Genomic DNA, 54435 nt, shown 5'->3' with positions numbered 1-54435 from the left:
TCACCGGTTTGGAACACGGCCCCGATCTGCGCGGAAGCCTTTCTTTGATTGGCCGGGACCGGGTGATAAAACGTTTGCATCAAGTCATTGACAATGTTTTGTGAAGCCGCCAAAATAATATAGATAGAAACGAGTAACAAGGCTGTGATCGGGAGAGTCAGATGTTAAAGGGATTCCAGAGAGGAGCTGGCCGGTGCGAAGCTCCATTCCTGAACATCTGATATGCACCCGGGAGCTGACCTCTGAAACGGATGCGGCCCGGAGTAGGAGGATCCGGCCACCCGCCGTTATCGGGAAAAAGAGGGGCCTGGTTGGCCCAAACAGAGTGGAACCGCGGATATACCGTCTCTGTAGCTTGCGTGCTGCAGAGATTTTTTATTTCCTATTTCAAATCGGCGATAAGAGGGGGAAACCTGACATGCTGTGGAGTAAGAAAAATGGAATTCGCCAAACTCTGCAGGCAGATATTCAAGCGGTGTTTGACCGGGATCCGGCGGCTCGGAGCACTTTGGAAGTGGTGTTGACTTATTCCGGATTGCATGCATTATGGGCTCACCGGTTGGCGCATTGGTTCTACAAAAAACGTTTGTTGCTCATTGCGCGTATAATATCTCAGTTAAACCGCTTTTTTACCGGGATTGAGATTCATCCCGGTGCCAAAATCGGCCGGGGGGTCTTCATTGATCACGGAATGGGTGTGGTCATCGGAGAGACATGTGAAATTGGCGACTATGTGACGATTTATCAGGGCGTCACATTGGGAGGAACAGGCAAAGAAAAAGGAAAACGGCATCCGACGATCGAGGATCATGTGATGATTGCGTCAGGGGCGAAAGTTTTGGGCTCCATTCGTGTCGGACGTTTTGCCAAAGTCGGAGCCGGCTCGGTGGTCTTGCGGGATGTGCCGCCCAATTCCACCGTTGTCGGAGTGCCGGGACGGGTAGTGATTCAGGACGGCGTGAGGGTGAAAGATGATTTGGATCAAGTGAACCTGCCCGACCCGGTTGCGGAAACATTGCGATCCATGCATGTTGAAATGGATGCGTTAAAAGCCCGGTTGAGTGAGTTGGAAGCGAAGTTAAACTGCAGGGAAAATCCAGTGGATCAGGGAGGAACAACCGACGATGACAATACAGCTTTACAACACGCTGACCAGAAAGAAAGAAATGCTTCAAGTGCAAAATAATGAGGTTCGCATCTATGTGTGCGGCCCGACGGTATATAACTTTATTCATATCGGGAACGCCCGTGTCTTTGTCTTTTTTGACGTGGTGCGGCGGTATTTGCGCTCCCGGGGTTATCGTGTGACTTATGTGCAGAATTTCACCGATGTCGACGACAAGTTGATCCGGGCCTCCCAAGAAACGGGAAAACCGGTCCCGGAAATTGCCGAACAATACATCCAAGCTTATTTTGAGGACATGGATACATTGGGGGTGCAACGGGCGGATGTGCATCCGCGGGCAACCGAGCATATTCCGGAGATGATTGAAGCGATTCGGGATCTGATTGACAAAGGATATGCTTATGAAAAGAACGGGGATGTTTACTTCCGCTCCTTGCGCAAAAAAGATTATGGAAAACTGTCCCATCAATCGTTGGAAGAATTGAAGGCGGGGGCCAGGATTGAAATCAATGAACAAAAGGAACATCCGTTGGATTTTGCATTGTGGAAAGCCGCCAAGCCCGGGGAAATCAGCTGGGAAACGCCTTGGGGACGCGGGCGGCCCGGCTGGCACATCGAATGTTCCGTAATGGCACGCAAATACCTGGGGGACACGTTGGACATCCATGCAGGCGGAGCGGATCTCTGCTTCCCCCACCACGAAAACGAGATCGCACAAAGCGAGGCATGGACGGGCAAAACATTTGTGCGTTATTGGCTGCATAACGGGTATATTAATATGGGAAATGAAAAGATGTCGAAATCGCTCGGGAATGTCAAACGCGTGGTTGAATTGCGTAAGACCTATTCCCCGGAGGCGATCCGGTATTTCCTTTTATCTGCCCATTACCGGCATCCGATTTCCTTCAGCGATGAAGTGATGAGACAGGCGGAAGGAAGCATTGAACGGATCCAAACCGCGGTGGAAAATTTAAAACACCGGTTGGATTCGGCGATGCCCGGCGGGGAAGATCCGGAAACGGCCGCGAAGCTGTCACGGTACAAAGAGCAGTTTGAAGCCGAGATGAACGATGATTTCAATACAGCCAATGCCATCAGTGTGCTGTTTGAAGTGGTCAAACTGGCGAATGAAACGGTGGCGAAACCGGTCGTGTCCAAGGAAACGGTTCAAGGAATCTTGGATTGGCTGAAAACGCATGGGGAAGAAATTCTGGGCCTGGTCACAACCGAATCGGAAGACCGCCTGGAGCAGGAGCTGGAAGCCTTGATCGAAGAAAGGCAAAAAGCGCGAAAAGCCCGGGATTTTGCAAAAGCTGACGCAATCCGGGACCAGCTTTTGGCCCGCGGGATTGTGCTGGAAGATACACCACAAGGAGTTCGATGGAGAAGAAAATGAGTGAAAATATATTCGGAATGCTTCAACCGCTGACAAAAACACCGCGGGAATATAATCCTTTGTTGCTGGCTTATCTGGGTGATGCCGTGTATGAGATATTTATCCGGCATCACCTGGTGGCCCGCGGCATTGCCCGGCCTCAGGACTTGCAAAAAGAGGCGGCCAAATTTGTGTCTGCTTTGGCCCAAGCCAAAGTGTACAAAGCGATTGAAAACGATCTGACGGAAGAAGAGCGGGACATCTTAAGACGCGGCCGCAATGCCAAGTCAGGAAGTGTCCCCAAAAACGCAAAGGTGACGGATTACAGACAAAGCACCGGATTGGAAGCGTTGATGGGCTACCTGTATTTGAAAAAAGATGAACAACGTTTGCATGAATTGATGAATTCAGCGATAGAGATTGTCGAAAAGGGGTACAAGGAAAATGATTGACTGGATATACGGGAAACACGCGGTTTTGGAAACATTGAAGTCCGGGCGCCCGGTGGAAAAAATTCTTTTGGCAAAAAATATCAACAAATTCAGCGTGAATGAGATCATTGAACACGCCAAAAAACAAAATGTTCCGTACCAATGGGTGCCCCGTTCCCGTTTGGACCAATTGGCGGAAGGGAATAACCATCAAGGAGTCGTTGCCCAAGTCGCTGCCTTTGAGTACGCTTCGCTGGAAGACCTTTTTAAGCGGGCGGAGCAGAAACAGGAGGCACCCTTTTTTTTGCTTTTGGACAGTATTGAAGATCCCCACAACCTCGGATCGATTTTGCGTTCAGCCGATGCTTCGGGGGCGCATGGCGTCATCATTCCGAAGCGGAGGGCGGCAGGGGTGACTTCCGTGGTGGCAAAAACCTCGGCCGGTGCGGTGCAACATGTGCCGGTGGTCCGGGTGACCAATTTGAATCGTGTTGCCGATGAATTGAAAGAACGGGGAGTTTGGCTCGTCGGAAGCGACGGATCGGCCGAACAGGAGTATACCGGGATTGATTACAACATGCCGGTTGCCGTGGTGATCGGGAATGAAGGGCGCGGGATTCACACGTTGTTGAAAAAGAAATGCGATTTTTTGGTGAAGCTCCCGATGAGAGGGAAGGTTTCATCGTTAAATGCATCGGTTGCGGCGGGGATTCTCATGTATGAAGTCATGCGCTGCCGGATGAATGATGGTTAAGCACGAAGAATGGCTGGTGGTGGATGGGTATAACGTGATCGGTGCCAAGTCGGGGGTGCACTGGAATCCGGTTTCGATTGAAGAGGAACGGGTTCAATTGATTCGCGATTTGTCTGAATATCAGGCGATGACCGGCCGGCAGGTCCATCTTGTGTTTGATGCGCATTCCACACCAGGGATTGACGTGAAAACCGACGAGGAGAAAATTCTGGTTTACTATACCCGTCGCGATGAAACCGCGGATGAGTTTATCGAACGCTTTGTCAAGAAGCATAAAAGCCCGCACCGCTCCATTTATGTGGCAACGTCCGATTATCTGGAGCAACGGATGGTTTTCGGACAAGGGGCCTACCGCATCTCTTCCAGGGAGCTGTTGGAGGAGATCCGGATCGCAAAAGAGAAATTAAACAAAAAATTGAAACGGGAGAGGCAACAAAAGCAAAGAAACACCTTGGAAGAAAGAATAAGTATCGATCTCAAACAGATATTTGAAAAATGGAGAAGGAAAAAATAGGTTAAAATTTGACGTTTTTGTTTCACTTCGGATATAATAACATTACTGTGGGTTAATATAAGGGTTTATAGGCTACTTGGTCGGGAGGGAAAGCGGTGAGTGTAAATCTTCAATCCAGTAATTTTGTCACTTACGACAGAAATGCTGATTACAAAAACATGGCCGACGAAGAGCTGGTTTATGGCGTACGCGTGGGAGATCATCAGGCTCTGGAATATTTGATTAATAAGTACAAAAATTTCGTCAGAGCGAAAGCGAGATCCTATTTTCTCATCGGAGCCGATCACGAAGATATCGTGCAGGAGGGGATGATTGGACTATTTAAAGCGATTCGGGACTTTAAGGGGGACAAGCTGGCTTCGTTTAAAGCATTTGCCGAATTATGCATCACGCGCCAGATCATCACAGCGATCAAAACGGCTACCCGACAAAAACACATTCCGCTCAACTCTTATGTTTCATTGGACAAGCCTGCTTACGACGACGATACGGACAGGACGTTGCTGGATAAAATCCCCGGAAGTCTATCAAACCCTGAGGAGATCTACATCAGCCAGGAAGAATATAATGATATTGAAGATAAAATAGCGAAAATTCTTAGTGATTTGGAACGGAAAGTATTGATGTTGTATCTGGACGGACGTTCTTATCAGGAAATCGCGGTCGACTTAAATCGACATGTGAAGTCGATCGACAACGCCTTGCAGAGAGTGAAACGGAAATTAGAGAGATACCTTGAAGTGCGTGAACTTTCTTTATGATTAACAAAAGCACCGGTTCACAAAAGAACAGGTTTCGTACCTGTTCTTTTGTTTGGATTCGACAAAAAACATCATGATTCCTTTTTGTTTTGAAAAAATGTATGGAAAATCATGCGGATTGCTTGCTTTTTAACAAAGTATTCAAAAATTCCCGGCCGGTTTCTTTTTTATAAACTGATTTTTGATGAGCGAAATTTATGTCAATAATGGTTTTACAAACGGCTTTACATTGACAGCAGGGAGCCAGTGTGATAATGTAATTTGGGTATTTTCTATCGTTTCCTTCCGTTTGAACGGCGACTTGATGAAGAGGAGGTGTCGGAAGATGCGGGTGAACATTACACTGGCTTGCACCGTATGTCGTTCACGCAACTATGCATTGACCAAAAACAAAAGCAAACATCCGGATCGCATGGAATTACGCAAATATTGTCCGCGTTGCAATTCGCATCAAATCCATCGTGAAACCAAGTAATAAGGGTTTAGCTGCTTGATAGAAGATGGGGGTGACAATATGGCTGCTTTTCAAGGCCTTAGACGTGGAGTCCGGAAAAGTGTTTCCGGCACAGCCGGCTTTTTCCGGGGAAGCATTCAGGAGCTGAAAAAAGTTCGCTGGCCAAACCGGCAGGAAATGTTCAACTACACCGTTGTGGTTTTGCTGATTGTGATACTCTTGGCTGTCTTTTTCTTTGTCGTGGATGCTGGGATTTATCAGTTGGTGAAACTGATTACTAAATAGCAGTCATTTCTTAAGGGGGGGACAGGGGTCAAACCCTGATGAGCAATGGAGAAAAATTGGTATGTGGTTCACACGTATTCCGGCTACGAGAACAAAGTGAAAACCAACCTGGAAAAGCGTGTCCATTCCATGGACATGCAAGATAAGATCTTCCGCGTTCTTGTACCAATGGAAGAAGGAATCGAGCACAAAGACGGAAAAAAGAAAACGGTAATGCGAAAAGTCTTTCCGGGTTATGTGTTGGTAGAGATGGTTATGACCGACGACTCGTGGTATGTCGTGCGAAACACACCAGGAGTGACAGGATTCGTGGGTTCATCAGGGGCAGGGTCCAAGCCAACTCCCCTTATGCCGGATGAGGTTGATGCCATCCTGCGTCAAATGGGCATGGAAGAGTCTAAGGTGACGGTTGATTTTTCGATTGGCGAAAATGTCAAAGTGAAGGAAGGACCGTTCGCTAATTTTGTCGGAAGAATTGACGAAATTGATGCAAGCCGTTCAAAAATCAAAGTAATGGTCAATATGTTCGGCCGGGAGACGCCGGTTGAACTGGATTTTGACCAGGTGGAAAAAATTTAGCGAACCGAAAACTTTCGTTTCTTTTTTGTGTGTGGTAAAGTATAACTGTTTGTTGTATGTTACCCCCATCTTTGGGGCGAGCGCAAGCCTGACTGAAAGGGAGCTTGCCTTTCCGTGGGAGGGTAATACCCGAGAAAACCACATGTTTGAAGGAGGTTGGATTCGCGTGGCCAAAAAAGTCATTAAAGTGGTCAAGCTGCAGATTCCGGCTGGGAAAGCCAATCCGGCACCGCCTGTAGGTCCGGCATTGGGTCAAGCTGGTGTGAACATCATGGGATTTTGTAAAGAGTTCAATGCCCGCACGGCTGAACAGGCCGGACTGATCATTCCGGTTGAAATCACGGTTTATGAAGACCGTTCCTTTACGTTTATCACCAAAACTCCTCCAGCTGCCGTTCTCTTGAAGAAAGCAGCCGGGATTGAATCCGGATCCGGTGAACCGAACCGGAATAAAGTAGCGACCATTAAACGGGATAAAGTGCGTGAGATCGCTGAAATGAAAATGCCCGATTTGAATGCCGCAAGTGTGGAAGCTGCCATGCGCATGGTGGAAGGCACGGCAAAAAGCATGGGCATTCAGATCGAAGACTGATCGGGCGAAGAGCCGGGCTGCTCTGCCACGAGCAGCTTGAAGCTTGTGGGAGGATCTTCCGCTAAGACCACGAAAGGAGGAAATGAACGTGGCAAAACACGGCAAAAAATATCTTGAGGCGCTTAAAAAAGTTGACCGCGAAAAACTCTACAGCCCTCAAGAAGCATTGGAACTTGTGAAAGAAATTTCCACTGCGAAATTTGATGAAACGGTTGAAGCAGCGTTCCGTTTGGGAATCGACACCAAAAAAGCTGACCAGCAAGTGAGAGGTGCGGTGGTGTTGCCGCATGGTACCGGGAAAACCAAACGTGTTCTCGTCTTTGCCAAAGGGGAGAAAGCAAAAGAAGCTGAAGCTGCCGGTGCCGATTATGTCGGGGATGAAGAGACGATCAACAAAGTCAGCCAAGGATGGCTTGATTTTGACGTGGTTGTGGCCACTCCCGACATGATGGGGCAAGTCGGTCGTTTGGGACGGATCCTGGGACCGAAAGGATTAATGCCAAACCCGAAAACCGGTACGGTTACCTTTGAAATCGAGAAAGCCGTAAAAGAAATCAAAGCCGGCAAAATTGAATACCGTGCCGACAAAGCCGGTATAGTCCACGCTGCGATCGGTAAAGTTTCCTTTACGACAGATCAATTGCGTGAAAACTTGCAAGTGTTGGCTGACGCTTTGATGAAAGCCAAACCGGCTGCTGCCAAAGGAACCTACATGAAGAGCGTGACCGTTTCTTCGACCATGGGACCTGGCGTTTCCGTCAGCGCACAACAATTGGTTGGTCGTTAATTTTTGCATCTGGAAATCTTTTGCACGGGGCAATAAAGAGAACAAGTATTGCCCGGTGATGACTTTTCTGATATAATCCGTGTCATGATGTGATTCGCCGGTGGCAGTGTGTCTGCTTCGGATGAGGTGAATCCGCAATAATTGGATATAGCTTTTTACCGTAGACAGTAGGTGCCGAAGTTGCTGCTTAATATCCTACCGAGGTAAGGATACATGCATGGATGTGGTGTGTTCCACGGAATCCATACGAGTAACGGAAGCCTTCGACTGTCTACGGAGGCTTTTTCTATTTTTAAAAACTCCTGATGAGGAGGTGTGCCGCGTGTCCAAAGCGATTGAAAGAAAAAAACAAGTTGTCGCAGAAATCGCAGAAAAACTGGAAAAGAGCAAAAGCACCATTGTAGCTGACTATCGCGGTTTGGATGTAAAACAAATGAACGAGCTGCGCAAACAGTTGCGCGAAGCCGGCGTTGAATTCAAGGTGCTCAAAAATACGCTGACCCGCCGCGCTTGCGAACAAGTCGGCGCCAACGACCTGACCGAGCATCTGACCGGACCAACCGCAGTTGCATTCAGCTACGAAGATGTAGTGGCTCCGGCCAAAATTCTCCATGGCTTTGCCAAAGAGAACAAGGAGCTGGAAATCAAAGGCGGTTTGGTGGAAGATAAAGCCGTCAGCCTTGATGAAATCAAGGAACTGGCAGAACTGCCGTCCTACGAAGGTTTGCTCTCCATGTTGCTTAGCGTGTTGCAAGCGCCTGTGCGCAACTTTGCACTGGCTGTCAAAGCAGTGGCTGACAAAGATGGAGAAGCTGCCGAAGCTTAAAAAATTATTGATATCTAACAGAATGCAAGGAGGTTTCCTTTATGTCTAAAGAAGAAATCATTCAAGCGATTAAAGAAATGAGCGTTCTCGAACTGAACGATCTTGTAAAAGCAATCGAAGAAGAATTCGGTGTAACTGCTGCGGCTCCGGTTGCAGTGGCTGGTGCTGCCGGCGGCGGGGATGCTGCTGAAGAAAAAACTGAATTTGATGTTGTGCTTGCCAATGCAGGCTCCTCCAAAATCAACGTCATTAAAGCCGTTCGCGGTATTACCGGCCTCGGCTTGAAAGAAGCAAAAGCACTTGTTGACAACGCTCCGTCCCCGGTCAAAGAAGGAGTTTCCAAAGAAGAAGCAGACAAAATCAAAGCAGAACTCGAAGAAGCCGGTGCTACTGTAGAAGTTAAGTAATCGTTTGGATCCGGCTAACCCGTCGTCATACGGTCGGCGGGTTCTCTTTTTAAAGCAGACGATCTGAAATTTGAGATGAGAAGGACTGATCCTCTCTTCAAAAAAGGAGATCCGTTATCCATGGCTGATCACTATTTTTCCCGTCAACCTGAGTCGAAAAGTGAAGAGCGCGAAATCCAAGCCGTTCTGTCGGGTGAATCTTTCCGGTTTAAAACGGATGCCGGTGTGTTTTCGAAAAAGGGAATTGATTTTGGCACCCGCCTTTTGATTGAAAGCGCCGAGATTGAACCGGAATCCGCCGTCCTTGATTTGGGCTGCGGCTACGGAGCGGTTGGAATTGCGGTGAGCAAAACGGTTCCGGATGTAGCAGTGACCATGGTGGATGTGAATGAACGGGCTGTTCAGCTGGCAAAAGCGAATGCAGCTTTGAATCAAGCGGATGACCATGTGGAAATTTTGGTCAGCGACGGGTTCTCTCAATTGCAAGGCAGAAAATTTGACCATATTTTGTTAAACCCGCCGATTCGTGCGGGGAAATCAACGATTTACCGTCTGTTTAAAGAAGCGTCTGTTGCCCTTCATCCAGGGGGATCTTTGTGGATCGTCATCCGCAAGCAACAGGGAGCGGAATCGGCCAAAAAAGAGTTGGAACAATTATTTGCAGATGTGGATGTGGTCCGGAAGAAAAAAGGGTATGTCATTATCCGCTCACGAAAAGATTGACACTAAATTTTCGTTATGATAGTGTATTAAATTGCAGAAAGTGTCTTTGAACTCATAGAATCATTGAAAACGGTTGTGTGAAAACCGGTTGGTTTATTGCGCGATCCAACTGGATAAAATAGGTAAATAGACTGCTTCTAGGTAAAAATGAGGTTCAATATCACTCATTTTCTTTTTTTACTTTGACAACCGCATCTGGAAAGCGGTTTTGACTGGGTGCGAGGGGGGAGTTTATTTGGCTGGTAAAATGATCCCGTGTGGTCGTCGGCAACGTCGTAGTTATGCTCGCATTAACGAGGTTTTGGAACTACCGAATCTGATTGAGATTCAATTGAAGTCATACCAATGGTTTTTGGATGAAGGTTTGCGGGAAATGTTCCGCGACATTTCGCCTATCGAAGATTTCACGGGGAATCTGGTGTTGGAATTTATCGATTACAGCTTGGGCGAACCCAAGTATACCGTGGAGGAAGCAAAAGATCACCAGGTTACCTATGCAGCACCGTTGCGCGTGAAAGTTCGCCTGATCAACAAAGAAACCGGTGAAGTCAAGGAACAGGAAGTGTTTATGGGTGACTTCCCGCTCATGACAGAAACCGGAACCTTTATCATCAACGGCGCAGAACGAGTCATTGTAAGCCAATTGGTTCGTTCGCCCAGTGTGTATTATAACACGAAAGTCGATAAAAACGGGAAACCGACTTATACTGCCACAGTAATTCCAAATCGTGGCGCTTGGCTTGAGTTGGAAACCGATGCCAAAGATATCATTTATGTTCGCATTGATCGTACACGGAAAATTCCGGTGACGGTTCTTTTGCGTGCGCTCGGATTCAGCAGTGATGCGGAAATCCTCGAGTTGTTGGGGGATGACGAGTATATCCGCAACACCCTGGATAAAGACAACACGGGGAATACTGAAAAAGCGCTGATTGAAATTTATGAACGTTTGCGTCCGGGTGAACCGCCAACCGCGGAAAATGCCCGCAGTCTGCTTTATGCGAGATTTTTTGACCCGAAACGGTATGACTTGGCAAGTGTCGGACGCTATAAAATCAATAAAAAACTGCATATCAAAAACCGTTTGATCAATCAAAAACTGGCTGAACCCATTGTGGATGCGGAAACCGGCGAAATTTTGGCCGAAGCCGGACAAGTCTTGGAGCGCCGCGTGTTGGACAAGTTGATGCCTTATCTCACCGGGGAAAAGGCATACGGTTACAAGTCCTACAAAGTGCGTGGAGGCGTGCCGGAAGACGGAACGATTGAGTTGCAATCCATCAATATTTTCTCCCCGTTGGAAGACGGAAAAGTGATCAAAGTCATTTCGAACGGGGAAGTGGATGACTCGGTCAAACACATTACCGCTGCGGATATTTTGGCTTCCATTAACTACTTTATCAACTTGTTGCACGGGGTTGGCTCAACGGATGACATTGACCATCTCGGAAACCGCCGTCTGCGTTCCGTCGGGGAATTGTTGCAAAACCAATTCCGGATCGGTTTGTCCCGGATGGAGCGTGTGGTACGTGAACGGATGTCCATCCAGGATGCCAATGCCATCACACCGCAAGCGCTGATTAACATTCGTCCGGTGATTGCCGCGATCAAAGAGTTTTTCGGCAGCAGCCAGTTGTCCCAATTCATGGATCAGACCAACCCGCTGGCTGAGTTGACGCATAAACGCCGTTTGTCAGCCTTGGGTCCCGGTGGTTTGACCCGGGAGCGCGCAGGGATGGAAGTGCGTGACGTTCACCACTCACACTATGGTCGGATGTGTCCGATCGAAACTCCTGAGGGTCCGAACATCGGGCTGATCAACTCTTTATCGACATATGCACGGGTCAATGAGTACGGCTTTATCGAGACGCCTTACCGCCGGGTCGATCCCGAAACCGGAAAGGTGACGGATCAAATTGATTATCTGACTGCGGATGAAGAAGACCATTTCTATGTTGCCCAAGCCAACGCAGAACTGAACGAGGATGGAACCTTTGCCCATGAAACGGTGACCGTCCGTTACCAAGATGAAACGATTACCGTTCCGCGGGATCGGGTCGATTACATGGACGTTTCCCCGAAACAGGTCGTGTCGGTGGCAACGGCATGTATTCCATTCTTGGAAAACGACGACTCCAACCGTGCGTTGATGGGATCGAACATGCAGCGTCAAGCCGTTCCGTTGCTCCGCCCGAGAGCACCGTTTGTCGGGACCGGCATGGAACATATTGCCGCCAGGGATTCGGGGGTCATGATTCGTGCCAAACGGCCCGGCACCGTTGTGCGGGTTACAGCGGATGAAGTATGGGTCCGCCATGAGGAAGAAGTGGACGGCCGCGTGGTTGAAGGGGACATCGACAAGTACAAGCTGACGAAGTTTGCCCGTTCCAACCAGGGAACCTGCATCAACCAGCGTCCGGTTGTCAAGTACGGGGAGAAAGTGAAAGCCGGTGACACGCTGGCGGACGGTCCTTCAACCGAACAAGGGGAATTGGCCCTGGGACAAAATGTGGTTGTCGCGTTCATGACGTGGGAAGGTTACAACTACGAGGACGCGATCTTGTTAAGTGAAAAGCTTGTGAAAGAAGATGTTTACACATCGATTCACATTGAAAAATACGAAAGCGAAGCACGGGATACCAAATTGGGACCGGAAGAAATCACACGGGATATTCCCAATGTCGGGGAAGATGCGCTGAAAAATCTGGATGAACGCGGAATCATCCGCGTGGGGGCTGAAATCAAACCCGGCGACATCCTCGTGGGGAAAGTCACTCCGAAAGGAATGACCGAACTGACCGCGGAAGAGCGCTTGTTGCACGCCATCTTTGGTGAAAAAGCGCGGGAAGTTCGCGACACCTCACTGCGCGTTCCCCATGGAGAATCCGGAATCGTTGTCGATGTAAAAGTGTTTACCAGGGAAAACGGAGATGAGTTGCCGCCTGGCGTCAACCAACTGGTTCGCGTGTACATCGCCCAAAAACGGAAGATTTCCGAAGGGGACAAAATGGCGGGACGCCATGGAAACAAAGGGGTTATCGCAAAAGTTCTGCCGGAAGAAGACATGCCGTTTTTGCCCGACGGCACGCCGGTTGAAGTGGTGTTGAACCCGCTCGGGGTTCCGTCACGGATGAATATCGGACAGGTTCTGGAAGTCCACCTTGGGATGGCTGCAAAAGCTTTGGGGCTTCATATGGCGACACCGGTCTTTGACGGTGCGACCGAGAACGATGTCTTTGACACGTTGGAAGAGGCCGGACTTAGCCGGGACGGGAAAACCATCCTGTACGACGGCCGGACGGGTGAACCGTTTGAAAACCGCGTCACGGTCGGGGTTATGTATATGATCAAGCTGGCTCACATGGTTGACGATAAAATTCACGCCCGTTCAACCGGACCGTACTCACTGGTTACCCAGCAACCGCTTGGAGGTAAAGCGCAGTTTGGCGGTCAGCGGTTCGGTGAGATGGAGGTATGGGCGCTGGAAGCTTACGGTGCAGCCCACACCTTGCAGGAAATTCTCACTGTGAAGTCAGACGATGTCGTCGGTCGTGTGAAAACGTATGAAGCGATTGTCAAAGGTGAAAATGTGCCAGAGCCGGGTGTTCCCGAATCATTCAAAGTTCTCATCAAAGAACTGCAAAGCTTGGGTATGGATGTCAAGATCCTTGCCGGCGATGAGCAGGAAATTGAGATGCGCGAACTGGATGAAGAAGATGAACCGGCCAATGAAAAGTTAGGATTTGATTTGTCGGTCGATGAAGGCAATAAATCCAACTCTTCTTCGTAGTGCGAAAGGGGGAGCGTGTGAAACGCTCTCCTTACGCACAACGGGATGAATCCTGAGGGAGGAATCGCCCAATGCTCGATGTAAATAACTTTGAATTTATGAAAATTGGTCTCGCCTCGCCCGAGAAGATCCGTTCCTGGTCCCGTGGTGAGGTGAAAAAACCCGAAACGATCAACTATCGTACGTTAAAGCCGGAAAAAGAAGGCTTGTTTTGTGAAAAAATCTTTGGTCCGACCAAAGACTGGGAGTGTCACTGCGGAAAGTACAAACGGGTCCGGTATAAAGGGGTTGTTTGTGACCGGTGCGGTGTGGAAGTAACCCGTTCGAAAGTGCGCCGCGAACGCATGGGGCATATCGAATTGGCCGCACCCGTCTCCCATATTTGGTACTTCAAAGGAATTCCCAGCCGGATGGGTCTGGTTCTGGATATGTCTCCCCGTTCACTGGAGGAAGTGATTTACTTCGTTTCCTACGTGGTCGTGGATCCGGGATCGACCCCGCTGGAGAAAAAACAATTGTTGTCGGAAAAAGAATACCGTACTTACCGCGAAAAATACGGTTCCGCATTTACAGCCATGATGGGGGCCGAAGCGATCAAACGGTTGCTTTCCGAAATTGATCTGGATAAAGAAGTCGAGGCACTGAAAGAGGAACTGCAAACCGCACAAGGGCAAAGACGCAACCGTGCGATCAAACGTTTGGAAGTGCTGGAAGCATTCCGCACCTCCGGAAATGATCCGGCATGGATGGTTTTGGATGTTTTGCCGGTGATTCCTCCGGAACTGAGACCGATGGTCCAACTGGATGGCGGACGGTTTGCCACTTCCGACCTGAACGATTTGTATCGCCGGGTGATTAACCGGAACAACCGCTTAAAACGTTTGCTGGATTTGGGTGCTCCGGATATCATCGTGCAAAACGAGAAAAGAATGTTGCAGGAAGCGGTCGACGCCTTGATCGATAACGGCCGTCGCGGTCGTCCGGTGACCGGTCCGGGAAACCGCCCGCTGAAGTCGTTGTCGCATATGTTGAAAGGGAAACAAGGACGTTTCCGTCAAAACCTGCTCGGAAAACGGGTCGACTATTCCGGCCGTTCGGTAATCGTCGTCGGACCCCACTTGAAAATGTACCAATGCGGCTTGCCCAAGGAAATGGCTTTGGAGCTCTTTAAACCGTTTGTCATGAAAGAGTTGGTGGCAAGAGGGCTGGCCCACAACATCAAAAGTGCTAAACGGAAAGTGGAACGCGTCCATCCCGAAGTTTGGGATGTCTTGGAGGACGTGATCAAAGAGCATCCGGTTCTGTTGAACCGTGCGCCGACGTTGCACCGTCTGGGAATCCAAGCGTTTGAGCCGGTCTTGGTCGAAGGGCGTGCCATCCGTTTGCACCCGCTCGTATGTACGGCTTATAACGCGGACTTTGACGGGGACCAAATGGCGGTTCACGTGCCCCTTTCGGCTGAGGCGCAAGCGGAAGCCCGTCTGTTGATGTTGGCGGCACAAAACATTTTGAACCCGAAAGACGGCAAACCGGTAGTCACGCCTTCACAAGACATGGTTCTCGGTTCTTACTATCTGACGCTGGAAAAAAGAAACGATCCCGGAGAAGGAAGTGTGTTCTACTCCATTTCCGAAGCGATCAATGCATACGATCACGGTTATGTCACTTTGCATTCGCGGATTGCGATTCCGGCGAAAAACGTGGGCAAAAACGTCTTTACGGAAAAGCAAAAGGACGCACTCTTGGTGACAACCGTCGGGAAATTGATTTTCAACGAAATTTTCCCGGCAGATTTCCCGTATATCAATGAACCTTCCAAAGAAAACCTGGTACGCACTCCGGACAAGTATTTCATTTTCGAAAAAGGAACCAACGTGAAAGAATTCATCCAGAATATAGAGGAACCGTCCGCTTTGAAAAAAGGACACCTCGGAACGATTATTGCCGAGTGTTTCCGCCGTTTTGGAACAACGGTGACCTCTGAGGTTCTGGACAAAGTCAAAGAGTTGGGATACAAGTATTCCACCAAAGCGGGAATCACGATTTCCGTTTCCGATGTCACGGTTCCGGAAGAAAAGAAAGACATTCTGGCCAAGGCAGACGAAGAGGTTAAAAAAGTCCTCAAGCAATACCGTCGCGGTCTGATCACCGACGATGAACGGTATGAACGCGTCATTTCGATCTGGAGCCAGGCCAAAGACCAAATCACGGACGTCCTGATGAAGAATATGGGCAAATTCAACCCCATTTATATGATGGCCAACTCCGGTGCGCGGGGGAACGTGTCGCAAATCACCCAGCTGGCGGGAATGCGCGGTCTGATGGCAAACCCGGCCGGTAAGATCATTGAACAGCCGATTCGTACCAACTTCCGTGAAGGGCTGACCGTGTTGGAGTACTTTATTTCAACACACGGTGCACGGAAAGGTTTGGCGGATACCGCCCTCAGAACGGCAGACTCCGGTTATTTGACCCGCCGTTTGGTCGACGTGGCTCAAGATGTGATTGTGCGTGAAGACGACTGCGGTACGGATAAAGGAATTTCCGTGACCAAACTGGCCGAAGGCAATGAAGTGATTGAGGAACTGTATGACCGGATCGTGGGACGGGTTTCCTTCCAAACGGTTCGTCATCCGGAAACGGGTGAAGTGATTGTCCGCCGGAATGAATTGATCGATGAAGACATCGCCAAAGAAATTGTGGATGCTGGCATCGAAGAAGTAGTCATCCGTTCGGTGCTGACATGCCGGACCCGACACGGGGTGTGCAAAAAATGTTATGGACGCAACCTGGCCTTGGGTACGCCGGTGGAAGTCGGTGAAGCCGTCGGAATCATTGCCGCCCAATCGATCGGTGAACCCGGAACCCAGCTGACGATGCGGACGTTCCATACAGGCGGGGTGGCCGGAGACGACATCACCCAAGGTTTGCCACGGATTCAAGAGCTGTTTGAGGCCCGGAATCCAAAAGGTCAGGCGGTCATCAGTGAAATTGCCGGTACGGTCAAAGACATCCGCGAAACCAAGGATCGCCGTGAAATCGAAATTGAAGGAGCGGTGGAATCCAAAGTTCATGTCGTTCCGTACGGCGCACGGCTGAAAGTGGACGTGGGTGATGTTGTGGAAGCCGGTGTGGAGCTGACCGAAGGTTCGGTGGACCCGAAAGATCTGCTCCGCATCAAAGGCGCCCGCGGGGTTCAAAATTATATCTTGCGCGAGGTACAAAAAGTGTACCGCTTGCAAGGGGTTGAAATTAACGATAAACACGTTGAGGTCATGGTTCGCCAAATGATGCGCAAAGTCCGGATCACCGATGCTGGAACGACGGACTTGTTGCCGGGGTCCATCGTGGATATTCACGATTACGAAGATGCCAACCGGAGAGAACTGTTGTCGGGCGGGGATCCGGCAGTGGGCCGTCCGGTTCTGCTCGGAATCACCAAGGCTTCACTGGAGACCGATTCCTTCCTGTCGGCAGCATCGTTCCAAGAAACAACCCGCGTCTTGACCGATGCCGCCATCAAAGGAAAAGTGGATCGTCTGTTGGGATTGAAAGAAAACGTGATTATCGGGAAATTGATCCCGGCCGGTACCGGTATGGATCGTTACCGTTCCATGGGATACAAGTTGGCGAATGAAGTCGGGGACAGCGACAAACAGGAGATGGAAAAGGTAACGATTGAATAGTGTTTTTTATTGACTTTGCTCATTCATGGTGGTAATATATCCTCGTGTGCTTGGATGTAAATTATTCACTTTGGAGGGCAGCAAGCATGTCTTATGAAAAAGTGAAACAAGCAAATTCGTTAACGATTGGTGCCAAGCAAACGAAGAAAGCCATCGAACAGGGGATTGTCACCCGGGTGTTTGTGGCTGATGATGCGGATCCGCGAATCACAGAACCGATTGTTATGCTTTGCAAAGAGAAAGGAATCGCTGCGGAACACGTCGACTCCATGAAAAAGCTCGGAAAAGCTTGCGGCATTGAAGTCGGCGCAGCGACGGCAGCGATTTTGAAAGAAGTGTGAGCGACGATATAAACGGTTGGCCGCGCAGGGTGATTGCGCGGCTGGCCTCCTGAAACATAAGTCGTTCCCATTTTTATAACCACAGATGGAACACCTGGATCTGTGGTCTTGTGAACAAGTTAAATCCGCGCCAAAGGGAGGTGCCTGAAGAATGCCGACAATTAATCAGCTCGTGCGTAAAGGTCGTAAAAGCAAAAAATCTCAATCCAAATCACCAGCGCTTCAATACACCTACAACACGCTGAGAAAAGAGGTTGTACACCAAAGTGCACCGCAAAAACGCGGAGTATGTACCCGTGTGGGCACGATGACGCCGAAAAAGCCGAACTCCGCTTTGCGTAAATATGCCCGTGTCCGTTTGACAAACGGAACCGAGGTGACGGCGTACATTCCGGGAATCGGCCATAACCTGCAAGAACACTCCGTGGTTTTGGTTCGTGGCGGACGTGTTAAAGACTTGCCTGGTGTGCGTTACCACATTGTGCGTGGCGCTTTGGACACGGCCGGAGTGACCGACCGGAAACAAGGCCGTTCCAAATACGGTACCAAACGCCCGAAAAAATAATGAAGCATAAGATTTGACAAAATGGGAAAAAAAGGAGGGAGAAGCATGCCGCGTAAAGGCCCAGTACCTCGTCGGGATGCGCTGCCGGATCCGATTTACAACAGCAAACTGGTTACCCGTCTGATCAACCGGCTGATGTATGACGGAAAAAAAGGAGTTGCTCAGCGCATTTTGTACAATGCCTTTGATATCATCCGCGAGCGTTCCGGAAATGATCCGATGGAAGTGTTTGAACAAGCACTGAAAAACGTAATGCCAGTATTGGAAGTAAAGGCACGTCGTGTTGGGGGTGCCAACTACCAAGTGCCGGTTGAAGTCAAGCCGGAGCGCCGTACCAGCCTTGGTTTGCGTTGGCTCGTGAACTATGCCCGTCTTCGCAGCGAGAAGACCATGGAAGAGCGTTTGGCCAACGAAATCATGGATGCAGCAAACAACACAGGAGCTGCAGTGAAGAAGAAAGAAGATACACACCGGATGGCAGAAGCAAACCGTGCTTTTGCACATTATCGCTGGTAATCTAAATTTGCCGACATGAAAGGAGAAATTTCCGATGGCCCGTGAATTCTCCTTACAAGATACACGTAACATTGGAATCATGGCTCACATTGATGCAGGTAAAACAACGACCACCGAGCGGATTCTGTTCTATACCGGTCGTGTGCACAAAATCGGGGAAACCCATGAAGGTGCCGCCACGATGGACTGGATGGAACAGGAGCAGGAGCGCGGAATCACCATTACTTCCGCCGCAACCACGGCTCAGTGGAAAGGACATCGGATTAACATCATCGATACTCCGGGTCACGTTGATTTTACCGTGGAAGTTGAGCGTTCTCTGCGTGTATTGGATGGAGCTGTAGGGGTTTTTTGTGCGAAAGGTGGCGTAGAGCCGCAATCCGAAACGGTATGGCGTCAGGCTGACACCTATCACGTTCCCCGCATTGCTTACGTAAACAAAATGGATATCATCGGTGCTGACTTCTACGGTGCCGTTGAGCAAATGCGTGAACGTTTGAACGCCAATGCCGTTCCGATTCAGTTGCCGATCGGCGCTGAAGATACGTTTGAAGGCATCATCGACCTCATCAACATGAATGCGATCTTTTACCTCGATGACTTGGGAACTCGTTCCGAGGCCCGCGAAATTCCCGAAGAGTATAAGGAAAAAGCGGAAGAATACCGCACTGCATTGGTGGAAGCGGTCGCTGAGTTGGATGAAGAGTTGATGATGAAGTACCTCGAAGGGGAAGAATTGACTGTTGATGAAATTAAAGCGGCACTCCGCAAAGGAACATGTAACGTAGAAATCACGCCGGTTCTTTGCGGTTCTTCCTACAAAAACAAAGGGGTTCAATTGTTGCTGGATGCTGTCGTGGATTATTTGCCGTCCCCGCTCGACGTGCCGGACATCCAAGGAACGTTGCCGGATGGCACCGAAGCCAGCCGCAAATCCGGGGATGACGAGCCGTTTGCAGCGTTGGCTTTTAAAGTCATGACAGATCCGTATGTAGGAAAATTGACGTTCTTCCGTGTATATTCCGGTACATTGGATTCCGGTTCCTATGTGCTGAATTCAACCAAAGGAAAACGTGAACGCATCGGGCGTATCCTGCAGATGCACGCAAACCACCGTGAAGAGATCAGCACGGTTTATTCCGGTGACATCGCTGCAGGGGTGGGACTGAAAGACACCACCACTGGTGAAACCCTGTGTGATGAAAAACACCCCATCATCCTGGAATCGATGGAATTCCCGGAACCCGTGATCTCCATTGCCATTGAACCGAAATCCAAAAGCGACCAGGATAAAATGGCAGTGGCTCTTTCCAAACTGGCTGAAGAAGACCCGACCTTCAAAACGAGAATGGATGAAGAAACGGGTCAAACCATCATCAGCGGAATGGGAGAGCTTCACCTGGACATCATCGTTGACCGCCTGAAACGCGAATTCAAAGTGGAAGCGAATGTGGGTGCACCTCAGGTTGCCTACAAAGAAACCTTCCGTTCTTCCGCAAAAGTGGAAGGGAAATTTGTGCGTCAGTCCGGTGGACGCGGTCAATACGGTCATGTATGGATCGAATTCGAACCGCTTGAAGAAGGTGCCGGCTTTGAATTTGTCAACAAAATTGTCGGTGGGGTTGTACCGAAAGAATACATCCCGGCCGTACAAAACGGAATCGAAGAAGCCATGCAAAACGGTGTGTTGGCGGGTTATCCGTTGGTGGACATCCGTGCGACACTCTTCGACGGATCTTACCACGATGTGGACTCGTCAGAAATGGCCTTTAAAATCGCAGGTTCCATGGCGTTGAAAGCAGCCAAGGACAAATGTAACCCGGTTCTCCTCGAACCTATCATGAAAGTGGAAGTCGTGGTTCCGGAGGAATACATGGGAGATGTCATGGGTGACATCAACTCGCGCCGCGGACGTGTGGAAGGAATGGAATCCCGTTCCGGAGGCCAAGTCATCCGTGCGATGGTTCCGCTTGCCGAGATGTTCGGTTACGTAAACACGTTGCGTTCCCGCACGCAAGGACGCGGTGTCTTCACAATGGTGTTTGACCATTATGAAGAAGTGCCGAAAAACATCGCGGATGAAATTGTCAAAAAAGCAACTGGCGCTTAATGGCAAACCCTGCTAAACTACCTGGAGAAGCGGAAAAATGTCCGCTTCCCTGATTCCAATAAATCTATTAAAATATTACTGATTCCTAAGTAAAGGGAGGATTATTCGATATGTCTAAAGCCAAATTCGAGCGTACAAAACCGCACGTAAATATCGGAACAATCGGTCACGTTGACCATGGTAAGACCACTTTGACCGCTGCAATCACAACCGTTCTTTCTCAAACCGGTGGTGCTGAAGCACAAGCTTACGATCAAATCGACAAAGCTCCGGAAGAAAGAGAACGTGGAATCACCATCTCCACCGCTCACGTTGAGTACGAAACCGAAAACCGTCACTATGCTCACGTTGACTGCCCGGGGCACGCTGACTACGTGAAAAACATGATCACGGGTGCTGCCCAAATGGACGGAGCCATCCTGGTTGTTTCCGCAGCTGACGGTCCGATGCCGCAAACCCGTGAGCACATCTTGCTGTCCCGCCAAGTGGGTGTTCCGTACATCGTTGTATTCTTGAACAAATGCGACATGGTGGACGACGAAGAGCTTCTCGAGCTTGTTGAAATGGAAGTTCGCGAGTTGCTCAGCGAGTACGAGTTCCCGGGAGATGACATTCCGGTTGTCCGCGGTTCTGCATTGAAAGCTCTGGAAAATCCGACCGGAGAAGATGCTCAACCGATTCTCGAACTCATGAAAGCCGTCGACGAATATGTTCCGACTCCGGAACGCGACACCGACAAAACCTTCTTGATGCCTGTGGAAGATGTGTTCACCATCACCGGTCGTGGTACCGTTGCTACCGGTCGTGTAGAGCGTGGTGTTCTGAACACAGGTGACGAAGTGGAAATCGTTGGTTTGGATGAAACCCGCAAAACGGTTGTAACCGGAATTGAAATGTTCCGTAAGTTGCTCGACAGCGCTGAAGCTGGTGACAACATCGGTGCATTGTTGCGTGGTATTGACCGCAAAGAAATCCAACGTGGTCAAGTTCTCGCAAAACCGGGAAGCGTAAACCCGCACACCAAATTTAAAGCACAAGTTTATGTATTGTCCAAAGAAGAAGGTGGACGTCATACCCCGTTCTTCTCCAACTATCGTCCGCAATTCTACTTCCGCACCACGGACGTAACCGGTGTTATCAAACTGCCGGAAGGCGTTGAAATGTGCATGCCTGGTGACAACGTGGAAATGGAAGTTGAACTCATTGCACCGATTGCTATTGAAGATGGTACCCGCTTCGCTATCCGTGAAGGTGGACGTACCGTTGGTGCAGGTGCCGTTACCCAAATCATTGAGTAATATCAATGGTGGATTTGGCACAACCGCTGCCTGAAATCAGGCAGCGGTTTTTTTATGGCCGAAAACCACGGATGTGCGGCTCCTTGCTTTGGAATGTGCGGTGGAATGGTTGCTTGGGGCATCGATGGAGGCGGATGCGGTTTTAAACGGGACGGGTACACCATCATCCGGTATGCAAGTTTTTTTCTTCAGGGTGGATATAGTATAGTAAATTCAATACGCATGCATCCAGCCTGAAAAGGCAGAGAGGCGGAGAGGAGTGTGAAGGGTGAATGAATATTTCGCCAACGGTCGTTTCGGTCCGAAAGGTTGAAATCGGGGGCGGACAGCCATGTATTTGTGTCCCAGTGGTCGGCAAAGATGCGGATGAGATCCTGAAGCAGACAAGGGAACTTTGTCGGAAAAAGCCGGATTTGATCGAGTGGAGGGCGGACTTTTTTCAAGAGATCAGCGATCCGGAAAAGGTGTTGGATGTTGTTCAGCACATGAGGGGGATGATCGGGGAGATTCCGCTTTTGTTCACGATTCGCTCCGAAAAAGAAGGGGGGCAACCCATCCCATTGACGGATTCAGAAAAAATCAGCCTGATGAAGCGGGTCTGTCAAACCCGTCAGGTGGATCTGATTGACCACGAGTTGTGGGATGAGCGGAACATCCCGGTTATCCGCAACGTTTCCAAAGAGTACGGGGTCCGCTTGATTTTGTCTTTCCATGATTTTGCTCAGACTCCATCAAAAGAAGTGCTGGTTGATAAAATCTTAAAAGCCGGGGAGTTCGGGGCGGATATTGCCAAAGTGGCCGTGATGCCCGTCACTTTCAAGGATGTGATCGTTTTAATGGGAGCAACCGAAGAAGCGCGGCATCATGTGCGAATTCCCTTAATCACCATGTCGATGGGCGGATTGGGGACGATGACCCGGCTGGCGGGTTGGCAATACGGGTCCGCCGTCACGTTTGCCGCCGGATCGCGATGTTCTGCTCCGGGACAAATGCCGGTTGAAGAGGTCCAAAATCTGTTGCCGGTCATTCGAAAGTATACCCGGGGCGAAGATTGACACGGTTTGCGGGTGCGCTTTATACTCTTAGTTAATTAAAAGGGCCTGGATGGAAGAGATTGGATGGAATCCGGAAAACTGTGCCGATCTTTCTTCTGACGGGTTCAGCACTGGCGGGAAAAGGGTGAAAGCGGAGATGAAGGAACCGGATGGTCTTTCGTGTCAGGAGCGAAATCTTGTGCTGATTGGTTTTATGGGAGCGGGAAAAACAACGGTCGGGAAGCAGGTGGCTGGGAGGTTGGGCTTTGATTTTGTGGATACGGATCGGGAATTGGAAAAAGTGCTTCACATGTCTGTCCCGCAAATTTTTGCCCGCAAAGGGGAAGCCTGGTTCCGGCGGCAGGAACGGAATCTGATCGTCAGGTTGTGTGCGGGGGAGCAAAGGAAGGTGCTTTCCCTTGGCGGCGGTGCGTATTTGCAGAAAGAGGTGCGCCGTGTCTGCCTGGAACACGGCCTGGTCGTTTTCCTCGATGTATCCTGGGAATATTGGAAAAAGGAACGTTATCCGCGGATCCGTGACAACCGGCCGGTTTTGCAAAACAAAACGATGGAAGAGATCAAAGGGTTGTTTTTTGAAAGAAGGCGTCAGTATGTATTAAGTCATGCAAGCATTGCCATCACGAACCGGAAAGACGCCGAGCAAGCCGCCGGCCGGATTGCGGCATTTCTCCGTCGTGCACGGGAATCGGAAAAAGCCAAACCGTGACGCCCGGCAGGAAATTGCCATATGGTTCCCGTACTCTTTTATTCCGGGACTTTTTCATCAAAAATGGGACAATGGCTCCCCGATGCAATCAAAACAAGAAAAAAACTTGCATATCTATTGTTTTTTCTTTATAATCGTGAATGTTGTCATGAACGCGATGAAGCGAAAGGTTGCCGACACACCCGGCCCCTTTGCCATGGCCGGGCGGGAAATTTTCGTGGAGAAGTTCATTTTCAAAATGGGCGAGAAGGAGGGGTAAAGATGGCAAAACAAAAGATTCGCATTCGGTTGAAAGCTTACGATCACCGCATTTTGGACCAATCTGCGGTAAAAATCGTGGATACCGCCAAGCGGACAGGCGCCAGTGTTTCCGGCCCGATCCCGCTTCCGACGGAAAAATCGGTTTATACGATTTTGCGCGCGGTTCACAAATACAAAGATTCTCGTGAGCAATTCGAAATGCGCACTCATAAACGTCTCATTGACATCATGAATCCAACTCAGCAAACAGTGGATGCGTTGATGAGATTGGATCTTCCGTCTGGTGTCGATATCGAAATCAAATTGTAATCTCTGATTCTGTAATGGCAGGAGGTGTGCAAAGTGAAAGGGATTCTCGGTAGAAAAGTCGGGATGACTCAGGTCTTCAATGAAGACGGAGTGGTCACTCCGGTTACGGTGGTTGAAGCAGGTCCCTGTGTCGTGTTGCAGAAAAAAGAAGTCGCAACCGACGGATACGAGGCCGTTCAACTCGGTTTTGACGAAAAGAAAGAACATCGTGCAAACAAGCCGGAACTCGGTCATGCGAAAAAAGCCGGCGTCAAACCCCAAAAATTCATCAAAGAGATTCGCGGTGTGAATTTGGATGAGTATGAATTGGGAAGCACCATCAAAGCGGATATTTTCTCCGAAGGGGACATCGTGGATGTCACAGGTACATCCAAAGGGAAAGGATTTGCCGGTGCCATTAAACGGCATAATCAATCCCGCGGTCCGATGAGCCACGGTTCCCGTTATCATCGCAGACCCGGTTCTTTGGGTGCGGTTGGTCCGAGCCGTGTGTTTAAAGGACAAACATTGCCCGGACGCATGGGCGGAGACAAGGTGACAACACAAAACCTGCAAGTGGTTCGTGTTGATGCCGAGAAAAATCTGCTCTTGATCAAAGGCGCCATTCCGGGACCGAAAAACGGTTATGTTGTGATCAAATCTGCTGTGAAAGCAGGCAATTGATTGAGTGAAGAAAGGAGGAGCATCCATGCCAAAGTTAACGGTCTTAGATATGAGCGGTAAGCAAGTCGGGGACATTGAGCTTTCTGAAAGTGTTTTTGGCATCACCCCGAATGAAGCTGTGTTGCACGAAGCCGTTGTCATGCAACAAGCATCCTTGCGCCGCGGTACCCATGCAACCAAAAATCGTGCGGCTGTGAGCGGTGGCGGCAAAAAACCTTGGAGACAAAAAGGAACCGGACGCGCACGTCACGGCAGCATTCGTTCCCCGTTGTGGGTTGGCGGTGGCACCGTGTTTGGTCCGCAACCACGGAGCTATGCATACAAATTGCCGAAAAAAGTACGGCGACTCGCCATCAAATCGGCGCTTTCTTCCAAAGTGAACGACAGCGAGCTGATCGTTCTGGATGAATTGAAAATGGAACAGCCCAAAACCCGTGAGATGGTTCAAGTCCTCAAAAACCTGGGTGTGGATCGCAAAGCGTTGATCGTTGCAGATCAAGTGGAAGAAAATGCAGAGCTGTCCGCCCGTAACATTCCGGGAGTGAAAGTGATCCCGGCTGAAGGCTTGAATGTTCTTGATGTGCTTTATCATGACAAACTCATTCTCACCCGCGGGGCTGTGAATCGCATTGAGGAGGTGTTTGGCCAGTGAAAAACCCACGTGACATTATTCGTCGACCGGTCATCACCGAAGAGTCCACAGACCTGATGGAAGAAAAGAAATATGTATTTGAAGTGGATCCTCGCGCAAACAAAGTGGAAGTGAAAAAAGCGATCGAAGAGATCTTCGGCGTGAAAGTGGATAAAGTAAACACGATGCGCGTAAAAGGAAAAGTGAAACGTTACGGTCGTTACAGCGGTCGCAGACCCGAACGGAAAAAAGCGATTGTAACGCTCACGGAAGACAGCAAGGCCATCGAAGTATTCGAGGTTTGATTTTAAGCAAGAAGGAGGGAAAGAGCAGTGGCTATTAAATCTTTTAAGCCAACGACCCCGTCCCGTCGTCATATGACCGTTTCGGCATTTGATGAGATTACGACGGATAAGCCGGAAAAGTCATTGGTTGTTCCGCTGGTGAGAAAAGCCGGCCGCAACAATCAAGGGAAATTAACGGTCCGCCATCAAGGTGGGGGACATAAACGGAAATACCGTATCATTGACTTTAAACGTGATAAAGATGGCATTCCTGGCAAAGTTGCCACAATCGAGTACGACCCGAACCGTTCTGCAAACATTGCACTGATCCATTATAAAGATGGTGAAAAACGCTACATCCTGGCACCGCACGGGTTGAAAGTCGGAATGACCGTGGTTTCCGGTCCGGATGCGGACATTCGTGTCGGAAACGCCTTGCCGCTGAAAAACATCCCGGTGGGTACGGTGATTCACAACATCGAAATGAAACCGGGCCGCGGCGGTCAATTGGTGCGTGCTGCAGGTGCTTCTGCACAATTGCTCGGAAAAGAAGGAAAATATGCGATCATTCGCCTGACTTCCGGTGAAACCCGGATGATCCTTCTCACCTGTCGTGCAACGATTGGTCAAGTAGGAAACATTGATCATGAATTGATCCGTGTGGGTAAAGCCGGACGTTCTCGTTGGATGGGTAAACGGCCGACGGTTCGCGGTTCGGTGATGAACCCGGTGGATCACCCGCATGGTGGTGGGGAAGGTCGTGCACCGATCGGACGCAAATCTCCGGTTACACCGTGGGGGAAACCGACGCTGGGTTACAAAACCCGCAAGAAAAACAAGCAGTCTGACAAATATATTATTCGTCGCCGTAAAAGTAAATAAAGGCTGTGAAATAGCCTCACTCGAAGGGAGGTCGAACTTATGGGCCGCAGCTTGAAAAAAGGGCCATTTGCCGATGCACATCTTTTGAAAAAAGTGGAAGAACTGAACAAAAAAGACGAAAAACGTGTGATCAAAACATGGTCTCGTCGTTCCACCATTTTCCCCGAATTTGTGGGTCATACGTTTGCTGTGCATGACGGGCGCAAACATGTGCCGGTTTATGTGACAGAAGACATGGTGGGCCACAAATTGGGTGAATTCGTACCGACCCGGACCTTCAGAGGGCATGCCGGTGATGACAAGAAAACGAAAAGACGGTAGAGGTTTCGGTTAAGAGAGGAGGTTAAATGATGAAAGCAAAAGCAGTTGCTCGTTACGTGCGGATCACTCCCCGTAAAGCACGTCTGGTGATTGACTTGATTCGCGGCAAATCTGTAGAAGAGGCACTTGCCATTTTACGCTTTACTCCTCGTGCCGCCTCTCCGATTATTGAGAAAGTGTTGAATTCCGCCGTAGCGAATGCGGAGCATAACTACAATATGGACACCAATCGTCTTTATGTAGAGCAAGCTTTCGTAGATGAGGGGCCGACGATGAAGCGTTACATTGCACGTGCTCGGGGTGGCGCGGGCCGTATCAACAAACGCACAAGCCACATTACGGTAGTTGTTTCTGAAAAAGAATGATTGAATAAGGAGGGATGAAGCTTTGGGTCAAAAGGTAAATCCGGTGGGTCTGCGTGTCGGCGTGATCCGCGACTGGGAATCCAAATGGTATGCGGATAAAGACTATGCAGATCTCTTGCACGAAGACATTCGAGTCCGTGAGTATATCAAAAAACGCCTGAAAGATGCAGCGGTGTCTGGAATTGAGATTGAACGTGCTGCAAATCGCATTAACATTACCCTTCATACCGCGAAACCCGGAATGGTGATCGGTAAAGGTGGAGCTGAGGTGGAAGCACTTCGTCAGGCTCTCACAAAATTGACCGGCAAGAAAGTTCACATCAATATCAGCGAAGTGAAAAACCCGGAGCTTGATGCATATCTGGTAGCTGAAAACATTGCACAACAACTGGAACGCCGTGTTTCGTTCCGTCGTGCGATGAAGCAAGCCATTCAGCGTTCGGTTCGTGCTGGTGCAAAAGGGGTTCGCACTTTGGTGAGCGGCCGTCTTGGCGGTGCAGACATTGCACGCAGTGAAGGTTACAGCGAAGGAACGGTTCCGCTTCACACATTGCGTGCAGATATTGACTACGGTTTTGCCGAAGCACACACCACATACGGCCGGATTGGTGTGAAGGTATGGATTTATCGTGGCGAAGTTTTGCCGCAAAAAAATAAAGAAGGAGCAGCGGAAGGAGGCGAGTAACCTATGCTGATGCCAAAACGCGTGAAGTTCCGCCGTCCACATCGCCCCAGTTTGAAAGGGAGGGCAAAAGGCGGTACGGAAGTCGCTTTCGGTGAATATGGTTTACAAGCGCTTGAACCGGCTTGGATCACCAACCGTCAAATCGAAGCTGCCCGTATTGCCATGACCCGTTACATGAAACGTGGCGGGAAAGTGTGGATTAAAATTTTCCCGGATCAACCGATCACTCAAAAACCCCTCGAAGTACGGATGGGAAGCGGGAAAGGTTCGCCCGAAAAGTGGGTGGCGGTTGTGAAACCTGGCAAAGTGATGTTTGAAGTAGCAGGGGTTCCGGAAGAAGTGGCCCGTGAAGCGATTCGTCTTGCAGCTCACAAACTTCCGATCAAAACCAAATTTGTAAAACGTGAAGAAGCGGGTGGTAACGAATGAAAGCAAAAGAGCTGATTGAATTGACCACCGCCGAAATCGAGCAAAAGCTCGCACAGTACAAAGAAGAGCTGTTTAACCTCCGCTTCCAATCGGCAACCGGTCAATTGGAAAACCCGGCCCGGTTGCGTCAGGTTCGCAAGGATATTGCCCGTTGTAAAACCGTGTTACGGGAGCGCGAACTAGGGATTGAAAGGAGGAAACAGGGATGAACGAGCGCACAAGTCGCCGTAAAGTACGTGTCGGCAAAGTGGTCAGCGATAAAATGGATAAAACGATCGTCGTCGCTGTTGAAACCTACAAAAAGCATCCGTTGTACGGGAAGCGCGTGAAATACACCAAAAAGTTCAAAGCGCATGATGAAGAAAACCGTGCAAAAGTCGGGGATGTTGTACGAATCATGGAAACACGTCCGCTTTCAAAAGATAAGCGCTGGCGTTTGGTTGAAATCGTTGAAGAAGCAGTGATTGTTTAATGACAAGCGCATGATTGAAGCGGGAAGGAGGGAATGTCATGATTCAACCTCAAACACGTTTGCGTGTGGCAGATAACTCTGGTGCGAAGGAAGTAATGTGCATTCGTGTACTTGGTGGATCGAAAAAAGCATCGGCCGGTATCGGTGATGTGATTGTGGCTTCTGTAAAACAAGCTACACCCGGTGGCGTTGTCAAGAAAGGGGATGTCGTGAAGTGCGTGGTGGTACGCACGGTCCGTTCCGTACGTCGTCCGGACGGTTCTTACATCCGTTTTGACGAAAACGCCGCGGTTGTGATCAAAGATGATAAAAGCCCTCGCGGTACACGGATTTTTGGACCCGTTGCCCGTGAGCTGCGTGACCGCGACTTCATGAAAATCATCTCTTTAGCACCGGAAGTACTCTAAGGATTTCATGAAGATGAAAACAGAACACTTCTGCAGGTAAGGAGGTGCCCGGTATGCACATCAAAAAGGGTGATATGGTCATTGTGATGCGAGGTAAAGAAGCTCCGTACTTCGCAGATGGCAAAAAAGTTTACACTCGCGGCCGTGTGATTAAAGCAATGCCGAAAGAAAACCGTGTGCTGGTTGAAGGTGTCAACATGGTCAAAAAGCACACTCGCCCGACCCAAGCCAATCCACAAGGCGGGATCGTTGAACAGGAAGCACCGATTCATGTGTCCAATGTGATGATCGAAGATCCGAAAACCAAAGAGCCGACCCGTGTCGGTTACAAGTTTGTGGAAGGCAAAAACGGCGAGAAGAAAAAAGTGCGCTATGCGAAAAAATCGGGAGAAATTCTTGACAAGTAATGTTTGATGAAGGGAGGTTAACCCTGATGGCAGCACGCTTGAAAGAGCACTATATCAATGAGGTAACTCCTGCCCTCATGAAAAAATTCGGATACAAATCAACCATGCAATTACCCAAAGTGGAAAAAGTCGTAATCAACATGGGTGTGGGTGAAGCTGTACAAAACTCCAAAGCTTTGGACGGTGCAGTGGAAGACCTCACATTGATTTCCGGTCAAAAGCCTGTTGTGACACGGGCGAAAAAATCAATTGCCGGATTTAAACTCCGTGAAGGAATGCCCATTGGTGCAAAAGTAACGCTTCGTGGTGAACGGATGTATCATTTCCTTGACAAACTGATCAATGTGGCTCTGCCACGGGTTCGCGATTTCCGCGGGGTGTCTCCGAAATCCTTTGACGGACGCGGAAACTACACCCTCGGTTTGAAAGAGCAATTGATTTTCCCGGAAATCTCTTACGACAAAGTGGACAAAGTTCGTGGAATGGATGTCGTGATCGTGACGACAGCCGATACGGATGAAGAAGCGCGTGAAATGTTGGCATTGATGGGAATGCCTTTTCGCAAATAACGGGACGGCAAAACTTTGAAGGGAGGGAATCACTTGGCCAAAAAATCGATGATCGTGAAGTCGAAACGCAAACCGAAATTCAAAGTTCGTGCTTATACGCGCTGTGAACGTTGCGGTCGCCCGCATTCGGTGATGCGTAAGTTCCGTCTGTGTCGTATTTGCTTCCGAGAATTGGCCTACAAAGGGCAGATTCCCGGCGTGAAAAAAGCAAGTTGGTAATAGGATAGGAAGGAGGGTTTCACATGGTGATGACAGACCCGATTGCAGATATGCTGACAAGAATTCGGAATGCCAATATGGTTCGTCATGAAAGTGTTGAGTTTCCGGCATCCCGTATGAAACGGGAAATCGCCGAGATCTTGAAACGTGAAGGTTTTATCCGCGACGCGGAATATATCGAAGACAACAAACAAGGCATTATTCGGATCTTCTTGAAGTACGGACCAAACAATGAAAAAGTAATTACCGGATTGAAACGGATCAGCAAACCCGGGTTGCGCGTTTATGTAAAAGCCAATGAAATTCCGCGTGTTTTGCGTGGCTTGGGCATCGCTCTTTTGTCCACCAGCAAAGGGATTTTGACGGACAAAGAAGCCCGTGAGCAAAAAGTCGGCGGAGAAGTCATTGCATATATCTGGTAATTGGTTTACGGATGGAGGTGAATGTGATGTCTCGTATCGGGAAAAAACCGATTGAAATCCCAAACGGGGTTGAAGTAAACGTTGAAGGGAACAAGGTTACCGTGAAAGGCCCGAAAGGCACCTTGTCCCGTGACTTCCATTCCGATATCAGCATCAAGGTGGAAGAGAATCAAGTCGTGGTGGAACGTCCGAACGACCATCGGACCTACCGTGCTTTACACGGAACCACCCGCAGCTTGATCGCCGGAATGGTGGAAGGCGTAAGCAAAGGATTCACCAAAACTCTTGAGTTGGTTGGTGTCGGTTATCGGGCTCAGAAAAAAGGAAACAAACTGGTCTTAAACGTCGGTTATTCTCATCCGGTGGAGATTACTCCGATGGATGGAATCGAGATTGACGTCCCTTCCCAAACACAAGTCGTAGTCAAAGGGATCGACAAACAAGTTGTTGGTGAAATGGCCGCCAACATCCGGAAAGTCCGTGTGCCTGAGCCTTACAAAGGCAAAGGAATCAAGTACAGCGATGAAGTGATTCGTCGTAAGGAAGGGAAAACCGGGAAGTAAACCGTAGCATGATCAAGAAGGGAGTGAACTAGACCGTGATTCGTAAAGTAAGTCGTAACGAGAGACGGAAAAAACGCCATTTGCGTGTTCGCAACAAAGTGTTTGGTACCGCTGAGCGTCCTCGTTTGAATGTTTTCCGTTCTTCCAAAAACATTTACGCTCAATTGATTGATGACATGGCCGGACACACATTGGCAGCTGCTTCGACCTTGGATAAAGAAATCAAAGAAAAAGGTGTCAATGGCGGAACAGTGGATGCGGCACGCGAAGTCGGCAAATTGATTGCGAAACGAGCTGCGGACAAAGGATTCAATAAAGTGGTTTTTGATCGCGGTGGATACATTTATCATGGTCGTGTGAAAGCTTTGGCTGAAGGAGCACGGGAAGGAGGTCTGGACTTTTGAGCAAACAAGAAAAGCCGCGCAAAAGAGATGCTGCGCAATCAGAGTTTATCGAAAAAGTGGTTAGCATTAACCGTGTGGCAAAAGTTGTAAAAGGCGGACGTCGCTTCAGTTTCAGCGCTCTTGTCGTTGTCGGCGACGGCAAAGGCAAAGTTGGCGCAGGGATCGGAAAAGCGGCTGAAGTACCGGAAGCGATTCGCAAAGGAATTGAGAATGCGAAAAAGAATATGATTCGTGTGCCCCTTTTGGGAAGCACGATTCCGCACGAAATGATCGGCCGTTTTGGTGCCGGGAAAGTTCTTTTGAAGCCGGCATCGAAAGGTACCGGAGTTATTGCCGGAGGTCCTGTGCGTGACGTGTTGAATGCTGCGGGTGTTGGTGACATTCTGACAAAATCGACAGGTTCAAACAACCCGATCAATATGGTACGCGCTACACTGAATGGACTTGAAAACTTGAAACGTCCGGAAGACGTAGCAAAACTGCGCGGTAAAAGCGTAGAGGAACTGTTGGGATAAGGAGGGGATGACCATGGCTAAAAAACTGGCGATTACCCTCAAGCGCAGCATGATCGGCCGCCCGGAAAGCCAACGCGTAACCTTGCGTACGCTGGGTTTGAAAAAACGTGAACAAACCGTTACGCATCAAGACAATCCGGCGATTCGCGGGATGTTGAACAAGGTGCAACACCTGGTAGAAGTCAAAGAAATCAATGAGTGATTTTGGGATGACATGCTGAAGAGGAGGTGCGAGGGATGAAATTGCATGAATTAAAGCCAGCTACCGGCGCTCGTAAAGCGAAAAAACGCCTTGGACGTGGTATTGCAGCGGGTCAGGGAAAAACTTCGGGACGTGGTCAAAAAGGACAAAATGCACGTTCTGGTGGCGGTGTACGCCCTGGTTTTGAAGGGGGTCAAATGCCGATTTACCGCCGCTTGCCGAAACGCGGTTTTACAAACCCGAATCGTGTGGAATACGCGATCGTCAACTTGGACACGTTGAACCGTTTTGAAGAAGGAACCGTTGTGACACCGGAACTCTTGGTTAAAGAAGGCGTTGTTAAAAACCTGAAAAGCGGATTGAAAGTTCTTGGCAATGGCGAACTGGAGAAAAAGCTGACTGTAAAAGCTCACAAATTCTCTGCTTCAGCGCAGGAGAAAATTAACGCCGCTGGTGGAGCGACGGAGGTAATCTAATGATTCGGAACCTGGGCAATATCTTTAAGGTGGAAGATCTTCGTCGGCGTATTTTATATACTTTGATGATGTTAGTGATATTTCGGATCGGAAGTTTTATTCCGGTTCCGAACACTAACGCCGAGGCTCTCCAAATGTTGATGGATCAAGCACAAGGTGTTTTTGGTCTCATCAATGCGTTTTCCGGGGGAGCTTTCACGAACTTCTCCATTTTTGCGATGGGGATTATGCCCTACATCACTGCTTCGATCATTGTGCAACTTTTGACGATGGATGTCATTCCGGCCTTTGCACGATGGGCGAAGGAAGGTGAAGTGGGTCGCCGTAAATTGGCACAGTTTACCCGCTACTTTACGATTGTGTTGGGATTGATTCAATCCATCGGATTGTCCATTGGTTTCAACCGTTATATTACCGGCTTTATTGAAGACCAAAGCGTTTGGTCCTATGCTTTGATTTCTCTCACACTGACAGCGGGTACCGCATTTTTGATGTGGATGGGCGAACAAATCACGGAAAAAGGAATCGGAAATGGAATTTCCATTTTGATTTTTGCCGGAATTGTGGCTGCCATCCCGTCTCATGTGGGTGCGATTTACAACACATTGTTTGTTCAGGAAGACCAACTGTTCCTTGGAATTTTGAAAGCCGTTGGAATTTTGCTGGTCGTGATCCTGGTTGTGATCGGGGTCATTTACATTCAACAAGGTGTCCGCAGAATTCCGGTACAGTACACCAAACGGGTGGTTGGCCGTAAAATGTACGGCGGTCAGTCGACGCACATTCCGATGAAAATCAATGCAGCCGGCGTGATTCCGGTGATCTTTGCACTGGCTTTGCTCATGTTCCCGGTGACGATCGCCAGCTTCTGGCAAGGACATCCGGTTGCTGATTGGATTCAGGCCAATTTCACCTACACCCAATTTGGTTTGGGGATGGTTCTGTACGTCATCCTGATCATCGGATTCTCTTATTTTTACACTTTCGTGCAAATCAATCCGATTCAATTGGCTGATCAGATGAAGAAAAATGGCGGCTTTATTCCGGGGATCCGGCCTGGAAAAAACACTTCGACCTACCTGACCAAGGTGATGAATCGCTTAACCTTGACAGGTTCTGTGTTTTTGGCAGCCGTATCCATTTTGCCGATCTTTTTCATCAACTTTTCGGGTCTGCCCAGTACCGTTCAGATTGGTGGAACCTCGCTTCTCATCGTGGTCGGTGTGGCACTTGAAACGATGAAAACGATCGAAAGTCAGTTGATCAGACGCCATTATAAAGGGTTTATGCATAAATGAGCATTGTCCATCCCCCGGATTGATTTCCGGGGCTATGATATGGGCATGCAAATCCATTTTTCTCTGTAAGTGCGGACCAAACCCGTAGACAGTTGAACCGGGAGGGATATTGATGAATATTGTACTCATGGGCTTACCCGGGGCCGGGAAAGGGACGCAAGCAGCGCACATTATTGATGAGTTGAAGATCCCGCATATTTCGACCGGAGATATGTTCCGCCAGGCAGTGAAAGAGGAAACGCCGCTTGGCCTGGAGGCAAAAACTTACCTGGATCAGGGAAAATTGGTCCCTGATGAGGTGACGATCGGTATTGTGCGTGAACGTTTGGGCAAAGATGATTGTGCAAACGGATTTATGTTGGATGGCTTTCCCAGAACGGTTCCGCAAGCTGAAGCACTGGATGAATTGACGAAAGAGTTGAATCGTCCCATCGATTATGTGATTTATATTGATGTTGATGAGGAGGAACTCCTGAAACGTCTGACGGGTCGACGCATTTGCCGCGAGTGTGGCGCGACTTATCATGTCGTTTTTGCTCCGCCAAAAGTGGATGGAGTTTGTGACCGCTGCAACGGAGAACTTTACCAGCGGGATGATGACAAAATTGAGACAGTGAAAGAACGTCTCAAAATCAACATGGAGCAGATCCAAAAGTTACTGCGTTATTATGAATCAACTGGCAAACTTCATCGTGTCGATGGGAAGCAGCCGATCGAAGATGTAACCAAAGAGATTATGTCCGTGATTCGAGGGGCGAAGTCATGATTATCATCAAATCGGCCAATGAACTCGAACGCATGAGAGAAGCCGGAAAGATCGTATATTTGACTCATCAGGAGTTAAAAAAGGCCATTCAGCCCGGGATTACCACCAAAGAGCTTGACCGGCTGGCGGAAAAAGTGATTAGCGGATATGGTGCGACGCCTTCCTTTAAGGGGTATAATGGCTTTCCAGGCAGTATCTGCACATCCGTCAACGATGAGTTGGTACACGGGATTCCTGGAAACCGCGAATTAAAAGAAGGAGATATTATCTCTCTGGATATCGGTGCATGTTATGAAGGATATCACGGAGATTCGGCTTGGACTTATCCGGTTGGAAAGATCAGTCCGGAAGCGGAAAGATTGCTGAAGGTTACGGAAGAATCTTTATATAAAGGACTGGAGCAGGCCAAAGCCGGGGCCAGAGTGGGTGATATTTCGCATGCCATCCAGACCGTTGCTGAAGAAGCCGGTTTTTCCATCGTACGGGAGTATGTCGGGCATGGTGTGGGCCGGAACTTACATGAAGGTCCGAGCATCCCGAATTACGGGATTTCCGGAAAAGGCCCCCGTTTGAAATCCGGAATGACCATTGCGGTCGAGCCGATGGTCAACTATGGGAAACGGTTTGTCAAAACACTTTCTGACAATTGGACGGTCGTAACGGTGGATGGTTCTCTCTGCGCGCACTTTGAGCATACCATCGCGATCACAGATGACGGCTATGAGATTCTGACCAAAGCGTAATCCAGGTGAAGGGTGATGGACGTGACAGATGTGGATTGTCTCCCGAGTCCCGGACAGATTGTACGCATTTTGCGCGGACGTGATGCAGGGAACTTCGCAATCGTGGTCGGCTGTCAAGAACCGTATTTCGTTCTTCTGGCGGACGGGGACCGGCGAAAGATGGAATGCCCGAAAAAGAAGAATGTCAAGCACATTCAAGTGACGAATACGATTAATCAGGAGATCGCAGCTGATTTAAAAAAGTATCGTCGAGTGGATAATGCGAAGTTACGATACGCCCTGAACCAATATTTGCTCAAGAAAGAGCATAAAGGAGTGTGAATCGATGGCCAAAGAAGATGTGATCGAGGTAGAAGGGATTGTAAAAGAACCTTTACCGAATGCGATGTTTCGTGTAGAGTTGGAAAATGGTCATGAAGTTCTGGCTCATGTCTCCGGAAAGATTCGCATGCACTTTATTCGTATTTTGCCGGGAGACAAAGTAACTGTTCAACTTTCTCCTTATGATCTATCCCGTGGACGGATCACTTATCGTTACAAGTAAAGACCTGTGAGCAGTTGCTGAAAGACGCTTAAGACAGGAGGGTGCTGAAATGAAAGTGAGACCTTCAGTGAAGCCCATTTGCGAAAAATGCAAAGTGATTCGTCGCAAAGGGGCAGTCATGGTAATTTGTGAAAATCCGAAGCATAAGCAAAAACAAGGTTAATGACGGGAGGTGTAAAGTATGGCGCGTATTGCCGGAATCGATTTACCACGTGAAAAACGCGTAGAAATTGCCCTCACTTATATCTACGGAATCGGTCGTTCCCAATCGAAAAGAATTTTGAAAGAGACGGGTGTTAATCCGGATACCCGGGTTCGTGACCTGACGGAAGATGAAGTAGCAAAATTGCGCAGCTTCATTGACAAAAACCTGGTCATCGAAGGGGATCTTCGTCGTGAAGTGGCATTAAACATCAAACGGTTGATCGAAATCGGATGTTATCGCGGAATTCGTCATCGTCGCGGGCTGCCTGTTCGCGGTCAAAGCTCCAAAACGAATGCACGCACACGCAAAGGTCCTCGCCGCACTGTAGCGAACAAGAAAAAATAAGAATAGCAAGGAGGGAAAATTGTGGCTAAACGTAAAACGACAACTCAACGTGTCAAACGCCGTGCAAGAAAAAACATTGAAGCCGGTACGGCTCACATTCGTTCCACTTTTAACAACACCATCGTAACAATTACCGATCCGCGCGGAAACACCGTTGCATGGGCAAGCTCCGGTACGATGGGATTCAAAGGTTCCCGTAAAAGCACGCCTTTTGCAGCTCAAATGGCTGCGGAACAAGCTGCGAAAGTAGCGATGGAAAACGGAATGAAATCTGTGGATGTTCTGGTGAAAGGGCCGGGAGCAGGTCGTGAAGCAGCGATTCGTTCTTTGCAAGCGGCAGGTTTGGAAGTAAGTCTGATCAAAGACGTAACACCAATCCCTCACAATGGATGTCGTCCGCCGAAACGTCGCCGTGTTTAATTTTTGCTTCCAATCTGTTCCATTGTTTATTTTTGCATGAGATGGTGTATACTGGATAAGACTAATTCTTTTATCCTGTTATACCAAATCCGTGCAATCATGAGGTTGGATTTCGCCCGGAACGCGACGTTCTGAAGGAGGGTTTGTGAGCCGTATGATTGAAATTGAAAAGCCGAAGATCGAAGCTGTGGAGATCAGTGAAGATCATCGATATGGAAAATTTGTGGTGGAACCTCTTGAACGCGGATACGGCACTACCCTGGGCAACTCTCTGCGCCGTGTCCTGCTCTCTTCATTGCCAGGAGCGGCCGTTAATTCCATCCAGATAGATGGGGTATTGCATGAGTTTTCCACAATTCCCGGAGTTGTGGAAGATACGACGGAAATTATTTTAAACTTGAAGCAGTTGGCTCTGAAGATTCATTCGGATGAAGAAAAAATCTTGGAGATCGATGTGGAAGGCCCTGGAGATGTAACCGCAGGCGACATTCGCGCGGACAGCGATGTGGAAATTTTAAACCCGGATTTGCACATTGCCACATTGAGTGATGATGCTCATTTGCGCATTCGGATGACGGCGAATCGTGGCCGCGGATATGTATCTGCTGATAAAAACAAACGTGAAGATCAACCGATTGGTGTGATTCCGGTCGATTCGATCTACACGCCGATTGAACGGGTTAACTACCAAGTGGAGAACACACGGGTTGGACAAGTCACCAACTATGATAAGCTGACATTGGAAGTATGGTCCGATGGAAGCTTGAAACCGGACGAGGCGGTAAGCCTTGGTGCGAAAATCCTGAACGAACATCTCATGTTGTTTGTCGGCTTGACCGAAGAAGCAAAAGACGCGGAAATCATGGTTGAAAAAGAGGAAGACAAGAAAGAAAAAGTCATGGAAATGACAATCGAAGAGCTCGACCTTTCGGTTCGCTCTTATAACTGTCTGAAACGGGCCGGCATTAATACGGTTCAGGAACTGACGCAAAAAACGGAAGAAGACATGATGAAAGTGCGTAACCTTGGACGCAAATCTTTGGAAGAAGTACAAAGCAAATTGGCTGAGCTTGGTTTGTCTTTGCGTAAAGAAGACTAATCTCTGAAGGGGGAGGGAAAAGCATGGCATACGCAAAACTTGGCAGAAACAGCAGCGCACGCAAAGCAATGCTTCGTGACTTGGTTACCGATCTGATCATTCATGAACGCATCGAAACCACGGAAGCAAAAGCAAAAGAAGTGCGCTCGATCGTTGAAAAAATGATTACGCTCGGAAAGCGCGGCGATTTGCACGCACGTCGTCAAGCCGCTGCCTATGTGCGTACCGATCGTTCTTACACGGTGAAAGAGGGAGAAGAAGTCACACATCAAAAAGTGAACGCAGTGAAAAAGCTGTTTGATGAGATTGCTCCCCGTTATGAAGACCGGAATGGTGGTTACACACGCATTCTCAAATTAGGACCTCGCCGTGGAGACGGTGCACCCATGGTCTTCCTTGAATTGGTAAAATAATCTTTTTTTGTTGGAAAGGGTGAGGCAGGATCCAGCACTTGGTCCTGACGTTTACCCTTTTTTCTTTTAAGGAGAAAAAATGGAACCGATCATTCAGTATGAACGAGTATGGTTTCGTTACGAACAGGAATCAGATTCCCCTTGGGTGTTGAAAGATGTCTCGCTTTCCATTGGTTCCGGGGAATATGTGAGCATTGTCGGAAGTAACGGTTCCGGCAAGTCCACACTGGCCCGGTTGGCAAACGGATTGTTGCTTCCGGTAAAGGGCCGGGTCCGGGTGGCGGACATGGATACCCGGTCGGAAGAAGATCTGTGGAATATCCGCCGGAAAGTCGGGATGGTGTTTCAAAACCCGGATAACCAAATCGTTGCGACATCCGTGGAAGACGATATTGCCTTCGGATTGGAAAATATCGGTGTTCCGCGTCCGGAAATGAAAAACAAAATCGATCAAGCGGTGAAAGCGGTCGGACTTCAGGGGTTGGAACGCGTACAGCCCCATCACCTTTCGGGCGGACAGAAGCAAAGATTGGCCATTGCCGGAGTGCTGGTGTTGGAACCGGATGTGATCATTTTTGATGAATCCACGTCCATGCTTGATCCGGTTGGACGGAGGACGTTGCTCCATTTGATGCAATCGTTAAATGATCGGGGAACCACCATTATTCACATCACCCACTCCGCGGAAGAAGCTTTTCAGGCGGATCGAGTGATTGTCATGCATCAGGGAGAATGCAAGTTGGATCAACCGGTGAAGCAATTGTATCCCCGGGCACATTGTTTGAAACAATGGGGTTTGGCGGTTCCGCTCGAAGTGGAGTTGAAACACCGGCTCCAGAAAAAAGGCTGGCCGCTGGGAGAGATCACCGGCAAAGAAGATCTGGTGAGTGAAATATGGAGATTGTTATCCAAGACCTGAGCGTGAAATATTTGCCGAATACTCCTTTTGAGAGAGAAGCTTTGTCCCGGGTTTGCCTTCGCATTCCGAAAGGGAGTTTTGCTGCTGTGGTCGGTGGAACCGGCTCTGGAAAATCGACATTGATCCAGTGTATCGCCGGGCTGATCCGCCCCAGTGCGGGACACGTCCAAGTGGGGGACCTGGTTTGGGACGCCCGGAGCCAATCGGGATCGGCCCTCAGACGGCATGTCGGGTTGGTTTTTCAATATCCGGAACACCAGTTATTTGCGGAAACCGTAGCGGCTGATATTGCCTTCGGCTTGAAAAACCGGGGGGTGGAGGAACCGGAACGAAGTCGCCGGGTCCGATGGGCCATGGACTTGGTCGGGCTTGCGCCGGAATTATGCGATCGTTCTCCTTTTCACTTAAGCGGCGGACAGATGAGGAGGGTGGCGATTGCCGGGGTCTTGGCCTTGGAACCGGATATACTGATTCTGGACGAGCCCTCGGCCGGATTGGATCCGGAAGGGGAAGAAGAGCTGTTTGCTTTGCTTAAAAAGCTGCATCAGCAGGGGAAAACCATTGTCCTGGTGACCCATGACATGAATCACGTCGTGCGCTGTGCCGACCGGGTGTTTGTGCTGGCAGATGGAAAGCTGGTCTTGTCCGGAACGCCGGAAGAAGTGTTCAGCCGGGAGCAAAAGTGGCAGGAACTTTCTTTGGCATTGCCGCATGTCACGCAGTTGATCCTGAAAATGAACCGGAAACTGGATCCGCCGCTTCCTTTATCCATTTTTACCTTGGATGCGCTTGAAAAAGCTTTGGAAAAACGGTTTGCTTCCGGGGTGAATGCAAAATGAAAGGGTTTGTGGTGGGGTCCTATTTTCCCGGCGATTCTTTTGTTCACCGGCTGGATCCCCGGGCCAAACTGGGATTTGTTTTTGTCTTTATGATTTATGTTTTCTTTTTGGAAGCTGTTTTGCCGAGCATAGTGTTCCTTTTGTTCACGCTTGCCGCCGTCCGTGCGGCCGGGATTCCATACAAGCTTTTTTTCAGCGCACTGAAACCCGTCCTTTGGATCATTCTGTTGTCTTCCTTTTTGCATTTATGGATGAACAAAGGCGGGGATGTGGTCTTGTCTTTTTCTTTCATCACCGTTTATGAAGAGGGCATCCGCCAAGCCGGGATCATTGCCAGCCGGCTTTCCTTGCTGGTCTCCATTGCTTCGCTGCTCACGTTTACGACGTCTCCGATGGACTTGACGGACGGGATTGAAAAGATTTTGTCTCCGTTTAAAAAAGTCGGGGTTCCCGCACATGAATTGGCTTTGATGATGTCCATCGCACTCCGGTTCATCCCGACGCTGTGGGAGGAAACGGAGAAAATCCGCAAGGCGCAAATGGCGCGCGGAGTGGATTTTGGAGAGGGGAATCTGCTGAAACGGTTGAAAAAATATTTTCCGATCCTCATCCCGTTATTTGTGTCTTCTTTTCGGAGAGCGGAAGATCTGGCACTGGCCATGGAAGCCAGATGTTACCGGGGAGCGGAAGGGAGAACGAAATGGCGCCGGCTTCAGCTCACCTGGAGGGATGGGTGGCTGGTTGCCGTCTTGATCCTGTTGGGGGGCATTGTGTGGATTTTTCGCCAATAGGGAGGTGCAAAGCCCGGATTGAAAAAGATTAAACTGGTCATCGCTTACGACGGAACGGATTTTTCCGGTTTTCAAAGCCAACCTGGACAAAGAACGATTCAAGGGACACTGGAAGAAGCATTGCGGAAGATGACCGGTGAGGCGGTTTCGGTTCATGGTTCCGGCAGGACCGATGCGGGGGTTCACGCCCTTCACCAAGTTTGTCATTTTATGACTTCCAGTCCGATCCCGGTTGAAAAATATCCTTATATCTTAAGGCGTACCTTGCCGCGGGATGTATTGGCCCTTTCGGCGGAAGAAGTCCCCATGGACTTTCATGCCCGAAAAAGCGCAAAGTGGAAAACATACCGCTACCGGTTGGATTTGAGACCGATCCCCGATTTGTTTGAGCGCCGGTTTCGCACTCATGTCCCGGTTTCGTTGGATATGGGGAAAATGCAGGATGCGGCGGATCATCTGGTGGGCACCCATGATTTCACCTCTTTTTGTTCCGCCAAAACCGAGATCGAAGATAAGGTCCGCACGATTTACCAATGCCGCTTGGAAAAGGAGCCGGGCGGATTGGCCATCGAAGTGACCGGCAACGGTTTTCTTTATAATATGGTGCGGATTATCGCAGGGACGCTGGTGGAAGTCGGGAAAGGGAGAATCCGGCCGGAGGCGGTTCCCGGAATCATTCTGGCAAAAGACCGGCAAAAAGCGGGACCCACGTTTCCGCCGGAAGGACTGGTCCTGGTCAAAGTCGGCTATACACCTTGGAAAAATTCCGATCCCACCGCGTCTCCTTCTTGACATCGCACCTCATTTGCGATATTATAACGCTTGGTATTTTCCACTCCATGCCCCGGTGGAGTTATGTTCGGCGCAAAATCAGTCACTGATAAATGCTTCTAAAACTTGAAAATGATTAACGGTTTACCGTTTGTTGATAGAGGAGGGAATACGGATGCGTACCACCTATATGGCGAAACCCAATGAAGTGGAACGGAAGTGGTATGTGGTTGATGCCAAAGGCAAAACCTTGGGTCGTTTGGCATCGGAAGTTGCGGCATTGCTTCGCGGAAAACATAAGCCTGAGTTTACCCCGCATGTCGATACCGGGGATTTCGTGATTGTGATCAATGCAAGTCAAATTGAATTGACCGGTAAAAAATGGAACAAAAAGATCTATTACCGCCATTCCCGTTATCCGGGCGGATTGAAAGCGACTCCGGCACACGAAATGCGTGACAAACATCCGGAACGTATGATCGAATTGGCAGTCAAAGGAATGCTTCCAAAAGGAAGCCTTGGTCGCAAGCAACTCAAAAAATTAAAAGTATATGCAGGTTCCGAGCATCCTCATCAGGCACAACAGCCGGTTGAGTGGGAACTGCGTGGATAATAAAAGGAGGTAACCGATTTGGCACAAGTTCAATTTTACGGAACCGGTCGCCGTAAGGAATCGGTCGCTCGAGTTCGCCTCGTTGCCGGAGATGGACGAATCGTGATCAACGGCCGCAGCATTGATGATTATTTTGGTTTGGAAACCTTGAAAGCCATTGTTCGCCAACCGTTGGTGCTGACGGATACACAAGATCGTTATGATGTTCTGGTCAATGTTCATGGCGGCGGCTTCACAGGACAAGCCGGAGCCATTCGTCACGGAATTGCACGGGCTTTGTTGAAAGTTGATCCGGAACTTCGTCCAGCTTTGAAAAAAGCCGGTTTCCTGACACGTGACCCACGGATGAAAGAGCGTAAAAAATACGGTCTCAAAGGCGCTCGCCGTGCACCCCAATTCTCCAAACGTTAAGCTTTATATCTCAACGTTTACAAGGCCCTTTCCCGAATTGTCCGGGAAAGGGTTTTTTACATTCAAACCAAAACGAAGAAACACTGCTCCTTTTTGGAATCAGTGCTTCTTCGTTTTTCATGTGCGCAAAATGGTCTCCATTGATTTTCCACGGGCCAACTCATCGATCAGTTTATCCAAGTAGCGAATTTCCTGCATTGTTGGTTCTTCGATGTCTTTCACCCGGACACCGCAGATCACCCCTTTGATCAAGAACCGCAAAGGATTCAATTGAGGAGCTTCCAAAAAGAAGGTCTCAAGGTCAGTTTGTTTTTCTAAGTGCGCCTCTAATTCTTCTTGGCGTTATCCTGTCAACCAACGGATGATTTCATCGACTTCTTCTTTGGTTTGTCCTTTTTTCTCCGCTTTTTATTTTTTTACATACAGGGATCAATTTTTGAAAAACTCATTTGGTAAATCCGGGGTTTGTTCATCATTGATTCTCCTTTTGCGATATATGGGGAAACGGAGGGAAGTCGGTGATGGACACTTAAGAGAAAGAGGCCTGTGGGTGAAATAACCATCCATACGCCTCTTTCACAACGGGATTATTTGTTTTTCAGCGTGGAAATATATTCGTTTACCACATGATACACAAGGTTTCAGCGGTATCAAGGTGGTATTTTCCCGCGTTTGTCTTATTGTTGGACATACCCAAGAACGGAACCCCATAGGCATCGGCAATTTGCGCGGCGGAGGCGCTTTCCATTTCCTCGACGGAGGTTCCGTATTTTTCATGATACTATTGGATCCGGTTCACCTCATTGTTCCAAAGGTCGGCCGAACCGATGGTGCCTTCCACCACTTTGCCGTTTTTGTATTTGTCTTTGACGGACAGAGCCGCTTTCAGCAATTTCGGATCGTCTTCATAATAACGGATCTTTTCCGCGCTCTTGACTTCTCCGGCACTGCCTTCCGAGGCCATCTGGTCCATCGGTTTCCATGTGAATGGATCGGTTCCTTGGTTGATGATGGCAACAGGATGGTACTTCTCGATGGCCAAGGCGGTGGCAGCCGCCGTGTTTTCCATTCCTTTTCCGGTTTTTACGACAATGGCCGCAGCATGGATGAAAGCGAATAAAAATTCGGTTTGGATTGAAAATAGGGGTGAATCCATTTTCAAAGGAGGAGCTTGATTTGTCTGGGAAAGATGATATGAATCATAAAATCGTTCGCGGAATACTGACCACCCGCCAAGGGCATCCGGTTTTTGACAACCAAAACATTAAAACGATTGGAAACCGGGGACCGGCAACCCTTGAAAATTATCATTTCATCGAAAAGATCTCTCACTTTGACCGGGAAGAAGTTCCGGAACGGGTGGTGCATGCACGTGGCACCGGAGCATTTGGATATTTTGAAACCTACGGGAAAGTAGGGGATGAACCGGTTGAAAAGTATACCCGTGCCAAAGTGTTTTCCGGAGCGGGAAAAAGAACCCCCGTATTGGTTCGTTTTTCCACCGTGGCCGGTGCAAAAGGATCACCGGAAACAGCCAGGGACCCACGCGGATTTGCAGTGAAAATGTATACGGAGGATGGGAACTGGGACTTGGTCGGGAACAATCTTAAAATTTTCTTTATCCGTGATCCCATGAAATTTCCGGACATGATTCACGCTTTTAAACCGGATCCTGTTTCCAATGTGCCAAATCCTCAACGGATGTTTGATTTTGTTGCCCGTTCACCGGAATCCATTCACATGATTACGTTTCTCTTTTCCCCATGGGGGATTCCCGCAACATACCGGCACATGCAAGGTTCCGGGGTAAATACGTACAAATGGGTCAATGACAAAGGAAAAGCGGTTCTGGTGAAGTATCACTGGGAACCAAAACAAGGAATCCGAAACCTGACGCAGGAAGAGGCGGAAAAAATCCAGGCGAAAAACGTGGAACATGCGACACAAGATCTGTATGAAGCCATCGAGCGGGGAGATTATCCCGAATGGGAGTTGTTTGTCCAAATCATGGAGGACGGGTACCATCCCGAACTTGATTTTGATCCACTGGATGTCACAAAGCTTTGGCCGGAGGATCAGTTCCCGTGGCTGCCAGTCGGCCGGCTTGTGCTAAACCGAAACCCGGTGGACTTTCATGCAGAGATTGAACAGGCGGCGTTCGGAACCGGAGTGCTGGTGGACGGAATGGATTTTTCCGACGATAAAATGTTGCAAGGACGCACGTTCTCTTATTCGGACACCCAGCGTTACCGCATCGGGGCCAACTATTTACAATTACCGGTGAATGCCCCGAGGGTTCCGATCCGAACCAATCAGCACCGGGGTCAAATGGATCGCCGTGACCCCCGTGAATCCGGTGGAAATCCGCATATCAATTACGAACCTTCTTTGCTGGGGGGGCTGGAAGAAGCCGCCAGAGAAGGAAGCGTTCCGCATCAGCCGATGTACAATGCAGCCGCAATGAGTGCACCGATTGAGCGTACAAACGATTACGGACAAGCGGGACAGACATACCGGAGTTTTGAAGACTGGGAGCGTGACGAATTGATCAAAAACTTGTCGGATGCGCTTGCGGTTTGTGACAAGCGGATTCAGGATGCAATGATTGAACACTTTACAAAGGCGGACGAAGATTACGGGCGTCGTGTGAAGAAAGGAATTGAAAAGAAAATGAAAGAGTTGGCAAAGCAAGAAAGAGAAAAAATCACGCTGCCGGGACGTGAAGCCGGACGCACCAAATTTGGCCAAGGGACGCTTTCCGCCAACCAGGCAACCAAAGAAGCCGTGCAGAAAAGCCATGAAGCGGATCCTTACTGATGGCTTCGGAAAGATGGAAATCAGGGGAACGTATTAAAAGAACTTCCTTGCTCCAAAGGAGTTCCCTTTGATTTCTCATGAAGAATGGCGATTTGTCTCAACCACGCAAAAGTTTTTTCAGCCGAAAAACAGCGCATTCCCTCTTTGACAAGGTAATCGGCTTTTTGGAAACCGTCAGGCAAAGGCTTTTCCGCCAGATAAGGAATCGCCACACAATACATTCCGGCCCGTTTGGCGGCCTCAACCCCGTATGGGGAATCCTCCACCACCAAACAGTGTTCCGGGCGGATGGCGAGCTGTCTGGCGGCTTCCAAAAACACATCCGGTTCCGGCTTGCCTTTCTTGACATTTTCCGAAGAAACCACCGCATCGAAGAAAGGGGACAACCGGGTCACCGACAAGATCTCCTCAATGATGTCCGGTGAAGACCCCGAAACCAGGGCCAATGGAACCTTGTTTTCCTGAAGGATGTGCAAAAACTTTTTCATTACAGGAAAAACGTGTGTAAACCCTGTTCTTTTTCTCGATCAACACATCGACGGGATCTGAAAAAGGGTACTTTTTATTCAAATCTTCCAGCATTTCTTTTGTGCTGATGCCCACATACGGCTTTTTCATCTCAAAGTCAAAACCGGTGATTCCGTATTCCGCCAACAACTTTTTCTCCGCTTCAAAATAATTGGGCTCGCTGTCAATCAGTGTGCCATCCAAGTCAAAAATCACCGCTTGAATCCCCGACATTGCATTTCCCTCCTCACGGCATAAAACAAAAAATTGAGAGACGGTTTTATCATTAAATTCTTCTTCAAACAAAAGGTTTCTGTGTGGAACATCGGTGTTTGTTCTTTGTTAAAGCAGGAATACCTTCATGATTTTTCGGGGATTTATTAAGTAAAACGCATAAAGGAGTTTGCTTTTCGCCATGTTTGACGCGTTTTATGATCTTCATCCGGTGATGCAGGCTTTGATTGCCACGTTGTTCACCTGGTTCATGACCGCATTGGGAGCTTCTCTGGTTTTTTTTACCAAGACGTTCAACGAAAAGTTGATGGACAGCATGTTGGGGTTTGCAGGAGGCGTGATGATTGCCGCCAGTTATTGGTCGCTGTTGTCCCCGGCCATTGAAATGTCCCGGGGCCATGCGATTGCCGATTGGTTCCCGGCGGCAACCGGTTTTATGGCCGGCGGGTTTTTTTTGGGGGCCATCGATAAAATATTGCCCCATCTCCACCCAAACGCGCCCCTCGGCCAAGCGGAAGGTTATCTTTCAAAGGAAGTGAAAAAAAGCACCTTGTTGGTGCTTGCCATCACGTTGCACAACATTCCCGAGGGACTGGCGGTGGGGGTTGCTTTCGGCTCCATCGCAGGCGGGGGAACGGAAGCTTCTCTGGCAGCCGCCGTGACACTTGCCGTCGGGATTGGAATCCAAAATTTCCCCGAAGGAATTGCGGTTTCCATGCCGCTCAGGGGAGAAGGAATGTCCCGCAGAAAGAGTTTTTTCTACGGACAGTTCTCGGGAATGGTTGAACCCGTTGCCGCCGTCATCGGCGCATTTTTTGTCACGTTCATCGGGTCGCTGTTGCCCTATGCCTTAGGTTTTGCGGCGGGCGCGATGATCTTTGTGGTGGCGGAAGAAGTGATTCCAAGCTCGCAGGAAAGAGGGAATAAAGACCTGGCCTCCATGAGCTTGATGGCCGGATTTGTTGTGATGATGATTTTGGATGTCACTTTCGGCTGAGCCAGGATGATTTGCCCGGAATCCACAGAGGTTGGATCCGCTTTTCTTTCCGGAGGCAATCTGCTATTCTTTCCCGGTTCTTGTTTTTTCTTACGTTTCTTTGTCAAGAATGAAGAAAAAGAGAGTTTGGACAAAGGAGCAAACCACCGGTGGCACAAATTTTTTACTGGGATGAATGGCAGATTAAAAGAGAAGAACAAATTCGGTTAAAAGCATTGAATCAGTTTCCCTGGTCCCAATTGAAAAAAATCAAGGAAGATTTTGTGGACCCGTTTACCCATTATTGGCCCGAGTTGCGCAAAATTATGTTGTTGGAATTGGTGTACCGCATGGTTTTTGAATCATATGCGGCCGGGATGATCGAGCGGAAAAAGGCGGGGAGGCGAAAAGTGACGTTTTCCCAACCGGTTGATGCTGCTTCCCGTACTCCCCAAAACAACCAACCGGAGCAGAAAACGATTTCTCTGTCCGAATCGCTTTGCCTGATCGTCACCCAAAACGACCCGGTGGATGTTTTTATCACCAACCGCGAAAAAATATGCCGCCAATTGACGGATCAACTGGTGAAGGAATTTTCCATCTTCCGGTGGTTGGATGAATGGAATGTGCAATCGGTGATGATTTTGCTGGAAGAATTGAGCCGCATCTGGTTCCAGCAAGGCTGGAGTGAGTGAGCGATGGTTAGTACATAACTGTCCGTTTCGCCCATATACATGAAGATAGACAGGTTTAATCAAGTGAGGCGAAATGGATGGAAAAATGGTTGAAAGAACATTGGGTGTGGGCGGGAATCGTTTTGCTTTTGCTCCTGTTGCCGGCTTTGTTTTTCATGTCGAAAAATCTTATTGTATCCACATGGTCCATGCCATTAAACGGAAAAGTCATTGTATTGGATGCCGGGCACGGGGGAGCGGACGGGGGAGCGGTCAGCGAGTCCGGGCTCATCGAAAAAGACATCACATTGCAAATGGTTTTTTATTTGCGGGATTATTTGCAAGAAGCAGGGGCCTTGGTTTATCTGACCCGGGAGAGTGACCGGGATCTGGCTTCCCCGGACACAGGCAGGCTCCGTTCCCGGAAAGCAGAGGATCTCATGCGCCGGATTCATTTGGTCAAAGAGAAAAAAGCGGATGCTTTGATCAGCATCCATTTGAATGCCATTCCTTCGCCCAAATGGTCAGGAGCCCAAACGTTCTATCATCCGGCGAAAGAAGAAAACAAAAGGCTGGCGGTTTTTATCCAGTCTGAATTGGTGAAACAGCTGGGCAACACCAAGCGTTTGGCGAAACAAAAAGGGGATGTGTATATTTTGAATCATTCCCCGGTTCCGACGGCTTTGGTGGAGGTTGGGTTTTTGTCCAACCCCGCGGAAGCCGAACTTTTGTCGCAGCCGGAGTACCAAAAAAAAGTGGCGGCATCCATTTATCTGGGGATTCTCCAATATTACACAGGAAAAGAACCACCTCCAATCGTTGATCAGTAGTGTGTTATAATAGACAAGAAATCGCTTTCGATTGAGGTGTCAGCCATGCTAACCCAGGAAAAAATATTAGAAGCATTAAAAAATGTGAAAGATCCTGAAATTAACCGAAGTCTTGTCGAATTGGACATGATTCGAAATATCCGGATAAAAGGGAAAGAAGTCTCGCTGGATGTAATTTTGACCATTCAGGGTTGCCCTTTAAAATTTAAAATCCAGGAAGATGTGGAGAAGGCCATTTATCAGCTGGGAGCCGAAAAGGTGAATGTGCGCTTCGGATCGATGACGGATGAAGAACGGCAAAAACTGGCGGCAAGTTTGCGCCAGGAAGGACAGAAAGACCGCCAGAGCCAGGTTCCCCCGTTGTTGGATCCTTCCTCCAACACGCAGTTTATCGCCGTGTCCAGCGGAAAAGGCGGTGTCGGAAAATCGACCGTGACCGTGAATCTGGCCGTGGCATTGGCCCGGAAAGGGAAAAAAGTGGGCATTATTGATGCCGATATATACGGATTCAGCGTTCCGGACATGATGGGCATCGAAACGCGTCCCGTGGTGATTGGTGAGATGATTTTGCCTGTGGAACGTTTCGGCGTGAAAGTCATGTCCATGGGATTTTTTGTTCAAGACAATTCGCCGGTGGTTTGGCGCGGACCCATGTTGGGGAAAATGCTGAGAAACTTCTTCAGTGAAGTTTACTGGGGAGACCTTGATTATTTGTTGATCGATTTGCCTCCGGGAACGGGGGACGTGGCGCTGGACATTCACCAAATGATCCCGCAAAGCAAAGAAATCCTCGTGACGACTCCCCACGCAACGGCGGCGTTTGTTGCTGCACGGGCAGGTGCCATGGCACTGAATACGACCAAACATGAGCTTCTCGGCGTCGTCGAGAACATGTCCTGGTACCAAAATAAATACGGGGAGCGGGAATACGTCTTCGGCCACGGCGGAGGCAAGAAGTTGGCCGAAGAGTTAAAAGTGGATCTGTTGGCCCAGATTCCGCTCGGGGCTCCGGAGTATAAAGACATGGATGATCCGGATTTTGCCCCGGCGATCTATGATGCCGATCACCCCAATGGCAAAAGGTACGGGGATTTGGCTGAAAAATTGTTGGAAAAGGCACCGGTTGCCGGATAACGGGAGGCGGTTTTCACCGCCTCTTCATTATTGTTGGGACTGTCCGCCTTCCTGATTGCCGCCGCCACCTTGTTCGCCTTCGTCTTCACCGCCGCCTTCTTGACTGTCTTGTTTTTTGCTTTGGGCTTGTTCACCGAGCTTTTTCTGAATGCTCGGCACTTGGATCAGTTCTTCCATGATTTTTTTGGTTTCTTCCCGGTATTGCTGGCTTTTCAGGATTTTCAGGATTTGATTGGACATTTGCGGATCTTTGAAGATCTCGATCAGCATTTTTTGATATTCCGGGTCTTTCAACAAGGTTTTCATCAGCTTTTTGTTTTGTTCTTCCGTGACCTGAAACAAATTGTTGGCCACTTCCGGCTTTTGCAAAATGGTTTCCCACTCTTTTTTCATTTTGGCATCGGTAAGGGATTGGGCCAGAGCCTTTTCCATTTCTTGCGATTTCATCATGATTTTTTGTTTGAATTCAGGCTCCTGCATCAGATCCTCCAGCACTTTTTTTCCTTCTCCCGTATGCAATACGTCCAGCGTGATTTCCTTGATTTTTTGATAATCCGGCTCGGATGGCTGGGACTGATTGGAACTGCATGATACGACCGTCAACACAGGAAGGATGATTGCTACGATCCATTTTATCTTCTGCATCTTCTTTGTTCCTCCGTTTCGCGAGCTTACTCTTTTTTAATATGCGAGTTTGCCGGAGGCTTTATGCCTGACTGTCAAATCAGAATCAATTTTGGTACAATCGGTTAAGAAAACAAAACAGGAGAGACCGTTATGACTTTAAGGAAATTGATTTATTGGTTTTTCTCGACACTGATCCTCGGATGTGTTACGGCAATTATTTTGGGTTTTCTTTTTGAACAGGCGGCGGGTGAAGTGTTGTTCGGTTCCTTGACCAGTCAGCTTTTGCTTGGCTTGACCCTGGCTGCCGTTGCGGAACTCGGCTTCTTTGCCTATCTGGTGTTTAATTGGTTGGCCAAGGGGTTGTTAAGAAAAAAGACAGTTTATGACACGGTGATGCTTTTATTGATCCTGATTCTGACCGGAAATTTGCTGTACTTGAATTTCGCGAAATATCAGGGAGAAGAATTCTGGCTCCACTTGCTCGTTCCCACGGTCATTGTTTTGTCGGCCATCCTGATTGCCGGTCTGAAACAAAAGTGGACGAATCAAAGCGCATACATACCCACGCTTTTTTTTGTCATCGCCGCAACAACGATTGAAGCGATTCCTTCCATCAATCCCAAGGAAGGGGAAGTCCCGCTTCTGATCATAATGCACACGGTGTTGGTTCTTTTGGTTTGCAATGCATGGCAAATTTTGCAGCTGCACCGGTGGGTGCAACCTTCGCCCGCTGAAAGGGGGAAGAAGGGGAAGTTTGCCAAGAGCACGAAGGCCGGTGTAAAAAACACCCATAAACAGAAAAAGAAAAAATAAAGGAGTCGGTTGCCGTTCAAGCGAACGGAATCGACTCTTTTTTCATGGGGAAAACGCTGATCTTATGCTATGCTTATGTAGGTGCAACGTTATTCAACGGATTGGGTATCCACCTCGGAGCCGGAGATCAATTCAGACACCGTGACAAATTCATATCCTTTCGATCGCAACCCGTCAATGATTTCCGGCAAAGCTTCGTGGGTTTGGCGACAAGAATCGCTGGCGTGCAACAAAACGATGTCTCCGGGATGGGCTTTGGTTAAAACACGTTTGACAATTTCATCTTTCCCGGGATTCATCCAGTCGCGGGAATCGGTGTCCCATTGGATGGTTTTATAACCGAGACTGTCGGCAATCTTGAGGACCCTTTTGTCAAAGTCCCCGTTCGGAAAACGGATCAGATTCGGTTTTTTGCCTGTGGCTTTTTGCAAAATCTGGTCTGCTTTTAAAATTTGAGTGCGAATTTGTTCTTCGTTGTATTGGCTGTAGTTATCATGCCGGTGACCGTGGCTTCCGATTTCATACCCCATGTTCACAATCCGTTTGACCAGGTCGGGATGGCTTTCTGCCCACGGAGAAGATAAGAAGAACGTCGCTTTTTTCAGCCCTTTTTGTTCCAAAACGTCCAAAATGGGGCCGGTGCGTTCTTCCCCCCAGCTGATATCAAAGGTTAAGGCGATTTGTTTTTTATCTGTGTCAACGCTGTAAATCGCAGACGGGCCCGGATCCAGCGGCACAAAGACCTGAATGTTTTTGTTTTCCGCATAAAAGATCCCGGCTGCAAAGAATAGAACAAGAAGGATAAGAATACTCCGTTTCAGACGTTTGCCTGAAAGCACAAGAAAAAAATTCATTGTGTCGGTCCCTCCCCCGAATCAACATCTATCCTAAATGTATGCGTGAGGACGAGGGTTATGATTGTTTGTCCATAAAAAGGAGTGGAAATATGAAAAAGTGGTGGTCCGCCATTCGTGAAGAAAGAAGATATTTTACGATGATGGCTGTCGTGTTTGTCACCAGTGCCGTGACCGGTTACTTCCAAGGGGATTCGTTGACAACCTTTCTGAAACAAGCCGGGGTGTTTGAGGAAATTGAAAAAGTGGTGCAATCCATCCAAAGTCAGCCGACGTTTTTGAATGCATTTGTCTCGATCTTTCTGAATAACTTGTTTGCCACGATGATGATCATTTTATTGGGCGCTTTGTTTTTCGGAATCTATCCCTTTTCGGCCATGCTGATGAACGGAATGCTGTTGGGAACCACCCTTTACGTCGCATCCCATGATTCGGGACAAAATCCCTGGGCCATCTTTGTCCAGTCGATCTTGCCCCATGGTATTATGGAATTGCCGGCATTGTTTATGGCTGCCGGTTTGGGGATTCATTTGGGAATGGCAGTGTTGAGGCGGGTTTTATCGGTCTTTTCAAGCGAACGGATGCAGGCCAGCATTGCTGAATGGAAAAGGATTCGAAGCCGGCTGGTGCCCAATCTTACGGCCATTGTGGTACTGCTGTTTTTAGCGGCTGTTGTTGAGGCGGCCTTGATTATATATGGAATATCCTAGGAGGAATAGAAATGAAAGTGAATGTGACATGGCAAGGAAAGATGCGGTTTGAAACGGAAACGCCGTCCGGACATACGGTGACAATGGATGCCGCACCGGAAGTCGGCGGGGAAAACAAAGGCCCCCGACCGACAGAAATGGTTTTGTCGGCAGTAGGAACCTGTTCCGCGATTGATATTGTCGATATTCTGCGGAAGATGCGTTTAAATGTGGAAGGATTCGCAATGGAGGTGGAAGGGGAACGGGCAGAAGATCATCCCCGCCGCTTCACCAAAGTGCACATGCATTATGTGTTAAAAGGGGATCTTCCCGAAGAAAAAGTCCGTCGGGCTGTACAGCTTTCCGTTGAGAAGTATTGCTCGGTTTCCAATTCATTAAATGCCCGGATCTCTTCCAGTTTTGAAATCAATGGGAAAAGATATGAAATAGATTGAGTTGGCCGCTTGGTCGCGGGGATTTTGAGGTCCCCGCCATTTTTTTCGATTTTATTTTTAAAAAAGTGTTGACTTATGTCGGTGAAGGTGATAATATCGTATTTGTCGCCGCGAGAGAGCGGCAAACATAAAGCGAAATGAAGTGTTCCTTGAAAACTGAAGAGTGAAGACATGACTCGTTAATTCTTGAGAGTTCACATCAAACTTTTTTGGAGAGTTTGATCCTGGCTCAGGATGAACGCTGGCGGCGTGCCTAATACATGCAAGTCGAGCGGGAGAATCATCCTTCGGGATGAGGATCCAGCGGCGAACGGGTGAGTAACACGTGGGCAACCTGCCCGCAAGACCGGGATAACTCCGGGAAACCGGGGCTAATACCGGATAGTCCTTTTCCCCGCATGGGGAAAAGGGGAAAGGCGGCTTCGGCTGTCACTTGCGGATGGGCCCGCGGCGCATTAGCTGGTTGGTGAGGTAACGGCTC

Annotated in this window: 73 protein-coding genes, 1 rRNA gene, 2 pseudogenes and 2 other annotated features (1 of these 78 only partly in view); of the genes and pseudogenes, 70 read left to right on the top strand and 6 right to left on the bottom strand. The window is 48.9% G+C overall.

All coding sequences use genetic code 11. From position 1 onward, the window contains the following. From gltX to rpsI, 61 genes are all read left to right on the top strand, one after another. A protein-coding gene (gene gltX / locus ATH33_RS11715; protein WP_037997000.1) for a glutamate--tRNA ligase crosses the window boundary here: on the top strand, positions 1-104 show its final stretch. Its footprint begins 1360 nt before the window's first position; only the last 104 of its 1464 coding nucleotides appear in the window; the start codon falls outside the window, past its left edge; the stop codon is at positions 102-104. A 31-nt stretch (positions 105-135) separates the two neighbouring features. Further along, positions 136-353: a binding site (T-box leader), on the top strand. 65 nt (positions 354-418) lie between these two features. Continuing rightward, on the top strand, positions 419-1186 hold the full coding sequence (gene cysE / locus ATH33_RS11710; protein WP_206760047.1) for a serine O-acetyltransferase: 768 nt from the start codon (positions 419-421) through the stop codon (positions 1184-1186). Then, positions 1125-2522, top strand: a complete 1398-nt coding sequence (cysS, locus tag ATH33_RS11705; protein ID WP_037997003.1) for a cysteine--tRNA ligase — start codon at positions 1125-1127, stop codon at positions 2520-2522. The genes cysE and cysS overlap by 62 nt, the downstream gene beginning before the upstream one ends. Continuing rightward, positions 2519-2953: a Mini-ribonuclease 3 gene (locus ATH33_RS11700; protein ID WP_231564633.1), complete on the top strand. Its 435-nt coding sequence runs from the start codon at positions 2519-2521 to the stop codon at positions 2951-2953. The genes cysS and ATH33_RS11700 overlap by 4 nt, the downstream gene beginning before the upstream one ends. Beyond that, positions 2946-3686, top strand: a complete 741-nt coding sequence (gene rlmB / locus ATH33_RS11695; protein WP_037997004.1) for a 23S rRNA (guanosine(2251)-2'-O)-methyltransferase RlmB — start codon at positions 2946-2948, stop codon at positions 3684-3686. Before ATH33_RS11700 ends, rlmB begins: the two co-directional genes overlap by 8 nt. Next, positions 3679-4200, top strand: a complete 522-nt coding sequence (locus ATH33_RS11690; RefSeq protein ID WP_037997007.1) for an NYN domain-containing protein — start codon at positions 3679-3681, stop codon at positions 4198-4200. Before rlmB ends, ATH33_RS11690 begins: the two co-directional genes overlap by 8 nt. 95 nt (positions 4201-4295) lie before the next feature. After that, entirely contained in the window at positions 4296-4961 is a 666-nt protein-coding gene (sigH, locus tag ATH33_RS11685) for an RNA polymerase sporulation sigma factor SigH (RefSeq protein ID WP_037997009.1), read from the top strand. 325 nt (positions 4962-5286) lie between these two features. After that, positions 5287-5436 carry a 50S ribosomal protein L33 gene (rpmG, locus tag ATH33_RS11680; protein ID WP_037997011.1) on the top strand — a complete coding sequence of 50 codons (150 nt, stop codon included), beginning with the start codon at positions 5287-5289 and terminating at the stop codon, positions 5434-5436. A 39-nt stretch (positions 5437-5475) separates the two neighbouring features. Continuing rightward, a complete protein-coding gene (secE, locus tag ATH33_RS11675) occupies positions 5476-5700 on the top strand; it encodes a preprotein translocase subunit SecE (RefSeq protein ID WP_037997014.1) in 225 nt (74 codons plus the stop codon). Between the two features lie 45 nt (positions 5701-5745). Continuing rightward, positions 5746-6279, top strand: coding sequence for a transcription termination/antitermination protein NusG (gene nusG, locus ATH33_RS11670; protein ID WP_037997016.1), 534 nt, complete (start codon positions 5746-5748; stop codon positions 6277-6279). Between the two features lie 166 nt (positions 6280-6445). Then, positions 6446-6871, top strand: a complete 426-nt coding sequence (gene rplK / locus ATH33_RS11665; protein WP_037997076.1) for a 50S ribosomal protein L11 — start codon at positions 6446-6448, stop codon at positions 6869-6871. Between the two features lie 88 nt (positions 6872-6959). Further along, positions 6960-7658, top strand: a complete 699-nt coding sequence (rplA, locus tag ATH33_RS11660; RefSeq protein WP_037997019.1) for a 50S ribosomal protein L1 — start codon at positions 6960-6962, stop codon at positions 7656-7658. A 140-nt stretch (positions 7659-7798) separates the two neighbouring features. Next, positions 7799-7954, top strand: a sequence feature (ribosomal protein L10 leader region). Between the two features lie 26 nt (positions 7955-7980). Continuing rightward, positions 7981-8484, top strand: coding sequence for a 50S ribosomal protein L10 (gene rplJ / locus ATH33_RS11655; RefSeq protein WP_121874448.1), 504 nt, complete (start codon positions 7981-7983; stop codon positions 8482-8484). A 41-nt stretch (positions 8485-8525) separates the two neighbouring features. After that, on the top strand, positions 8526-8891 hold the full coding sequence (rplL, locus tag ATH33_RS11650; protein WP_037997021.1) for a 50S ribosomal protein L7/L12: 366 nt from the start codon (positions 8526-8528) through the stop codon (positions 8889-8891). Positions 8892-9011: 120 nt separating this feature from the next. Further along, a complete protein-coding gene (locus ATH33_RS11645; RefSeq protein WP_037997022.1) occupies positions 9012-9614 on the top strand; it encodes a class I SAM-dependent methyltransferase in 603 nt (200 codons plus the stop codon). 235 nt (positions 9615-9849) lie between these two features. After that, entirely contained in the window at positions 9850-13404 is a 3555-nt protein-coding gene (gene rpoB / locus ATH33_RS11640) for a DNA-directed RNA polymerase subunit beta (RefSeq protein WP_037997024.1), read from the top strand. Between the two features lie 71 nt (positions 13405-13475). Beyond that, on the top strand, positions 13476-17090 hold the full coding sequence (gene rpoC / locus ATH33_RS11635) for a DNA-directed RNA polymerase subunit beta' (RefSeq protein ID WP_037997026.1): 3615 nt from the start codon (positions 13476-13478) through the stop codon (positions 17088-17090). Between the two features lie 86 nt (positions 17091-17176). After that, positions 17177-17431, top strand: coding sequence for a 50S ribosomal protein L7ae-like protein (locus ATH33_RS11630; protein ID WP_121874447.1), 255 nt, complete (start codon positions 17177-17179; stop codon positions 17429-17431). Between the two features lie 151 nt (positions 17432-17582). Continuing rightward, positions 17583-17996, top strand: coding sequence for a 30S ribosomal protein S12 (gene rpsL / locus ATH33_RS11625; RefSeq protein WP_037997033.1), 414 nt, complete (start codon positions 17583-17585; stop codon positions 17994-17996). Positions 17997-18041: 45 nt separating this feature from the next. Beyond that, complete coding sequence (rpsG, locus tag ATH33_RS11620; protein WP_037997036.1) at positions 18042-18512, top strand: 30S ribosomal protein S7; 471 nt, start codon at positions 18042-18044, stop codon at positions 18510-18512. Positions 18513-18546: 34 nt separating this feature from the next. Then, the gene (fusA, locus tag ATH33_RS11615) at positions 18547-20622 is read left to right on the top strand and encodes an elongation factor G (protein ID WP_037997038.1); all 2076 of its coding nucleotides are present in this window, start codon (positions 18547-18549) and stop codon (positions 20620-20622) included. 110 nt (positions 20623-20732) lie between these two features. Then, positions 20733-21920, top strand: a complete 1188-nt coding sequence (gene tuf, locus ATH33_RS11610; RefSeq protein ID WP_037997041.1) for an elongation factor Tu — start codon at positions 20733-20735, stop codon at positions 21918-21920. Between the two features lie 272 nt (positions 21921-22192). Then, entirely contained in the window at positions 22193-22975 is a 783-nt protein-coding gene (aroD, locus tag ATH33_RS11605) for a type I 3-dehydroquinate dehydratase (protein WP_049720821.1), read from the top strand. Positions 22976-23111: 136 nt separating this feature from the next. Continuing rightward, positions 23112-23681: a shikimate kinase gene (locus ATH33_RS11600; RefSeq protein WP_121874460.1), complete on the top strand. Its 570-nt coding sequence runs from the start codon at positions 23112-23114 to the stop codon at positions 23679-23681. 261 nt (positions 23682-23942) lie between these two features. Continuing rightward, a complete protein-coding gene (rpsJ, locus tag ATH33_RS11590; protein ID WP_037997048.1) occupies positions 23943-24251 on the top strand; it encodes a 30S ribosomal protein S10 in 309 nt (102 codons plus the stop codon). Positions 24252-24284: 33 nt separating this feature from the next. Further along, positions 24285-24914, top strand: a complete 630-nt coding sequence (gene rplC / locus ATH33_RS11585; protein ID WP_082240741.1) for a 50S ribosomal protein L3 — start codon at positions 24285-24287, stop codon at positions 24912-24914. Between the two features lie 25 nt (positions 24915-24939). Then, positions 24940-25566, top strand: a complete 627-nt coding sequence (gene rplD, locus ATH33_RS11580) for a 50S ribosomal protein L4 (RefSeq protein WP_037997051.1) — start codon at positions 24940-24942, stop codon at positions 25564-25566. Then, positions 25563-25850, top strand: a complete 288-nt coding sequence (rplW, locus tag ATH33_RS11575; RefSeq protein WP_037997053.1) for a 50S ribosomal protein L23 — start codon at positions 25563-25565, stop codon at positions 25848-25850. The genes rplD and rplW overlap by 4 nt, the downstream gene beginning before the upstream one ends. A gap of 27 nt (positions 25851-25877) precedes the next feature. Continuing rightward, on the top strand, positions 25878-26711 hold the full coding sequence (gene rplB, locus ATH33_RS11570; RefSeq protein WP_037997056.1) for a 50S ribosomal protein L2: 834 nt from the start codon (positions 25878-25880) through the stop codon (positions 26709-26711). Between the two features lie 39 nt (positions 26712-26750). Further along, entirely contained in the window at positions 26751-27032 is a 282-nt protein-coding gene (rpsS, locus tag ATH33_RS11565) for a 30S ribosomal protein S19 (RefSeq protein ID WP_037997058.1), read from the top strand. 29 nt (positions 27033-27061) lie between these two features. Continuing rightward, positions 27062-27397 (top strand): 50S ribosomal protein L22, encoded by a 336-nt coding sequence (gene rplV, locus ATH33_RS11560; RefSeq protein ID WP_037997060.1) that lies wholly within the window; start codon positions 27062-27064, stop codon positions 27395-27397. 22 nt (positions 27398-27419) lie between these two features. Beyond that, a complete protein-coding gene (gene rpsC, locus ATH33_RS11555; RefSeq protein WP_037997062.1) occupies positions 27420-28082 on the top strand; it encodes a 30S ribosomal protein S3 in 663 nt (220 codons plus the stop codon). 3 nt (positions 28083-28085) lie between these two features. Next, a complete protein-coding gene (rplP, locus tag ATH33_RS11550) occupies positions 28086-28511 on the top strand; it encodes a 50S ribosomal protein L16 (RefSeq protein ID WP_037997063.1) in 426 nt (141 codons plus the stop codon). Beyond that, positions 28508-28720: a 50S ribosomal protein L29 gene (rpmC, locus tag ATH33_RS11545; RefSeq protein WP_037997849.1), complete on the top strand. Its 213-nt coding sequence runs from the start codon at positions 28508-28510 to the stop codon at positions 28718-28720. The genes rplP and rpmC overlap by 4 nt, the downstream gene beginning before the upstream one ends. Next, positions 28717-28983, top strand: coding sequence for a 30S ribosomal protein S17 (gene rpsQ, locus ATH33_RS11540; RefSeq protein ID WP_037997846.1), 267 nt, complete (start codon positions 28717-28719; stop codon positions 28981-28983). Before rpmC ends, rpsQ begins: the two co-directional genes overlap by 4 nt. A gap of 38 nt (positions 28984-29021) precedes the next feature. After that, positions 29022-29390 (top strand): 50S ribosomal protein L14, encoded by a 369-nt coding sequence (rplN, locus tag ATH33_RS11535; RefSeq protein WP_037997843.1) that lies wholly within the window; start codon positions 29022-29024, stop codon positions 29388-29390. Positions 29391-29443: 53 nt separating this feature from the next. Next, positions 29444-29797 (top strand): 50S ribosomal protein L24, encoded by a 354-nt coding sequence (gene rplX / locus ATH33_RS11530; protein ID WP_037997839.1) that lies wholly within the window; start codon positions 29444-29446, stop codon positions 29795-29797. Between the two features lie 26 nt (positions 29798-29823). Further along, complete coding sequence (rplE, locus tag ATH33_RS11525; protein WP_037997838.1) at positions 29824-30366, top strand: 50S ribosomal protein L5; 543 nt, start codon at positions 29824-29826, stop codon at positions 30364-30366. Positions 30367-30399: 33 nt separating this feature from the next. Continuing rightward, positions 30400-30585: a type Z 30S ribosomal protein S14 gene (locus ATH33_RS11520; protein ID WP_037997836.1), complete on the top strand. Its 186-nt coding sequence runs from the start codon at positions 30400-30402 to the stop codon at positions 30583-30585. Positions 30586-30608: 23 nt separating this feature from the next. Further along, a complete protein-coding gene (gene rpsH, locus ATH33_RS11515) occupies positions 30609-31007 on the top strand; it encodes a 30S ribosomal protein S8 (protein ID WP_037997834.1) in 399 nt (132 codons plus the stop codon). Between the two features lie 26 nt (positions 31008-31033). Beyond that, entirely contained in the window at positions 31034-31570 is a 537-nt protein-coding gene (rplF, locus tag ATH33_RS11510) for a 50S ribosomal protein L6 (protein WP_121874446.1), read from the top strand. Positions 31571-31605: 35 nt separating this feature from the next. Then, positions 31606-31974: a 50S ribosomal protein L18 gene (gene rplR / locus ATH33_RS11505; RefSeq protein WP_037997828.1), complete on the top strand. Its 369-nt coding sequence runs from the start codon at positions 31606-31608 to the stop codon at positions 31972-31974. 47 nt (positions 31975-32021) lie between these two features. After that, positions 32022-32489, top strand: a complete 468-nt coding sequence (gene rpsE, locus ATH33_RS11500) for a 30S ribosomal protein S5 (RefSeq protein WP_121874459.1) — start codon at positions 32022-32024, stop codon at positions 32487-32489. 13 nt (positions 32490-32502) lie between these two features. Next, a complete protein-coding gene (rpmD, locus tag ATH33_RS11495; RefSeq protein WP_037997822.1) occupies positions 32503-32691 on the top strand; it encodes a 50S ribosomal protein L30 in 189 nt (62 codons plus the stop codon). Positions 32692-32726: 35 nt separating this feature from the next. Then, complete coding sequence (gene rplO, locus ATH33_RS11490; protein ID WP_037997821.1) at positions 32727-33167, top strand: 50S ribosomal protein L15; 441 nt, start codon at positions 32727-32729, stop codon at positions 33165-33167. Further along, complete coding sequence (secY, locus tag ATH33_RS11485; RefSeq protein WP_037997819.1) at positions 33167-34465, top strand: preprotein translocase subunit SecY; 1299 nt, start codon at positions 33167-33169, stop codon at positions 34463-34465. The genes rplO and secY overlap by 1 nt, the downstream gene beginning before the upstream one ends. 112 nt (positions 34466-34577) lie before the next feature. After that, positions 34578-35231, top strand: a complete 654-nt coding sequence (locus ATH33_RS11480; RefSeq protein ID WP_037997815.1) for an adenylate kinase — start codon at positions 34578-34580, stop codon at positions 35229-35231. Beyond that, positions 35228-35974, top strand: a complete 747-nt coding sequence (gene map / locus ATH33_RS11475) for a type I methionyl aminopeptidase (RefSeq protein WP_037997812.1) — start codon at positions 35228-35230, stop codon at positions 35972-35974. Before ATH33_RS11480 ends, map begins: the two co-directional genes overlap by 4 nt. Before the next feature lie 15 nt (positions 35975-35989). Next, the gene (locus tag ATH33_RS11470; protein ID WP_037997809.1) at positions 35990-36295 is read left to right on the top strand and encodes a KOW domain-containing RNA-binding protein; all 306 of its coding nucleotides are present in this window, start codon (positions 35990-35992) and stop codon (positions 36293-36295) included. A 4-nt stretch (positions 36296-36299) separates the two neighbouring features. After that, positions 36300-36518 carry a translation initiation factor IF-1 gene (gene infA / locus ATH33_RS11465; protein WP_037997807.1) on the top strand — a complete coding sequence of 73 codons (219 nt, stop codon included), beginning with the start codon at positions 36300-36302 and terminating at the stop codon, positions 36516-36518. Positions 36519-36567: 49 nt separating this feature from the next. After that, a complete protein-coding gene (gene rpmJ, locus ATH33_RS11460) occupies positions 36568-36681 on the top strand; it encodes a 50S ribosomal protein L36 (protein ID WP_022738894.1) in 114 nt (37 codons plus the stop codon). A gap of 18 nt (positions 36682-36699) precedes the next feature. Further along, positions 36700-37068 (top strand): 30S ribosomal protein S13, encoded by a 369-nt coding sequence (rpsM, locus tag ATH33_RS11455; protein WP_037997804.1) that lies wholly within the window; start codon positions 36700-36702, stop codon positions 37066-37068. Between the two features lie 21 nt (positions 37069-37089). Next, a complete protein-coding gene (gene rpsK / locus ATH33_RS11450) occupies positions 37090-37488 on the top strand; it encodes a 30S ribosomal protein S11 (RefSeq protein ID WP_037997801.1) in 399 nt (132 codons plus the stop codon). A gap of 154 nt (positions 37489-37642) precedes the next feature. After that, positions 37643-38587 (top strand): DNA-directed RNA polymerase subunit alpha, encoded by a 945-nt coding sequence (locus tag ATH33_RS11445; RefSeq protein ID WP_049720822.1) that lies wholly within the window; start codon positions 37643-37645, stop codon positions 38585-38587. 23 nt (positions 38588-38610) lie between these two features. Beyond that, a complete protein-coding gene (rplQ, locus tag ATH33_RS11440) occupies positions 38611-39000 on the top strand; it encodes a 50S ribosomal protein L17 (RefSeq protein ID WP_037998354.1) in 390 nt (129 codons plus the stop codon). A 79-nt stretch (positions 39001-39079) separates the two neighbouring features. Beyond that, positions 39080-39919, top strand: coding sequence for an energy-coupling factor transporter ATPase (locus tag ATH33_RS11435; RefSeq protein WP_121874445.1), 840 nt, complete (start codon positions 39080-39082; stop codon positions 39917-39919). Further along, positions 39895-40758 (top strand): energy-coupling factor transporter ATPase, encoded by an 864-nt coding sequence (locus ATH33_RS11430; protein ID WP_037998348.1) that lies wholly within the window; start codon positions 39895-39897, stop codon positions 40756-40758. The genes ATH33_RS11435 and ATH33_RS11430 overlap by 25 nt, the downstream gene beginning before the upstream one ends. Then, the gene (locus ATH33_RS11425; RefSeq protein WP_121874444.1) at positions 40755-41549 is read left to right on the top strand and encodes an energy-coupling factor transporter transmembrane component T family protein; all 795 of its coding nucleotides are present in this window, start codon (positions 40755-40757) and stop codon (positions 41547-41549) included. The genes ATH33_RS11430 and ATH33_RS11425 overlap by 4 nt, the downstream gene beginning before the upstream one ends. An 18-nt stretch (positions 41550-41567) precedes the next feature. Then, on the top strand, positions 41568-42341 hold the full coding sequence (truA, locus tag ATH33_RS11420; RefSeq protein ID WP_121874443.1) for a tRNA pseudouridine(38-40) synthase TruA: 774 nt from the start codon (positions 41568-41570) through the stop codon (positions 42339-42341). 154 nt (positions 42342-42495) lie between these two features. Next, positions 42496-42933, top strand: a complete 438-nt coding sequence (gene rplM, locus ATH33_RS11415; RefSeq protein ID WP_037998383.1) for a 50S ribosomal protein L13 — start codon at positions 42496-42498, stop codon at positions 42931-42933. A gap of 18 nt (positions 42934-42951) precedes the next feature. After that, positions 42952-43344 carry a 30S ribosomal protein S9 gene (rpsI, locus tag ATH33_RS11410; RefSeq protein WP_037998380.1) on the top strand — a complete coding sequence of 131 codons (393 nt, stop codon included), beginning with the start codon at positions 42952-42954 and terminating at the stop codon, positions 43342-43344. Between the two features lie 117 nt (positions 43345-43461). Here rpsI and ATH33_RS11405 read toward each other — a convergent pair. Next, positions 43462-43793, bottom strand: a pseudogene (locus tag ATH33_RS11405) (DUF2200 domain-containing protein). A 138-nt stretch (positions 43794-43931) separates the two neighbouring features. Continuing rightward, positions 43932-44437, bottom strand: a pseudogene (locus ATH33_RS11400) (5'-methylthioadenosine/S-adenosylhomocysteine nucleosidase); the annotation flags it as partial. A gap of 101 nt (positions 44438-44538) precedes the next feature. Here ATH33_RS11400 and ATH33_RS11395 point away from each other — a divergent pair. Further along, positions 44539-46161 (top strand): catalase, encoded by a 1623-nt coding sequence (locus tag ATH33_RS11395; protein ID WP_062843357.1) that lies wholly within the window; start codon positions 44539-44541, stop codon positions 46159-46161. A gap of 20 nt (positions 46162-46181) precedes the next feature. Here ATH33_RS11395 and ATH33_RS13875 read toward each other — a convergent pair whose 3' ends face one another. Continuing rightward, positions 46182-46649, bottom strand: coding sequence for an HAD family hydrolase (locus ATH33_RS13875; protein ID WP_197052020.1), 468 nt, complete (start codon positions 46647-46649; stop codon positions 46182-46184). Continuing rightward, complete coding sequence (locus ATH33_RS13870) at positions 46570-46902, bottom strand: HAD family hydrolase (protein ID WP_069201566.1); 333 nt, start codon at positions 46900-46902, stop codon at positions 46570-46572. The genes ATH33_RS13875 and ATH33_RS13870 overlap by 80 nt, the downstream gene beginning before the upstream one ends. 181 nt (positions 46903-47083) lie before the next feature. Between ATH33_RS13870 and ATH33_RS11385 the strand changes: the two genes are divergently transcribed. The 4 genes from ATH33_RS11385 (at position 47084) to ATH33_RS11370 (ending at position 50516) form a co-directional block, all read left to right on the top strand. Continuing rightward, positions 47084-47899, top strand: coding sequence for a ZIP family metal transporter (locus tag ATH33_RS11385; protein ID WP_121874442.1), 816 nt, complete (start codon positions 47084-47086; stop codon positions 47897-47899). Between the two features lie 149 nt (positions 47900-48048). Then, positions 48049-48573, top strand: a complete 525-nt coding sequence (locus tag ATH33_RS11380) for a hypothetical protein (protein WP_037997911.1) — start codon at positions 48049-48051, stop codon at positions 48571-48573. A 77-nt stretch (positions 48574-48650) separates the two neighbouring features. Further along, positions 48651-49382, top strand: coding sequence for an N-acetylmuramoyl-L-alanine amidase CwlD (gene cwlD, locus ATH33_RS11375; RefSeq protein ID WP_121874441.1), 732 nt, complete (start codon positions 48651-48653; stop codon positions 49380-49382). A gap of 45 nt (positions 49383-49427) precedes the next feature. Further along, entirely contained in the window at positions 49428-50516 is a 1089-nt protein-coding gene (locus ATH33_RS11370) for an Mrp/NBP35 family ATP-binding protein (protein WP_037997906.1), read from the top strand. Between the two features lie 27 nt (positions 50517-50543). Here the strand turns inward: ATH33_RS11370 and gerD are convergent, their stop codons facing one another. Further along, positions 50544-51161 (bottom strand): spore germination lipoprotein GerD, encoded by a 618-nt coding sequence (gene gerD / locus ATH33_RS11365; protein ID WP_121874440.1) that lies wholly within the window; start codon positions 51159-51161, stop codon positions 50544-50546. Positions 51162-51293: 132 nt separating this feature from the next. Between gerD and ATH33_RS11360 the strand changes: the two genes are divergently transcribed. Beyond that, the gene (locus ATH33_RS11360; RefSeq protein WP_121874439.1) at positions 51294-51956 is read left to right on the top strand and encodes a KinB-signaling pathway activation protein; all 663 of its coding nucleotides are present in this window, start codon (positions 51294-51296) and stop codon (positions 51954-51956) included. A gap of 89 nt (positions 51957-52045) precedes the next feature. Here the strand turns inward: ATH33_RS11360 and pdaB are convergent, their stop codons facing one another. Next, complete coding sequence (gene pdaB / locus ATH33_RS11355) at positions 52046-52810, bottom strand: polysaccharide deacetylase family sporulation protein PdaB (RefSeq protein WP_037997897.1); 765 nt, start codon at positions 52808-52810, stop codon at positions 52046-52048. A 92-nt stretch (positions 52811-52902) separates the two neighbouring features. On the opposite strand from pdaB, the gene ATH33_RS11350 reads away from it, so the two are divergent. The 3 genes from ATH33_RS11350 to ATH33_RS11340 all read left to right on the top strand — a co-directional run. Further along, the gene (locus tag ATH33_RS11350) at positions 52903-53520 is read left to right on the top strand and encodes a stage II sporulation protein M (protein ID WP_037997894.1); all 618 of its coding nucleotides are present in this window, start codon (positions 52903-52905) and stop codon (positions 53518-53520) included. Positions 53521-53531: 11 nt separating this feature from the next. Next, positions 53532-53954: an OsmC family protein gene (locus ATH33_RS11345; protein ID WP_121874438.1), complete on the top strand. Its 423-nt coding sequence runs from the start codon at positions 53532-53534 to the stop codon at positions 53952-53954. Between the two features lie 206 nt (positions 53955-54160). Beyond that, positions 54161-54435, top strand: a 16S ribosomal RNA gene (locus ATH33_RS11340); the annotation flags it as partial.

It is taken from the genome of Thermoactinomyces vulgaris (assembly GCF_003688725.1).
Lineage (GTDB): Bacteria > Bacillota > Bacilli > Thermoactinomycetales > Thermoactinomycetaceae > Thermoactinomyces > Thermoactinomyces vulgaris.
This window is presented reverse-complemented; position numbering and strand designations above follow the sequence as displayed.

Coding starts and splice junctions, on each gene's coding strand:
- cysE (WP_206760047.1), top strand. CDS start 419: ATGCTGTGGAGTAAGAAAAATGGAATTCGCCAAACTCTGCAGGCAGAT.
- cysS (WP_037997003.1), top strand. CDS start 1,125: ATGACAATACAGCTTTACAACACGCTGACCAGAAAGAAAGAAATGCTT.
- ATH33_RS11700 (WP_231564633.1), top strand. CDS start 2,519: ATGAGTGAAAATATATTCGGAATGCTTCAACCGCTGACAAAAACACCG.
- rlmB (WP_037997004.1), top strand. CDS start 2,946: ATGATTGACTGGATATACGGGAAACACGCGGTTTTGGAAACATTGAAG.
- ATH33_RS11690 (WP_037997007.1), top strand. CDS start 3,679: ATGGTTAAGCACGAAGAATGGCTGGTGGTGGATGGGTATAACGTGATC.
- rpmG (WP_037997011.1), top strand. CDS start 5,287: ATGCGGGTGAACATTACACTGGCTTGCACCGTATGTCGTTCACGCAAC.
- secE (WP_037997014.1), top strand. CDS start 5,476: ATGGCTGCTTTTCAAGGCCTTAGACGTGGAGTCCGGAAAAGTGTTTCC.
- nusG (WP_037997016.1), top strand. CDS start 5,746: ATGGAGAAAAATTGGTATGTGGTTCACACGTATTCCGGCTACGAGAAC.
- rplL (WP_037997021.1), top strand. CDS start 8,526: ATGTCTAAAGAAGAAATCATTCAAGCGATTAAAGAAATGAGCGTTCTC.
- ATH33_RS11645 (WP_037997022.1), top strand. CDS start 9,012: ATGGCTGATCACTATTTTTCCCGTCAACCTGAGTCGAAAAGTGAAGAG.
- rpoC (WP_037997026.1), top strand. CDS start 13,476: ATGCTCGATGTAAATAACTTTGAATTTATGAAAATTGGTCTCGCCTCG.
- ATH33_RS11630 (WP_121874447.1), top strand. CDS start 17,177: ATGTCTTATGAAAAAGTGAAACAAGCAAATTCGTTAACGATTGGTGCC.
- rpsL (WP_037997033.1), top strand. CDS start 17,583: ATGCCGACAATTAATCAGCTCGTGCGTAAAGGTCGTAAAAGCAAAAAA.
- rpsG (WP_037997036.1), top strand. CDS start 18,042: ATGCCGCGTAAAGGCCCAGTACCTCGTCGGGATGCGCTGCCGGATCCG.
- fusA (WP_037997038.1), top strand. CDS start 18,547: ATGGCCCGTGAATTCTCCTTACAAGATACACGTAACATTGGAATCATG.
- tuf (WP_037997041.1), top strand. CDS start 20,733: ATGTCTAAAGCCAAATTCGAGCGTACAAAACCGCACGTAAATATCGGA.
- aroD (WP_049720821.1), top strand. CDS start 22,193: ATGAATATTTCGCCAACGGTCGTTTCGGTCCGAAAGGTTGAAATCGGG.
- ATH33_RS11600 (WP_121874460.1), top strand. CDS start 23,112: ATGAAGGAACCGGATGGTCTTTCGTGTCAGGAGCGAAATCTTGTGCTG.
- rpsJ (WP_037997048.1), top strand. CDS start 23,943: ATGGCAAAACAAAAGATTCGCATTCGGTTGAAAGCTTACGATCACCGC.
- rplD (WP_037997051.1), top strand. CDS start 24,940: ATGCCAAAGTTAACGGTCTTAGATATGAGCGGTAAGCAAGTCGGGGAC.
- rpsS (WP_037997058.1), top strand. CDS start 26,751: ATGGGCCGCAGCTTGAAAAAAGGGCCATTTGCCGATGCACATCTTTTG.
- rplV (WP_037997060.1), top strand. CDS start 27,062: ATGAAAGCAAAAGCAGTTGCTCGTTACGTGCGGATCACTCCCCGTAAA.
- rplP (WP_037997063.1), top strand. CDS start 28,086: ATGCTGATGCCAAAACGCGTGAAGTTCCGCCGTCCACATCGCCCCAGT.
- rpmC (WP_037997849.1), top strand. CDS start 28,508: ATGAAAGCAAAAGAGCTGATTGAATTGACCACCGCCGAAATCGAGCAA.
- rpsQ (WP_037997846.1), top strand. CDS start 28,717: ATGAACGAGCGCACAAGTCGCCGTAAAGTACGTGTCGGCAAAGTGGTC.
- rplN (WP_037997843.1), top strand. CDS start 29,022: ATGATTCAACCTCAAACACGTTTGCGTGTGGCAGATAACTCTGGTGCG.
- rplX (WP_037997839.1), top strand. CDS start 29,444: ATGCACATCAAAAAGGGTGATATGGTCATTGTGATGCGAGGTAAAGAA.
- rplE (WP_037997838.1), top strand. CDS start 29,824: ATGGCAGCACGCTTGAAAGAGCACTATATCAATGAGGTAACTCCTGCC.
- rpsH (WP_037997834.1), top strand. CDS start 30,609: ATGGTGATGACAGACCCGATTGCAGATATGCTGACAAGAATTCGGAAT.
- rplF (WP_121874446.1), top strand. CDS start 31,034: ATGTCTCGTATCGGGAAAAAACCGATTGAAATCCCAAACGGGGTTGAA.
- rpmD (WP_037997822.1), top strand. CDS start 32,503: ATGGCTAAAAAACTGGCGATTACCCTCAAGCGCAGCATGATCGGCCGC.
- rplO (WP_037997821.1), top strand. CDS start 32,727: ATGAAATTGCATGAATTAAAGCCAGCTACCGGCGCTCGTAAAGCGAAA.
- secY (WP_037997819.1), top strand. CDS start 33,167: ATGATTCGGAACCTGGGCAATATCTTTAAGGTGGAAGATCTTCGTCGG.
- ATH33_RS11480 (WP_037997815.1), top strand. CDS start 34,578: ATGAATATTGTACTCATGGGCTTACCCGGGGCCGGGAAAGGGACGCAA.
- map (WP_037997812.1), top strand. CDS start 35,228: ATGATTATCATCAAATCGGCCAATGAACTCGAACGCATGAGAGAAGCC.
- ATH33_RS11470 (WP_037997809.1), top strand. CDS start 35,990: ATGGACGTGACAGATGTGGATTGTCTCCCGAGTCCCGGACAGATTGTA.
- infA (WP_037997807.1), top strand. CDS start 36,300: ATGGCCAAAGAAGATGTGATCGAGGTAGAAGGGATTGTAAAAGAACCT.
- rpmJ (WP_022738894.1), top strand. CDS start 36,568: ATGAAAGTGAGACCTTCAGTGAAGCCCATTTGCGAAAAATGCAAAGTG.
- rpsM (WP_037997804.1), top strand. CDS start 36,700: ATGGCGCGTATTGCCGGAATCGATTTACCACGTGAAAAACGCGTAGAA.
- ATH33_RS11445 (WP_049720822.1), top strand. CDS start 37,643: ATGATTGAAATTGAAAAGCCGAAGATCGAAGCTGTGGAGATCAGTGAA.
- rplQ (WP_037998354.1), top strand. CDS start 38,611: ATGGCATACGCAAAACTTGGCAGAAACAGCAGCGCACGCAAAGCAATG.
- ATH33_RS11435 (WP_121874445.1), top strand. CDS start 39,080: ATGGAACCGATCATTCAGTATGAACGAGTATGGTTTCGTTACGAACAG.
- ATH33_RS11430 (WP_037998348.1), top strand. CDS start 39,895: ATGGAGATTGTTATCCAAGACCTGAGCGTGAAATATTTGCCGAATACT.
- ATH33_RS11425 (WP_121874444.1), top strand. CDS start 40,755: ATGAAAGGGTTTGTGGTGGGGTCCTATTTTCCCGGCGATTCTTTTGTT.
- rplM (WP_037998383.1), top strand. CDS start 42,496: ATGCGTACCACCTATATGGCGAAACCCAATGAAGTGGAACGGAAGTGG.
- ATH33_RS11395 (WP_062843357.1), top strand. CDS start 44,539: ATGAATCATAAAATCGTTCGCGGAATACTGACCACCCGCCAAGGGCAT.
- ATH33_RS13875 (WP_197052020.1), bottom strand. CDS start 46,649: ATGAAAAAGTTTTTGCACATCCTTCAGGAAAACAAGGTTCCATTGGCC.
- ATH33_RS13870 (WP_069201566.1), bottom strand. CDS start 46,902: ATGTCGGGGATTCAAGCGGTGATTTTTGACTTGGATGGCACACTGATT.
- ATH33_RS11385 (WP_121874442.1), top strand. CDS start 47,084: ATGTTTGACGCGTTTTATGATCTTCATCCGGTGATGCAGGCTTTGATT.
- cwlD (WP_121874441.1), top strand. CDS start 48,651: ATGGAAAAATGGTTGAAAGAACATTGGGTGTGGGCGGGAATCGTTTTG.
- ATH33_RS11370 (WP_037997906.1), top strand. CDS start 49,428: ATGCTAACCCAGGAAAAAATATTAGAAGCATTAAAAAATGTGAAAGAT.
- gerD (WP_121874440.1), bottom strand. CDS start 51,161: ATGCAGAAGATAAAATGGATCGTAGCAATCATCCTTCCTGTGTTGACG.
- ATH33_RS11360 (WP_121874439.1), top strand. CDS start 51,294: ATGACTTTAAGGAAATTGATTTATTGGTTTTTCTCGACACTGATCCTC.
- pdaB (WP_037997897.1), bottom strand. CDS start 52,810: ATGAATTTTTTTCTTGTGCTTTCAGGCAAACGTCTGAAACGGAGTATT.
- ATH33_RS11350 (WP_037997894.1), top strand. CDS start 52,903: ATGAAAAAGTGGTGGTCCGCCATTCGTGAAGAAAGAAGATATTTTACG.
- ATH33_RS11345 (WP_121874438.1), top strand. CDS start 53,532: ATGAAAGTGAATGTGACATGGCAAGGAAAGATGCGGTTTGAAACGGAA.